The organism is Agrobacterium sp. CG160-95 (genome assembly GCF_053521725.1).
This window is the reverse complement of record NZ_JBNWDU010000004.1, coordinates 1-57671: the sequence shown is the minus strand read 5'-3', so window position 1 is coordinate 57671 and position 57671 is coordinate 1. Positions and strand designations below refer to the sequence as shown.

At 58.3% G+C, this 57671-nt stretch carries 48 protein-coding genes, 1 tRNA gene and 2 pseudogenes (1 of these 51 running past the window's edge); 19 read left to right on the top strand and 32 right to left on the bottom strand.

Annotated features, from left to right (window positions below):
- Window positions 1-856 carry the 5' portion of an ABC transporter substrate-binding protein gene (locus tag ACQZ63_RS14620; RefSeq protein WP_003514121.1) on the bottom strand. It extends 740 nt beyond the left edge of the window, so the window shows 856 of its 1596 coding nt (coding positions 1-856); it begins with the start codon at window positions 854-856; the stop codon falls past the left edge of the window.
- Between the two features lie 235 nt (window positions 857-1091).
- Here ACQZ63_RS14620 and ACQZ63_RS14615 point away from each other — a divergent pair, with 235 nt between their 5' ends.
- Window positions 1092-2132 (top strand): dipeptidase, encoded by a 1041-nt coding sequence (locus tag ACQZ63_RS14615; RefSeq protein ID WP_113555685.1) that lies wholly within the window; start codon window positions 1092-1094, stop codon window positions 2130-2132.
- A 60-nt stretch (window positions 2133-2192) separates the two neighbouring features.
- On the opposite strand, the gene ACQZ63_RS14610 is transcribed toward ACQZ63_RS14615, so the two are convergent.
- Window positions 2193-2486: a hypothetical protein gene (locus tag ACQZ63_RS14610; RefSeq protein ID WP_003514125.1), complete on the bottom strand. Its 294-nt coding sequence runs from the start codon at window positions 2484-2486 to the stop codon at window positions 2193-2195.
- Between the two features lie 275 nt (window positions 2487-2761).
- Here ACQZ63_RS14610 and mprF point away from each other — a divergent pair, with 275 nt between their 5' ends.
- The 4 genes from mprF to ACQZ63_RS14590 all read left to right on the top strand — a co-directional run bounded on the left by mprF (window position 2762) and on the right by ACQZ63_RS14590 (window position 11063).
- Window positions 2762-5362: a bifunctional lysylphosphatidylglycerol flippase/synthetase MprF gene (mprF, locus tag ACQZ63_RS14605; protein ID WP_065662125.1), complete on the top strand. Its 2601-nt coding sequence runs from the start codon at window positions 2762-2764 to the stop codon at window positions 5360-5362.
- Between the two features lie 11 nt (window positions 5363-5373).
- A complete protein-coding gene (locus ACQZ63_RS14600) occupies window positions 5374-6744 on the top strand; it encodes a virulence factor (RefSeq protein WP_041694493.1) in 1371 nt (456 codons plus the stop codon).
- A gap of 288 nt (window positions 6745-7032) precedes the next feature.
- Window positions 7033-8358 (top strand): telomere resolvase TelA, encoded by a 1326-nt coding sequence (gene telA / locus ACQZ63_RS14595; RefSeq protein WP_113555676.1) that lies wholly within the window; start codon window positions 7033-7035, stop codon window positions 8356-8358.
- Between the two features lie 377 nt (window positions 8359-8735).
- Window positions 8736-11063, top strand: coding sequence for a DUF1217 domain-containing protein (locus ACQZ63_RS14590; RefSeq protein ID WP_162763603.1), 2328 nt, complete (start codon window positions 8736-8738; stop codon window positions 11061-11063).
- 53 nt (window positions 11064-11116) lie between these two features.
- Here the strand turns inward: ACQZ63_RS14590 and ACQZ63_RS14585 are convergent, their stop codons facing one another.
- From ACQZ63_RS14585 to graD, 7 genes are all read right to left on the bottom strand, one after another.
- The gene (locus ACQZ63_RS14585; RefSeq protein WP_013636793.1) at window positions 11117-12403 is read right to left on the bottom strand and encodes an MFS transporter; all 1287 of its coding nucleotides are present in this window, start codon (window positions 12401-12403) and stop codon (window positions 11117-11119) included.
- A gap of 220 nt (window positions 12404-12623) precedes the next feature.
- Window positions 12624-12962, bottom strand: a complete 339-nt coding sequence (locus ACQZ63_RS14580; RefSeq protein WP_113555675.1) for a YciI family protein — start codon at window positions 12960-12962, stop codon at window positions 12624-12626.
- Complete coding sequence (graB, locus tag ACQZ63_RS14575; protein ID WP_065662121.1) at window positions 12959-13846, bottom strand: hydroxyquinol 1,2-dioxygenase; 888 nt, start codon at window positions 13844-13846, stop codon at window positions 12959-12961. Before graB ends, ACQZ63_RS14580 begins: the two co-directional genes overlap by 4 nt.
- Before the next feature lie 40 nt (window positions 13847-13886).
- Window positions 13887-14942 carry a maleylacetate reductase gene (gene graC / locus ACQZ63_RS14570; protein ID WP_111783454.1) on the bottom strand — a complete coding sequence of 352 codons (1056 nt, stop codon included), beginning with the start codon at window positions 14940-14942 and terminating at the stop codon, window positions 13887-13889.
- Window positions 14943-14945: 3 nt separating this feature from the next.
- Window positions 14946-15929, bottom strand: a complete 984-nt coding sequence (gene tsdA / locus ACQZ63_RS14565; protein WP_080797724.1) for a gamma-resorcylate decarboxylase — start codon at window positions 15927-15929, stop codon at window positions 14946-14948.
- A gap of 46 nt (window positions 15930-15975) precedes the next feature.
- The gene (graA, locus tag ACQZ63_RS14560) at window positions 15976-17205 is read right to left on the bottom strand and encodes an FADH(2)-dependent resorcinol hydroxylase oxygenase component (protein WP_111783453.1); all 1230 of its coding nucleotides are present in this window, start codon (window positions 17203-17205) and stop codon (window positions 15976-15978) included.
- Window positions 17206-17241: 36 nt separating this feature from the next.
- Window positions 17242-17781 carry an FADH(2)-dependent resorcinol hydroxylase reductase component gene (graD, locus tag ACQZ63_RS14555; RefSeq protein WP_003514147.1) on the bottom strand — a complete coding sequence of 180 codons (540 nt, stop codon included), beginning with the start codon at window positions 17779-17781 and terminating at the stop codon, window positions 17242-17244.
- A 206-nt stretch (window positions 17782-17987) separates the two neighbouring features.
- Here graD and ACQZ63_RS14550 point away from each other — a divergent pair, with 206 nt between their 5' ends.
- Together ACQZ63_RS14550 and ACQZ63_RS14545 are read left to right on the top strand one after the other, a co-directional pair.
- On the top strand, window positions 17988-18419 hold the full coding sequence (locus tag ACQZ63_RS14550) for a MarR family winged helix-turn-helix transcriptional regulator (RefSeq protein WP_025594436.1): 432 nt from the start codon (window positions 17988-17990) through the stop codon (window positions 18417-18419).
- Between the two features lie 104 nt (window positions 18420-18523).
- On the top strand, window positions 18524-18910 hold the full coding sequence (locus ACQZ63_RS14545) for a hypothetical protein (protein WP_162686674.1): 387 nt from the start codon (window positions 18524-18526) through the stop codon (window positions 18908-18910).
- Between the two features lie 113 nt (window positions 18911-19023).
- Here the strand turns inward: ACQZ63_RS14545 and ACQZ63_RS14540 are convergent.
- From ACQZ63_RS14540 to ACQZ63_RS14525, 4 genes and pseudogenes are all read right to left on the bottom strand, one after another.
- A pseudogene (locus tag ACQZ63_RS14540) lies at window positions 19024-19216 on the bottom strand (outer membrane protein); the annotation flags it as partial.
- A 35-nt stretch (window positions 19217-19251) separates the two neighbouring features.
- Entirely contained in the window at window positions 19252-20688 is a 1437-nt protein-coding gene (locus ACQZ63_RS14535) for a sensor histidine kinase (RefSeq protein ID WP_111783451.1), read from the bottom strand.
- Window positions 20685-21359 carry a response regulator transcription factor gene (locus tag ACQZ63_RS14530; protein WP_111783450.1) on the bottom strand — a complete coding sequence of 225 codons (675 nt, stop codon included), beginning with the start codon at window positions 21357-21359 and terminating at the stop codon, window positions 20685-20687. Before ACQZ63_RS14530 ends, ACQZ63_RS14535 begins: the two co-directional genes overlap by 4 nt.
- A gap of 139 nt (window positions 21360-21498) precedes the next feature.
- Entirely contained in the window at window positions 21499-22128 is a 630-nt protein-coding gene (locus ACQZ63_RS14525) for a TetR/AcrR family transcriptional regulator (RefSeq protein ID WP_013636802.1), read from the bottom strand.
- Window positions 22129-22273: 145 nt separating this feature from the next.
- On the opposite strand from ACQZ63_RS14525, the gene ACQZ63_RS14520 reads away from it, so the two are divergent.
- Window positions 22274-24310, top strand: coding sequence for an NADH:flavin oxidoreductase (locus tag ACQZ63_RS14520; RefSeq protein ID WP_113157454.1), 2037 nt, complete (start codon window positions 22274-22276; stop codon window positions 24308-24310).
- Window positions 24311-24337: 27 nt separating this feature from the next.
- On the opposite strand, the gene ACQZ63_RS14515 is transcribed toward ACQZ63_RS14520, so the two are convergent.
- The 4 genes from ACQZ63_RS14515 to ACQZ63_RS14500 all read right to left on the bottom strand — a co-directional run bounded on the left by ACQZ63_RS14515 (window position 24338) and on the right by ACQZ63_RS14500 (window position 29848).
- Window positions 24338-25399 (bottom strand): ABC transporter ATP-binding protein, encoded by a 1062-nt coding sequence (locus tag ACQZ63_RS14515; RefSeq protein WP_003514159.1) that lies wholly within the window; start codon window positions 25397-25399, stop codon window positions 24338-24340.
- Window positions 25396-27627: an ABC transporter permease gene (locus ACQZ63_RS14510; protein WP_113555674.1), complete on the bottom strand. Its 2232-nt coding sequence runs from the start codon at window positions 27625-27627 to the stop codon at window positions 25396-25398. The genes ACQZ63_RS14515 and ACQZ63_RS14510 overlap by 4 nt, the downstream gene beginning before the upstream one ends.
- Window positions 27628-27713: 86 nt before the next feature.
- Entirely contained in the window at window positions 27714-28739 is a 1026-nt protein-coding gene (locus ACQZ63_RS14505) for an ABC transporter substrate-binding protein (RefSeq protein WP_113555673.1), read from the bottom strand.
- Between the two features lie 116 nt (window positions 28740-28855).
- Entirely contained in the window at window positions 28856-29848 is a 993-nt protein-coding gene (locus ACQZ63_RS14500) for an ABC transporter substrate-binding protein (RefSeq protein WP_448799330.1), read from the bottom strand.
- 229 nt (window positions 29849-30077) lie between these two features.
- On the opposite strand from ACQZ63_RS14500, the gene ACQZ63_RS14495 reads away from it, so the two are divergent.
- From ACQZ63_RS14495 to ACQZ63_RS14485, 3 genes are all read left to right on the top strand, one after another.
- Window positions 30078-30818, top strand: coding sequence for a response regulator transcription factor (locus ACQZ63_RS14495; RefSeq protein WP_003514167.1), 741 nt, complete (start codon window positions 30078-30080; stop codon window positions 30816-30818).
- Complete coding sequence (locus tag ACQZ63_RS14490; protein WP_113555671.1) at window positions 30815-32929, top strand: ATP-binding protein; 2115 nt, start codon at window positions 30815-30817, stop codon at window positions 32927-32929. The genes ACQZ63_RS14495 and ACQZ63_RS14490 overlap by 4 nt, the downstream gene beginning before the upstream one ends.
- Window positions 32930-33068: 139 nt before the next feature.
- Entirely contained in the window at window positions 33069-34796 is a 1728-nt protein-coding gene (locus ACQZ63_RS14485; RefSeq protein ID WP_113555670.1) for a chemotaxis protein, read from the top strand.
- 58 nt (window positions 34797-34854) lie between these two features.
- Here the strand turns inward: ACQZ63_RS14485 and ACQZ63_RS14480 are convergent, their stop codons facing one another.
- From ACQZ63_RS14480 to ACQZ63_RS14435, 10 genes are all read right to left on the bottom strand, one after another.
- Window positions 34855-35556 carry a ParA family protein gene (locus ACQZ63_RS14480; RefSeq protein WP_013636809.1) on the bottom strand — a complete coding sequence of 234 codons (702 nt, stop codon included), beginning with the start codon at window positions 35554-35556 and terminating at the stop codon, window positions 34855-34857.
- 117 nt (window positions 35557-35673) lie between these two features.
- Window positions 35674-36762 carry a protein-glutamate methylesterase/protein-glutamine glutaminase gene (locus ACQZ63_RS14475; RefSeq protein ID WP_035198754.1) on the bottom strand — a complete coding sequence of 363 codons (1089 nt, stop codon included), beginning with the start codon at window positions 36760-36762 and terminating at the stop codon, window positions 35674-35676.
- A 12-nt stretch (window positions 36763-36774) separates the two neighbouring features.
- Window positions 36775-37644, bottom strand: coding sequence for a CheR family methyltransferase (locus tag ACQZ63_RS14470; protein ID WP_065658622.1), 870 nt, complete (start codon window positions 37642-37644; stop codon window positions 36775-36777).
- On the bottom strand, window positions 37641-38135 hold the full coding sequence (locus ACQZ63_RS14465) for a chemotaxis protein CheW (protein WP_003514179.1): 495 nt from the start codon (window positions 38133-38135) through the stop codon (window positions 37641-37643). Before ACQZ63_RS14465 ends, ACQZ63_RS14470 begins: the two co-directional genes overlap by 4 nt.
- 2 nt (window positions 38136-38137) lie before the next feature.
- Window positions 38138-39955 (bottom strand): methyl-accepting chemotaxis protein, encoded by a 1818-nt coding sequence (locus tag ACQZ63_RS14460; RefSeq protein WP_111804635.1) that lies wholly within the window; start codon window positions 39953-39955, stop codon window positions 38138-38140.
- Between the two features lies 1 nt (window position 39956).
- Entirely contained in the window at window positions 39957-40502 is a 546-nt protein-coding gene (locus ACQZ63_RS14455; protein ID WP_003514184.1) for a chemotaxis protein CheW, read from the bottom strand.
- Window positions 40499-42466, bottom strand: coding sequence for a chemotaxis protein CheA (locus tag ACQZ63_RS14450; protein WP_113555669.1), 1968 nt, complete (start codon window positions 42464-42466; stop codon window positions 40499-40501). The genes ACQZ63_RS14455 and ACQZ63_RS14450 overlap by 4 nt, the downstream gene beginning before the upstream one ends.
- Window positions 42463-42831 carry a response regulator gene (locus ACQZ63_RS14445; RefSeq protein WP_113555668.1) on the bottom strand — a complete coding sequence of 123 codons (369 nt, stop codon included), beginning with the start codon at window positions 42829-42831 and terminating at the stop codon, window positions 42463-42465. The genes ACQZ63_RS14450 and ACQZ63_RS14445 overlap by 4 nt, the downstream gene beginning before the upstream one ends.
- Window positions 42828-43157 (bottom strand): hypothetical protein, encoded by a 330-nt coding sequence (locus ACQZ63_RS14440; protein WP_113555667.1) that lies wholly within the window; start codon window positions 43155-43157, stop codon window positions 42828-42830. The genes ACQZ63_RS14445 and ACQZ63_RS14440 overlap by 4 nt, the downstream gene beginning before the upstream one ends.
- Entirely contained in the window at window positions 43147-44283 is a 1137-nt protein-coding gene (locus ACQZ63_RS14435; RefSeq protein ID WP_448799306.1) for an HD domain-containing phosphohydrolase, read from the bottom strand. Before ACQZ63_RS14435 ends, ACQZ63_RS14440 begins: the two co-directional genes overlap by 11 nt.
- Window positions 44284-44710: 427 nt before the next feature.
- On the opposite strand from ACQZ63_RS14435, the gene ACQZ63_RS14430 reads away from it, so the two are divergent.
- Window positions 44711-46075: an LLM class flavin-dependent oxidoreductase gene (locus ACQZ63_RS14430; protein WP_448799305.1), complete on the top strand. Its 1365-nt coding sequence runs from the start codon at window positions 44711-44713 to the stop codon at window positions 46073-46075.
- 11 nt (window positions 46076-46086) lie between these two features.
- Window positions 46087-46602, top strand: a complete 516-nt coding sequence (locus ACQZ63_RS14425) for a flavin reductase family protein (protein WP_113555665.1) — start codon at window positions 46087-46089, stop codon at window positions 46600-46602.
- 23 nt (window positions 46603-46625) lie between these two features.
- On the opposite strand, the gene ACQZ63_RS14420 is transcribed toward ACQZ63_RS14425, so the two are convergent.
- Window positions 46626-47546: a LysR family transcriptional regulator gene (locus tag ACQZ63_RS14420; protein ID WP_080797685.1), complete on the bottom strand. Its 921-nt coding sequence runs from the start codon at window positions 47544-47546 to the stop codon at window positions 46626-46628.
- A 129-nt stretch (window positions 47547-47675) separates the two neighbouring features.
- On the opposite strand from ACQZ63_RS14420, the gene ACQZ63_RS14415 reads away from it, so the two are divergent.
- The 6 genes and pseudogenes from ACQZ63_RS14415 to ACQZ63_RS14390 form a co-directional block, all read left to right on the top strand.
- Window positions 47676-48716: an aromatic ring-hydroxylating dioxygenase subunit alpha gene (locus tag ACQZ63_RS14415; protein WP_013636820.1), complete on the top strand. Its 1041-nt coding sequence runs from the start codon at window positions 47676-47678 to the stop codon at window positions 48714-48716.
- 138 nt (window positions 48717-48854) lie between these two features.
- Complete coding sequence (locus ACQZ63_RS14410) at window positions 48855-50816, top strand: DUF2817 domain-containing protein (protein WP_113555664.1); 1962 nt, start codon at window positions 48855-48857, stop codon at window positions 50814-50816.
- Between the two features lie 71 nt (window positions 50817-50887).
- A complete protein-coding gene (locus ACQZ63_RS14405; RefSeq protein ID WP_003514202.1) occupies window positions 50888-51682 on the top strand; it encodes a transporter substrate-binding domain-containing protein in 795 nt (264 codons plus the stop codon).
- 137 nt (window positions 51683-51819) lie between these two features.
- The gene (locus tag ACQZ63_RS14400; RefSeq protein WP_111790625.1) at window positions 51820-52527 is read left to right on the top strand and encodes an ABC transporter permease subunit; all 708 of its coding nucleotides are present in this window, start codon (window positions 51820-51822) and stop codon (window positions 52525-52527) included.
- Between the two features lie 4 nt (window positions 52528-52531).
- Window positions 52532-53218, top strand: coding sequence for an ABC transporter permease (locus ACQZ63_RS14395; protein WP_113555663.1), 687 nt, complete (start codon window positions 52532-52534; stop codon window positions 53216-53218).
- Window positions 53197-53307 (top strand): annotated as a pseudogene (locus ACQZ63_RS14390) (S-(hydroxymethyl)glutathione synthase); the annotation flags it as partial. The gene ACQZ63_RS14395 and the pseudogene ACQZ63_RS14390, both read left to right, overlap by 22 nt.
- A gap of 58 nt (window positions 53308-53365) precedes the next feature.
- Here ACQZ63_RS14390 and ACQZ63_RS14385 read toward each other — a convergent pair.
- The 4 genes from ACQZ63_RS14385 to ACQZ63_RS14370 all read right to left on the bottom strand — a co-directional run bounded on the left by ACQZ63_RS14385 (window position 53366) and on the right by ACQZ63_RS14370 (window position 57670).
- Window positions 53366-54787, bottom strand: a complete 1422-nt coding sequence (locus tag ACQZ63_RS14385; RefSeq protein ID WP_113555662.1) for an FAD-binding oxidoreductase — start codon at window positions 54785-54787, stop codon at window positions 53366-53368.
- On the bottom strand, window positions 54784-55905 hold the full coding sequence (gene hisC, locus ACQZ63_RS14380; protein ID WP_112675621.1) for a histidinol-phosphate transaminase: 1122 nt from the start codon (window positions 55903-55905) through the stop codon (window positions 54784-54786). Before hisC ends, ACQZ63_RS14385 begins: the two co-directional genes overlap by 4 nt.
- Before the next feature lie 41 nt (window positions 55906-55946).
- A complete protein-coding gene (locus ACQZ63_RS14375) occupies window positions 55947-57056 on the bottom strand; it encodes a 2Fe-2S iron-sulfur cluster-binding protein (protein WP_112154353.1) in 1110 nt (369 codons plus the stop codon).
- Between the two features lie 537 nt (window positions 57057-57593).
- Window positions 57594-57670, bottom strand: a tRNA-Met gene (locus tag ACQZ63_RS14370).
- Between the last annotated feature and the right edge of the window lies 1 nt (window position 57671).

Below are 57671 nucleotides of genomic sequence, written 5' to 3'. Positions count from 1 at the left end.
AGGCGATACTCTTGCGCTGCAACTCGATGTTGGCGTCGTTCTGGACGGTACGCAGCTGTTCCGAGGTCAGGTCGCGGGCAATGTCGATATCGCCCTTCTGCAACATCAGAAGCTGGGAAGACGGATCGGTGACATGGCGCAGGATGACGCGCTTGATGTTACCCTTGTAGGGGCCATTCGGGTTGACGGTGAGCGCTACGCTCTCGCTCGGCTTCCAGGCCTGCAACATGAAATCGCCGGAACCGGCGCTGTTTTTCTGCAGCCAGCCATTGCCGAGGTCTTCGCCCGAGGCATTTGCCAGCACGGCCTTCTTTTCAACGATCGCGCCGATATTGGCGGAGAGGCAATAGAGCAGGAACGAGATTGCGGTCGGCTTTGCCGTCGTCAGCTTCACCGTCTTTTCGTCGGCGGCAACGATGGTCGTTTCGGCATTGTCAGGCGTGAAGCCGAACTGGCCGATGATGAAGGCCGGGCTCTTGTTCATCTTGATGGCACGCTGCAGAGAAAAGGCCACGTCTTCCGCGGTCACTTTCGCACCGCTCGAGAAGGTCGCATCGTCACCGATCACAAAGGTGAAAACCTTGCTTTCCGCATCGGCTTCCCAGGACTTCGCGATGACCGGATCGACCTTGGTGGAATCTTCACGGTTCGCCCGCACCAGCTTCTGGTACATGTTGGACATGATTTCACCGCCGACGGCTTCGAAACCCTCATGCGGATCAAGGCTCGTCATGTTGTCCAGCTGCTGCGCGACCACCAGAATATCCTTGGGCGTCGCAGCAAATGCCGGAATGTGCGCATAGGACAGGAACGGTACGGCAGCGCCGGCAATCAGCAGGTTGCGTCTTGAAATCATCGAAAATCCCCTTTCGGACCTTATTTTTCGGAAACGGTATGGGTTCGCCCCAATCCAGTCATTTTTTTTATGTTTTCCCGCGATTACCACGAGCAAACGAGGCGCGACCAATTCCAAATTTGGCAGAGCCTATGCACGGATTGCATTTGCTCCGACCTTGACCTTTCCTCTACCAATTCTCAAAAGTCTGACGACCGCGCGACCGCGCCCCGCCCGTATCCAAAGGTGAATGACCATGACCGATGAAAAAACCGTACCCGTCTTCGACGGCCACAACGACGTGCTTCTGCGGTTATGGCGATCGGGCAATACCTCTCCCGAAACGCTTCTCATCGAGGGTGATACGGTCGGCCACATCGACCTGCCGCGCGCCAGGAAGGGCGGGTTGGCCGGTGGCCTCTGCGCCATCTACGTCCCCTCGCCCAGCATGGAGAAGGACGCGAACGGCGACTTCACGACACCGGCTGAAGCGGACGCGCTGAAGGCGACGCTTGGCATGGCGGCCCTGCTGTTCCGCGCCGAGAAACAATCAGGCGGTGCGCTGAAAGTCTGCCGCACGGCCGCCGAGATCCGCAGCGCGATGGCAGAGGGCGCCTTTGCCTCCGTCTTCCATATCGAGGGCGCAGAAGCGATCGGCGCCGATCTGGATGCGCTGCATGTTCTCCACGAGGCTGGCCTTCGCACGCTCGGCCCGGTCTGGAGCCGCCCGAACATCTTCGCCTACGGCGTTCCCTTCCGCTTCCCGTCGACACCGGATATCGGCCCCGGCCTCACCGATGCCGGAAAACGGCTGGTAAAGACCTGCAACGAACTGAAGATCATGGTCGACCTGTCGCACATGAACGAGCAGGGTTTCTGGGACATCGCGAAGATTTCGGACGCACCACTGGTGGCGTCCCATTCCAACACCTATGCGCTGTGCAACCACAGCCGCAACCTGACGGACCGCCAGCTGGACGCTATCCGCGACACAGGCGGTCTTGCCGGCATCAATTTCGGCGTTCTGTTCCTGCGCCAGGACGGCGTGAAGAACCCGGCTACCGACCTTGGCGAACTGGTCCGCCATGTCGACTATATCGTCAACCGCATCGGCATCGATCACGTCGCACTCGGCTCGGATTTCGACGGCACCACCATTCCAGCAGCCATGAAGGATGCGGCCGATCTGCAATTGCTGGTCACAGCCCTGCGCAACGGCGGTTATGACGACGACGCACTCGCCAAGATCTGCCATGGCAACTGGGTACGCGTGCTGGAGAAAACGTGGGGCGCGTAACGCGCCCCGACTTTGGCATTCTCCCCGGACTTCCGTGCCGGAGACATGAAGCGGCAGGCCTCAGGCCTTTGCCGCTTTCTTTTTGCCCGTGGACCGAAACGCCAGCAGGCCTGCGACCAGACCAGCAATGGCCCATTTGATCGGCAGTACATCCGCCGTCTCGCTACGGATCGGCAAAACGGTCACTGTTCCCGGACGCGATTCATATCCGGCCTGCCCGCCGGCCTTCGCATCAGCGATCTGCTGCGGCGAGACAACCCATTCGGCGCCACGCATCTTGTCATAAGCCATGTAGCCGCCGCCCACCAAAAGGGCTGCGATCAGCGAAATTACTATTCTTGTAGGCATGTTCATTTTGCATTTCCTTCAATTGAAAGAAGCGTTTAATCACATCAAACATCGCCTCCAAGCAATCGGAACGTTTAATTCACGGAGTTTTTGATCTAAAATTTGAACATCGCTCTTTTTGGTTGCATTTTTCATTTTAACGGCGAAAATCTCGTTGGTTTGTCGCCAAACTTCACATCGACACGTCACGCATTTCTGCTAAGCAAATTTCCTCAACCGAAACGAATTAGCGACACAATCCTGTGGTTCGCCAACCAAGGGACTGGCGCTGGAAAAAGCAAATGGCAGACAAGAGCGAAATTATACAGACCGATATTACCGAATCCCCGGTTGAAAGCTTCTTTGCCAGAAACCGGCCCTATCTGACGGCCATCGCCATTACGCTCATCTTCGTGATGATGACGTTTGCGATTTACCGCCTCACATCCGAAGTGCGGTACGATGATGTGATCGCAGCCCTTCTGGACACTTCGCTTCCGGCCATTCTTCTTGCAATGGTCTTTACGGCGCTGAGCTTCCTGTCGCTGATTTTCTATGACGCCAACGCGATCGAATATGTCGGCAAAAAGGTGCGCTTCCCGTCCATGGCGGCCACCGCTTTTGCCGCTTACGCCATCGGCAACACTGCTGGATTTGGCCCCTTGAGCGGCGGCGCAATACGCTTTCGCGCCTATTCCAGGCTGGGACTTTCGCCGGGTGACATCGCCCGTGTCATCGCCTTCGTCACGCTGTCCTTCGGGCTGGGGCTTTTGTCTGTCAGCGCCCTTTCGACCTTCATCGTCGCACCACGCATCGCCGCCATCATCGGTCTCGACCCGACTGTTCTAAGGGGCGGAGCGCTCGCCGTCATTGCCGTTCTCGTTACCACCGCCTATATCGGCCGCAACGGCAAGGCGATCCGGCTCGGCAAATGGCGACTGCGCCTTCCCGACAGCCGCACCTCCTCGCGCCAGTTCCTCGTCTCCGCCTTTGATATCGCCGCCTCCGCCTCCGTGCTTTACGTGCTCCTGCCCGAGACGCATCTCGGCTGGCCGACATTCTTCGCGATCTATGCCACCGCCGTTGGCCTTGGCGTTCTCAGCCACGTTCCCGCCGGTCTCGGTGTGTTCGAAACGGTCATGGTAGCCGGGCTCGGCAACGCGATCAGCGTCGATCAGCTGCTCGGAAGCCTCGTTCTTTATCGCGTCATCTATCACGTCCTGCCGCTGGTTGTTGCCATTCTGGTGATGATCGTTTCCGAAATGAAGCAGTTCGCGGCCAAGCCGGTGGTCTCCGATATCAGCCAGCTTGCCGTGCGGCTGGCGCCACCGCTGCTCTCCACCTTCGCGATCATTCTCGGCACCATGCTGATCTTTTCGAGCGTGACGCCGACGCCCGGCAGCAATCTGGATTTCCTGTCGAATTTCGTGCCACTGCCGATCATCGAGGCGGCGCACTTTCTGACGAGCATTCTCGGCCTTGGCCTCGTTGTCGCCTCCCGCGGCCTCGGGCAGCGGCTGGATGGGGCGTGGTGGATTGCCCTTGTCGCCGCATCGCTGGCGCTCATCCTGTCGCTAGTGAAGGCGATCGCCGTTTTCGAGGCAATCTTCCTCGGCATCTTCATCGCGGCGCTCGCCCTCAATATGCGCAGCTTCAACCGTCATGCCTCGCTGGTCAAACAGGCGCTGGGACCAAGCTGGCTCGCCGCTATGGCCGTCATTATCGCCGGCGCGGCAACGATCCTTCTGTTCGTCTACCGCGACACCGATTACAGCCACACATTGTGGTGGGAATTCGAGTTCTCCGAGGAAGCACCGCGCGGTCTGCGCGCCCTTCTCGGCCTGGTGCTCGCTTCCTCGACCATTGCAATTTTCAGCCTGATGCGGCCGGTCACCTTCAAGCCGGACTCCATCCAGCCGGAAGACGTTGAACGTGCAACCGACATCGTCATGCAGCAGGATTCGGCCGATGCCAATCTGGTGCGCATGGGCGACAAGCATGTGATGTTCTCGGAAAGCGGCAGCGCCTTCATCATGTACGGCATTCAGGGCCGATCATGGATAGCCTTCGCCGACCCCGTCGGCAACGAGGAGGATTTTCCCGATCTGGTCTGGCAATTCGTGGAATCCGCCCGTTCGGCGGGTGCGCGCGCCGCCTTCTACCAGATTTCGCCCTTCCTCCTGTCCCATTGCGCCGATGCGGGCCTGCGTGCCTTCAAGCTTGGCGAACTGGCGCTGGTCGATCTTACCGCATTCGAATTGAAGGGCGGCAAGCTCGCGACTCTTCGCCAGTCACTGAGCCGCGGCGCCCGCGACGGGCTGACCTTCGAAGTTGTCGAGCAATCGCATGTTGCCGATATTCTGGATGATCTCAAGCAGGTCTCGGATGGCTGGCTCACCCACCACAATACAAGGGAAAAGCGATTTTCTCTCGGTGCGTTCGAGCCCAACTACATTCTCTCCCAGCCCGTCGCCGTGCTGCGCAAGGATGGCAAGATCACCGCCTTCGCCAATCTGATGGTGACGGACACCAAAAAGGAAGCCACCGTCGATCTCATGCGCTTTTCACCGGATGCACCGCGCGGCTCGATGGATTTCCTCTTCGTCAGCATCATGCAGCACCTGCGCGAGGCGGGATATGAAAGCTTCAATCTCGGCATGGCACCCATGTCCGGCATGTCGAAGCGCGATGCGGCACCGGTCTGGGACCGCATTGGCAGCACGCTTTTCGAACATGGCGAACGTTTCTACAACTTTAAGGGCCTTCGTGCGTTCAAGACGAAGTTCCACCCGAAATGGGAACCGCGTTACCTCGCCGTACAAAATGGCGCAGACGCCGCTCTGGCGCTGATGGACGCGACGGTTCTGATCAGTGGCGGTGTCAGAGGAGTGATCGGAAAATGAGAAAATACAGCATGCTGAAGGCAGCCCTTGCCGCTTCCGCCCTGTTCCTCTCCCCGTTGTTTGCTTCCAGCGCCGCCTTTTCGCAGGACAAGCCAGCCTATGACACCGGTATGATTCCCGCCGAGCACATCATGGTGCCGGATGGTGAAATTCTCGCCAGCGTCTTCCTGATTTCCGATGCGGACGGATGGACCAGCACCGACGAAGAACGCGCCAAAGCACTAGTGGAAAAGGGTGCCGCGGTGGTCGGCATCGATTTCAAGGAATATCTGAAGGCACTCGAGGCCGATGATGACGAGTGTATCTATATGATCTCGGACATCGAGTCGCTGTCGCAGCAGATCCAGCGCACCGCCGGGACGGCCAGCTATCGCCAGCCTATCCTCACCGGCATCGGCAAGGGCGGAACGCTGGCGCTCGCCATGATCGCGCAAAGCCCGGTCTCCACCGTTCAGGAAGCCATCGCGGTTGACCCCAAGGCTGGCCTGCCGCTTGAGAAGATACTCTGCACCCCCGCCACCAAGGACAAGGTGGACGGTGAAACGGTTTATGGCCTGACCGATGGCCCGCTGCCAGCTCCTGTCAGCGTTCTGTTCACGCCCGATGCGGATCAGAAGGGCCGCGACCACGTTAACGCCCTGGTGAAGCTTCATCCCGATATCGAAGTGACTGATGTGACAGGCAAGGCGGATGAGATTTTGTCTCAGACCCTGTCCGACAAGGTCGATGCGGCGGGCGATACCAGCAGCCCGCTAGGCCTGCCGATCACGGTTCTCGAAACAAGCCCGGCGATGGACACCATGGCGGTGATCTATTCCGGTGACGGCGGCTGGCGCGATCTGGACGAGGAAGTCGGCGGCGCGCTGCAAAAGCAGGGGATACCTGTGATCGGCGTCGATGCCCTGCGTTACTTCTGGAAAGAAAAACAACCGCAGGAAGTGGCCAATGACCTTGCACGCATCATCGACACCTACCGCAAGGAATGGAAGGTTCGGAACGTCGTGCTGATCGGCTATTCCTTTGGCGCCGATATCATTCCCGCCACCTATAATCTCCTGCCCGAACGCGCGAAATCGCATGTCGTGCAGCTGACGCTGCTTGGACTTTCGACCGAAGTCGATTTCGAGATTTCCGTCCAGGGCTGGCTCGGCGTTGCCGGCGAAGGCAAGGGCGGCAAGACCATCGATGACATCGTCAAGATCGATCCGAAGCTGGTGCAATGCGTCTATGGCACGGAGGAAGAGGATGAAGACCCCTGCCCCGGCCTGAAGGCAAAGGGCGTGGAGACGGTCGGCATCGAAGGTGGCCACCATTTCGATGAGGACTATGAGGGGCTTGCCAAGCGCATCGTGACCTCCCTGAAAACCCGGCTACCGAAATAGGCTGTCGCAACCTCTGCGGCTTCGGGAGAATTCCCGAAGCCCATACTTCCATCAGAATTCAATCACCCGAAGCGCCGCCGGCAGGATGCCGGCTCCCCGACTTGCCGATCTCGGCTCGCAAACCTTCCTTGAAGGTTCCACGCATCACGGCCATACTTGCGGAATCGATTAAACTATTATTCAAAAGAAATTTGCTGGCGGCGGATATCCATGGCATTTCCGCAACCATGCTTCTGTTGATTACCAATCATAGATTTTATATTTCCCGACCGGTTCAGGGGCCGCCGCATGCTCGCACGAAAGACCAAAACTCCAGTTCTCGTGGAACGCATCGACCAGTTCGTCGGTCGGGTCAGGGAGGCGATGAAAAGCAGCGAGACGTTGCGAAACAAAAAAATCCGCGATCTTTGGGACGCAGAGGTCCGCTACCATTTCGACAATGGCCGCACGGAAAAGACGCTCGAACTTTACATCATGAAATATCGCTATGCCCTGAAGGCCGAATTTGGAGCTAAGAGCACCCCGCTTGCCATCTGCAACATGAAAAAGCTGCGGGAGCGGCTGAAGACCTATATAGAGCGGGCCGACTATCCGAAAACCGGCGTGGCGACCTCCATTGTCGAAAAGATCGAACGGGCGGAGTTCAACACCGCCGGCCGCAAGCCGACAGTGCTTTTGCGGATCGCGGATTTTATTGCAGCGATGAACGGCCTGGGCTCGAAAGAAGAGATGCAGGCCTTGTGGGACGCCGAAATCGCCGTCATGAAGGGCCGCGCCCAGACGACGATCATTTCCTACATCACCAAATATCGTAACGCCATCCGCGAAGCCTTCGGTGACGACCATCCGATGCTGAAGATCGCCACCGGCGATGCAGCGATGTACGACGATGCGCGCCGGGTCAAGATGGAGAAGATCGCCAATAAGCATGGTGCGCTGATCACGTTCGAAAATTACCGGCAGGTTCTGAAGATTTGCACCGATTGCCTCCAGTCCAACGATCCGCTGATGATCGGCATCGGCCTGATCGGCATGACGGGGCGACGCCCCTACGAGGTCTTTACGCAGGCCGAGTTTTCACCCGCTCCCTATGGCAAGGGCGTTTCCAAATGGAGCATCCTGTTTAACGGCCAGGCCAAGACGAAGCAGGGCGAAGGAACGAAATTCGGGATTACCTACGAGATCCCGGTCCTTGCACGCTCCGCAACCATCCTGTCCGCCTACCAGCGCCTGCGCGAAAGCGGGCAGGGAAAACTGTGGCACGGCATGTCGATCGACGATTTTTCATCGGAAACCCGCCTGCTGCTTCGGGACACGGTTTTTAATCTGTTCGAGGATCTCTGGCCGAAGGAAGAACTGCCCAAGCCCTATGGCTTGCGGCACCTTTATGCGGAGGTGGCGTATCACAATTTCGCGCCGCCCCATGTCACCAAGAACAGCTATTTCGCGGCCATCCTCGGACACAACAATAACGACCTCGAAACCTCGCTGTCCTACATGACCTACACGCTGCCGGAAGACCGCGACGATGCATTGGCGCGAGCCAAACGCACGAATGAGCGCACATTGTTGCAGATGGCGACCATCGCCCCCGTCTCCCGCAAGAACCCGTAGCGGTACCCGGAACTGCCCTAGAAAAAGCCTCTAATCCGGCCTTGCCTCAGGATAGCGCTGAACACGCTGCCAGCGGTATTTTCGCATGTCTGTCCCAACAGCCCGGACAAATGTGCCGCCCTCAGCTTTTGCCAAGTCTTTCCCCTTTGTCTGCCGGCGTGGTGTTGGCGTTGGCGCTTGGGGCCGCTTCTGCCTGCACGCGATCTGAACGCAGCCACGCACCAAACAATCAATATAAATCTCAACTAATTTAATAATACAAAATATTTACTCTAAATATTACTTTTAATTATACAGCTACACGCAAGATTATACTGCAATTATCCACTTCATAACTGGTTCACGCACAGATTTTGCCATAGTTTTTTCGGAGACACATGGTGCTGCCCGCATATACGACTTACGCTCTTTACAATCGTGATATGGAATTGTCGCTGAAACGCGTCGCGAACGACCCCGTCGTATCGCGCGACGCCAAATATTATGCGGATAATATCGGCAAGGTCAAAAACCTCGACGCGTTCCTGAAGGACTTCCGGCTCTATTCCTACGCCATGAAGGCACATGGACTGGAGGAAATGATCTATGCCACCGCCTTCATGAAGAAGGTGCTGGAAAGCAATCTCAACGATCCGAACAGCTTTGCCAACAAACTGAAGGATACGCGATACCGCGACTTCGCTGCCTCTTTCGATTTCGGCACGATCAAAGCGGAAAAATCGGTTCAGACAAAATCCCAGCAGGACCGGTTGATTGCCACCTATCACGCTACGATCGAACAGGAAGGCGCCGAATTAAAGGAAGAGACCCGTTTTTACAACATTGCCATCGAGAAGGTCGGGCATGTCGACGATATCTTCAAGAACACGCGGCTTCGGGATTATATCTTCAAATCCTTCGGCATCGACCCCAAGACCGTCAGCTACAAGCACGTCAAAAACGTTCTGACGAGCGATATCAGCAATGCCGATAGCTACATCAACAAGACCTACAAGTCATTGATCCCGGAGTGGAAGGCAAAGGCGGCCGATCTGCGCATAGAACGTGCAGGCGTCGCGTCCACCGACAAACCGGCGCTCGCAAAGATCGACTACCTGATCAGCCAATATAACAAGCGTATCAACGATGCCAACAAACTGTTCGAGATGGCGGCCGCGTTTAATTTCCGGGACGACGGCCGCGTAGATGACGGCATGCCGGCGCAGACGGCTGCGCAGAGGCGACTGATTAACGAAACCTACGTTCTTTCAAATCCCCGCCTGACGCAGGCCGGAGCTGTTCTCAACCGCGAGTATTTCGCGGACAAGATGAAAACCATCACCGAGGCCAGCCAGATGACGCAGTTTGCGCGCCTGAGAACGATGCTCATCGTCAGCTTCAATCTGACGGACAATGATGAGACGGACAAGAAAATCGGCTGGGCCGTCTTGCAGGATCCGAATGATCCGCAAGGCCCTATCCACAAGGAGAAGGACAAAGGTCTTGTCGATCTGGCACGCGCCTTCAATTTCGGTGCGGATGGCAAGATCAAGACCGGCAAGGTCGCGCAGACCGCCGAACAGCTCAACACCATGATGAACCTCTACTTCAGCCGTTACGATGACAAGGACGAAGCAGCGGACGAAAAGGCAATCAAGAACTACCAGCGCTATATCGGCCTGACGAAAAATCTCGAGGATTTTCTGTCGAACGCGCAGGGCGCGGTCATCATTCGAAACTTCGCCCTGAAGGCCTTCGATATTACCGCTGAAGAAGCCTCGTCCTTCACGCTGAAACGGGTATTTACCAGCGATCTGTCAGACCCGAAAAGTTACGTTTACACTTTGAAAGACGAGCGTTTCGTGCGGCTGGCCAAGGCTTTCAACTTTGATGCCGAGGGCAAGATCGGCTCACCCCGGCTCGCCCAGTCGGAAAACGAGATCACCCGAATATCACGAAATTATCTGAAGGAAGTTACCCGTTGGGACAAGGACAAAAAGGTCAGGGAGAAAGGCGAAAAGGAGGTCACCTACTATCGCCAGAAAATGGAAACGATTGAAACCGTCGATCAATTGCTCTCCGACCGCCGCCTTCTCGATTTCATGCTGATTGCGCAGCGTATCGACCCCAAAACGGTCACCACCGACTACCTCAAGAAAATCTTCAAGTCCGACCTCAAGGACCCCAAAAGTTTCGCCAATACCGAAAAGGATGCCCGCTTCCGCGCACTTGCCGGCTCCTTCAATTTCGACGCCAAGGGGAATATCGTCGCGAAAGCCGGCCAGAGCGTGCAGAACACCCGCAGCCTCATGGAAACACGCGACAAATATGTTCGGCAGACGCTGGAACAGCGGGTCGGCGAAGAAAATTCCGGCGTTCGCCTTGCGCTCTATTTCAAGCGCATGGCTGCCAGCATTTCCAATCCCTATGACATACTCGCCGATAATGCGCTTGCGGAGTTCACCCGCACCGCCCTTGGAATTCCCGCAGAAACCGCAAACTCCAAGGTGGATGCGCAGGCAAAGATGATCGAGAAGAAGTTGAAGATAAAGGACCTGCAGGACCCCAAGAAGGTCGAAAAACTGGTCAATCGCTTTTTGCTGACATTCGAAGCGAACAACGCAACGTCGGATCCGCGTCTCGCTCTATTCGGCAGCGGCAGCACGTCCATCAGCGGCAATACACTCGCGACGTTGGGGCAACTCCGCAGCCGCCGCAGAGGTTAGACCATCCATAAGTGCTGGCCGCAGGTTTTGCCCTGCGGCCAACATCATCTTAGTCAAACCCGCCCGTCGCCTGAAGTGCGGTAGAGCAGGGTCAATACGGTCAAAGCCAGCCCGACCAGCGCGACCGAGCCGAAAATGTAGAAGTTCCACTCCGGAGCCAGGCCCCGTTGCAGCACGAGACCGCCGATCATCGGACCGGCGATGCCGCCCAGCCGCCCGACGGCCAGGGAAAAGCCAAGACCCGTACCGCGAATATGGACAGGATAAAGCCGCCCGACCAGAACGTTGGCAAGAATCTGGGTTCCAATCGTTCCCGCACCCGCAAGGGCAACGAAGAGATAGAGCAACGGCCCCTTGTTTACCGTCAACGCCCAGATCGAGGCCGCACCAATGGCAAAAAGGACGGCCACAACCACTTTAACGTTACCCTTGTCGGCGAAACGCCCGCCGATGAGAATGCCAATTGCGGCTCCGACATTGAGCATGATGGAAAAGCTGAGCGCCGAACTGATGTCGTAGCCCATCTTGTTCATGATGGTGGGCAGCCAGTTGACCATGCCGAAGGTCAGCAGAAGCGAGCAAAAGTGAATGCCCCAGGCATTCAGCGTCGAAAGCAGCCGGCCTTCCGAGAAGAGGGCGCCCACGCCGCCCTTTTGGATCTTGGCATGCGGCGTAATGCGTTGCAGGCCGTAAGTGTCGCAAATCCCGTCTGCCTCTGCCTGCCGGCCCTTGCTTGCCAGCCATTCCGGCGATTCCGGCAGGAACCGCATGAAGATCGGCAGAAGAATAAGCGGCAGGCCGCCGATCAGCATCAATGGCCGCCAGCCATAGCTCTCCAGAAGCAAAATACCCATGAGGCCGGAAATGATGCCGCCGATAAGATAACCGAGGAAGGAAAGGGAATTTGCCTGCGCCCTGCGCTTGGGCGGCGAGAACTCCAGCACCAGCGCCGTCACCGTCGGCAAGAGCGCGCCAAGGCCGAGACCGGCGAAGAAGCGCGTGATTTCGAAAGCAAGAAAGTTCGGCGTCATGGCCGAGGCAATCATCATCGCTGAAAATCCGGCAAGGCTGATGAGAACGACCTTCCGGCGGCCGATACGGTCCGCCATGGTGCCGGCAAACAGCGCGCCGAGCAGCATGCCCACCAGCGTCAAGGCGGCAGCGCGCCCGACCATGGCCGGATTGAGCGCCCATGCGCCTTCTTTCAGCAACGCCGGTGCAACCGCGCCGTAAACGACAAGATCGTAACCGTCGAACATGATCATCAGGCCGCATGTCGCGATGACGCCAGCCGGGTTCTTCGTCCGCACCGAGGCGGCGCTCATATAATTCGTGGACATATTCCTCCCTTTCACGCATGAACGCGCCACCCGGAATGGATCGACGTCTTCCCGTTCCTGCGATTGCTCCCTGGGTGCCCGGCTTGCTCCACCCTGATGTGCGTCTCGCTCCTGTCAAGACACATATCGCCGGTATCACCCGCCTTCGATTAAATGTTGCGTTTGCAAAAATTGCAATTGAAATATTAACAATTGCCAACAGCCATTGGAGGCGTGGATTTCAGTCGCCTTCCAGCCCCGAAATCCTCGACAAAGTCGGCGTCCAGCTCAAAATACGAATGCGGTTATAGACGCCGTGAATGACAAAAGGGTCGGCGTCGCTAAAAGCCATGACGTCCTCGATACAGCGGGCTTCAGCAATGATGAGGGCCGCGGCAGACCCTCCGCTTTCCGCCTGCATCGGGCCGGATGCGAGAATTCTGAATCCTTCCGGAACGCCATCTTCGTTGCGTAAATGAGCCTTGTGGGCACTCATCTGCGCCAACCTTTGCTCAGCGGCAGCGGGATCACTTTCCGCAAAACGCACATAGAGCCGGGGACGGTCGCTACCGGCGGTCATCGGGCGAGCACGAAATCGTGGTCCACCGACCAGAACCAGCCGTTGGCGAACCCAAGCTCCTGCGCCCTCTGCGCATCCTCCACGCGCTGAAAATCGGCCAGCAGGCTTTCCTTCACACCGAAAACCGCATCCGAACGAATGTAAGGATCATCAGGGTCGAAAATATGCGTGACGAGCGTGGTGAAGCCTTCTGCCGAAACGATGTAGTGCAGATGCGCTGGTCGGTAGGGATGACGCCCCATGGCCCGCAGAAGCTGCCCGACAGGGCCATCATCCGGTATCGGGTAATATTTCGGCTTCGCCGCCCGGAACCAGTAGCGTCCGTCCTCACCGGTGACGAATACGCCACGCAGGTTGAAATCGGGCTGAATGCCCTTCTGCTGCACGTCGTAGAAACCTTCGTCATTGGCCTGCCAGACGTCAATGCGGGCGCCTGCGACCGGCATTCCGTCGGTGTCGAGAATGCGGCCGGTTACCAGCATGTCCTCGCCCTTGCCGTCGAGGCAGATATTGGCGCCCATCGGCATCTCAGGCGCATCGGCCACATGAAAAGGCCCGAGAACGGTGGATTCCGACGCGCCGCTCGGCTTGCGGTGGTTGATCGCATCGACCAGCATGGAAACGCCGAGAATATCGGAGAACAGGATCCACTCCTGCCGCCATTCATTGCAGATCTGGCCGACCTCGGTCAGAAAATGGATCGCCTTCATCCATTCCTCTTCAGTCGGCTCAATCTCTTTTACCGCCTCGTGAAGCTTGCGGGTGACGACCGCCATGATCTCCTTGAGACGCGGATCGTCACAATCGCGCATACGGGCAATCACGGTTTCGGCCGAACGTTCCTCGACGAAATAGCCGTCGTCACCGGTTGTTTTCATGTCCATAATGTCCTCCTCCCATCATTGCCGCTCCCCGCTTGCCGGATCACTCCGGCCTTGCGCCCTCGAAGGCGCGTTGCAACAGGGCGCGGATCGCGGTTTTTTCAACTGGCCGCGGGCACCAGTAAGGATTGGCGGTCGCAAGCTCGGCCATAGCGTCGAGATGTTCCTCGCCAACACCGAGTGCTGCAAGGCTTGCCGGCGCGCCGAGCCGGGCGGCAAAATCGTAAAGACCCGTCCCTGCCCTGCCACCGACAAGTGCGGCCAGCGGCGCAAGCTGATCCGGCACCGCCTGTTCCACATAAGCGATGGTATGCGGCAGAAGCACCGCATGGGTTTCCGCATGCGGCAAATCCAGACTGCCGCCCAGCGTATGACAAAGCTTGTGATGCAGCGACATGCCAACAGCGCCAAGCACCGTGCCACACAGCCACGCGCCGTAAAGTGCCGTTTCGCGCGCCTTGGTATCTTGCGGCGCCATCCTCACACCGGGAAGCGCCTCGATCATCGCACGCAACCCTTCCACCGCCATCATACTGGCGATGGGATTGCGATCCCGAGCATAAAGCACCTCTGCCGCATGGGCCATGGCGTTTAGCCCGCTGGTCATGCTGATGCCAACAGGTAATCCAAGTGTCAGCTCGGCATCGTAAATCACCACTTCCGGCAGGATTTCCGGACCGCGCAGGGTGGTCTTCACGCCATTTTCCGTCTGGCCAAGAATGGGCGTCACCTCAGAGCCGGCATAGGTCGTTGGAATGACGATCTGGGGCGCATCGGTGCGCAAGGCAATGGCCTTGCCAAGACCGGTGGTAGAGCCGCCGCCGAGCGATACGACGCAATCGGCACCGGCAGCGCGATAGGCCTCGACCGCCCTTTTCGTCACCTCGACCGGCGTGTGCATGGCCGCATCGGCAAAAACACCGGCAGCCAATTGGCCAAGCCGGGCGGCCAAAGCCTCCGCATCGCCCTTCTGATGGGGTGTGGAAAGCACCAACGCCCGTGACAGCCCGAGGCGACGGATTTCCTCCGCCACCCCCACGGAGCTACCCGTGCCAAAGACGATGCGGGCCGGGGCCGTCGTGTAGACGAACGGCTGCATGGCTCAGGCTCCGTCGAGCTTGAACAGGCGGCGCGCATTGGTACGGCCGATCTTTACCCGGTCGGCCTCGGCAATGCTCGTCGCATTGAACCAGTCGGAGGCATGATCGATGTTCTCGAAGGGCCAGTCGGTGGAGAACAGGATGCGGTCGGCACCGATTTCCAGAATGGCATCGATCAGGGTCTGGGTGCGGAAATTGCCAGAGGTGGTGATGTGGAAATTCTCGTTGAAATAATCCATGAAACGGCGCTTGGCCGGATAGCGCGGCGGCAGCTTCACCCAGGCATTGCGGTGGTCGATGCGCCACATCATGTAGGGCAGGCCCTCGCCCATATGGCCAAGAATGATGTTGAGGCGCGGATGCTCGTCGAACAGGCCTGATGCCATGAGGCGCAGCGCGTGAACCGCCGTTTCCTGCGCAAACGCCCAGGTGGGGCCAAGCAGCCAGGGGTGGCCGTCATAGATGCGGGAATCCTGCGGCAGCGGATTGCGCGGATGCAGATAGAAAGGCACATCAAGCTTTTCCACCTCGCCCCAGAATGGACGATATTGCGGCAGGTCGTAATATAGCGGTGTCTGGCCATCGCCCTCCTGGCTGAAGCCGTTGACGAGCGCGCCGACGAAACCGAGATCGTTGACGCAACGCTGAAGCTCCTCGGTCGCCGCATCCGGGTCCTGCAACGGCAGGGCTGCGAAGGCAAGGAAGCGGTCCGGCCGCTTTGCGCATTCTTCAGCCAGGACGTCATTGGCGCGGCGCGCAATCTCGATCGCCTTCCTCCTGTCGGGAATAGCCTGCACCGCCGGCGCATTCAGCGACAGGATCATGGTTTCGATGCCATGCGCATCCATCAGCTTCAGGCGCGTATCCTGAATGTCGAGCAGGCGATGCTGCAGTTCCTTCCAGTAATCACCGGGCACGAACCCGGCCGAATCCTGAAGTGTTTCCGGGATTGCGAAATGCTCTTCGAGAGCGACCTTGCCTTGCATGTTATTTCCTCCGAAAATCGCTGTTCACTTGCCGCCAAGTGTGCGGTCAATATTGGCCCTTGGGTTCCAGGCCGAGCATGCTCTGGCCGATCATGGTGCCCACGGCATCCCAGTTCATGCTGATATGGCGGCCCACCGCATTCGCATCCCGCCAGGCCCGCTGGACCGGATTGGAAAGATCAAGCCCGACACCGCCGGTGGAATCGTTGAGTGCCTGCACGGCGCGCAGCGCCAGAGAGACCGAAAAGGACTGGCCGCGACGGCTCAATAGCCGGTCGTCCACCGAAAATTCCGCCCGCCCTTCAAGCCTTGCCTGTGAGAGTGCCTGAGCCCGGGCAACGTCGCGCAACAGGATTTCACAAGCGGCATCCACGCTCGCAGCGGCTTCCGCGACACGCAGCTGGATGGTTGGAAATTCCGCCATGCGGTTATTGCCGCCCGCCACCGCACCGCGGGTCACCCGGCCACCGACATGATCGACATAGGCTGCCAGGGCACCCTTGGCTGCGCCGACGCCAGCCGAGGCGAGACAGGAAGGAATGCCGGTAAGAAGCGGCATGTTGAAGAGACCTTCCTGCGCATAAAACCGCCCGCCCGGCGTGTGGCCGCTGGTCGCGTCCGGAAAGGTCAGAACCCGATGTTTGGGAACAAAGACATCATCGAGAACCAGCGTCTTGGAACCCGTGCCGGCCAGCCCGACCACATGCCACGTGTCTTCAATGGCATATTGGCTTGCAGGCACGAGAAGGAAGGCCGGAACCGGCCTGCCTTCGCCCTGCGGCGGCAGGATGGCGGCGCAGAGAGACCATTGGGCATTCTCGCAGCCCGAGGCAAAGGCCCATTTGCCGCTCAGGCGGTAACCGCCGTCAGCGGCCTCCGCCATCTTTACCGGCGCATAGGAACCACACAGAAGCGCGTCAGGGTTTTCGTCCCAGACATCCGCCTGCGCCTCCTCTGGAAACATCGCCAGCAGCCATTGATGGGCGGAAAGCAGGCCGGCAACCCAGCCAGTCGACGCGCAGGCCGCCGAAAGCTCGATATTGGCTTCGACAAGCTCAGCAAATTCACCGCCCTGCCCACCGAAAGCCCGCGGTTTGACGACATCGAAATAGCCGATGCCGCGCAGCGCCGCGATATGACTGGCGGGAACGCGGCGCGCCTCCTCTGTTTGTCGGGCGCTGGACCGGAAAAGATCCGCTACACCGGCAACGCGACCGACGAGGCGGACATGCGGGTTCGTTTGCGCCGGCTGCGGCGCATGGCTCATATCGTTCATGATTGTCTCCTCCGAGAATAGTCTAGCCGGGAAATATCAGGCGGACAGGCCTGCCGGGCTTGCGGCGCAATATTGGGCATTTTCGTAAAGCAGCGGTCGTGTCGTCTCGCTTACATCGGCCGACACCACCTGTCCGATAAACACCGTATGCGTTCCATATGGCATTGCCGCGACACGGCGGCAGGCGATGGCGGCATGGGCCGTGGGCAGATAAAGAACACCGTTGTCATGACGCTGCCACTCGCCGTTGCGGAAACGCTCCTCCGGTGAAACCTTGCCGCTGAAAGCATCAGACAAGGCAATCTGGTCCTGCGTCAGCACATTCACGATGAAATCGGGCCGGCAGAGCAGCAATTCGTGCAGAAACGTGCGGTTGTTCAGGCAAACCAGAAGAGAGGGCGGCTCCATCGAAACCGAGGTGACGGCGGTAACCGTCATGCCGTGATCGCGCTGATCACCCGTGGCACAGGCAGTGATGACCGTCACGGTCGCCGGAAAACGGCGCATCGTCGTGCGGAAATTCTGGCCGACGCCTTCAGGCGCAAGATTGTTCAGGCCAAACAGTGCTGATGTCATGAGATCCTCCCAAATCCTGCATTTTTAAATATTTTCATTTGCAACATTTGTCAATGCAAATGTTTTATGGCGGGGGAGGCTGCGATATGGCCTCGCCGTCCCCGGTCTTCTGGAGCGAAACTATTGAAACTGATAGATTATGCCGGTACAGCCGATGGGTGCGCCACGTCATCCGCGCACGTGTTTCTCAAAACGGGGTTTTGCTTGTGTCTTATCAGTTCACTGACTCGGTACCCTACCTGCTCAACTGGGTAGGTGTTCGGCTTGGAGAGCGCTTCTCCCTGAGGCTGGCATCCTATGACATCACCCTGCCGATGTATCGTGTGCTGGCAACGCTGAGACAACAGGAAAGCAAAACGCTGACCGAGCTTTCAGACCTCGTGTCGGTGGAGATTTCCACGCTCTCCCGGCTTGTTGGCCTGCTCGTCAGACGCAACCTCGTCAGCCGCGAGCGACCTGTCGACAATGCGCGGATCGTGCGCATCACGCTGACGCCAAAGGGTGAAGAACTTGCCGAGGAACTGATGCCCATCGCCGCCATGTTCGAAAAGACCGCGATCGAAGGCCTTGACCCGGCCGAAGTGAAACTTTTCAAAAGCATCCTGCGCCACATCGGACGCAATATTGCCGGTCTCTGATCCCCCAAGGATCCGCTGACCCGTCACGACCTTCGCGTGCAATGTACTTGCAATGGCTGGTTCCTATCCCTGTGGCAACTCACCACAGCGGAGGGAAATTGCCCATGTCCGAGAGATTGTCACCCGCCTACCTGACAACGCTCGCCCTTGTCACAGCATCGATCCTGGTTTCGGCCTGCGCCTCGACAGTCATGAAAAACTACATCGGCGCGCCCATCACCAGCGTGATGCTGGACTATGGGCCGCCGGACAATATCTATAGCCTTGGTGGTGGACAGCAGGTCTACCAGTGGCGGAAGAACAAGACACAGGCTGTCGCCGGATCATCGAGTGGCGAAGTGCGGACAACACGGCGCGGAGAGCGTTACGAAGTGTCCGAGACGCCGGGTTATGTCGAGCGCATAGACTGCTTCTATACTTTCTACACACGCAATTCCGGCGGCGAATGGTATGTCACGAGCTTCCGGCAACCGGCGCTCGAATGCGAGTGATCGTTTCCGGATTTCAAACTCCGCCCTCCCAGATTTTTGACCGCCGCTTTGATGCTCGAAGCGGCGGTTTTCGTTGGAACGTTCTCCCTGGGATTTCTCATCGGATGGGCCGGTCAGAAGCGGCAGTTCAGGCCGGCCTTGATGACGTGATCATTTAGATCGGTCTTCGACCTGCCGCTCGCCAAACTTGGCCGACAGGCCGCCGCCGAAGCTCTGTTCGACGCCGGCGCCAACCCGATAGCCCTGTTTCCAGCCGTCGGCACCCGTGAAGCCGTTTCCATCCTTGAGCTTGGTGGTGGTAAGGCCGGGGAAACGTGCCTGATCGCTTAAAATCCCGTCAGCTAGACAGTGTCAGCCGCAGCACCTTTCGAAGCCACCGAGCGAATTTCCAGTCGGACGCAAAAACCGGGATTGAGGTCGAGGAAGACAACGCGTCCGCAATGGATCTCTGCCGCCTTCTGGACTAGGTTCAACCCGAGGCCTGCTCCTGGCGAGTTCGTATTGACGCGGTGAAACGGCTCGAATACCTGCTCGCGCTCCGAGACGGGGATGCCCGGCCCTTCATCGCAAACGTCAATGAAGCCCGCAGCACCGACCCGGATCGTGATAGCACCCTTGCCGCCGCCATGATCGATTGCGTTGCGAACGAGATTGACGACCGCCATCTCGATGATCGAAGTCTGGACCGTGAACACGGCCTCTCCTTCACTTGGCTCGAAATCGAACTCGTAACCGGCATCCATCGCAATCGGCGCGAGATCGGTCGCGATGCGCTCGACAAGGATGTTCAGGTCCTGCCGCTCGGCGGGTAATTCCACCACGCCGACCGCCTGCATCTCCAGCAACTGGTGCGCAACGCGTGTGAGGCGATCGATATCGGCCCGGAGTTGTCGGCTCAGCGCGTCATCGGGCAAAAGATCAGCCCTGATCCGCGCGATTGCAATCGGCGTTCTCAACTCATGCGCGGCATCGGCAAGGAAGCGGTTACGCCGATTATATCCCTCATCCAGCTTGGAGAGCGCGACGTTGAAGGCATTTACCAGGGGAATGATTTCGCTGGGCACCTTGGAACGATTGATACGGGCAGACCGGTTCTCGAAATCGATGGATTGCGCCTGGCTGACCGTTTCCATGAGGCCGCCAAGTGAACGGCCGACCGCCCTCGGGGTCACGATCAATGTCGCGATACCAGTCAGGATCAGCATGGGCACGACGGCGATAAGAATGACGAAGCCCACACCCGGCAAGACAGTAAGCCAGCGGATCTCGCCGTTGGCATCTTTTTCCAGATCTAACTGCATACTGATCCATAGGCTGAGGCCGTCATTCGGGATGCCTTTTTCCGTCCCGGCAATGAATTGCAGCCGCCCGGCAGGTGTATCGCGGTTTTCCATGGTGGCCCGGACTGTTTCCCCCGCTTCCAGACGCGCCCTTTCGATGCTTGACGGAAAAACTGCCGCCAAAGCCGGTACTGGGATTTCTCCATATCGCAGGACGATTTCATCGGCGTCCCGCACCAAGAACCAAAGATTCGGATAGCGCTGTTTCAGCTCGACCAATCCGGGCGTGGGCAAAACTTGCGCCCGGCCCTGCCCATCCTTTGTCACGCTTTCCGCAACGATGCGGACAGCCTCTTCATTGGCGCCCTCCAGCCGTGGATCGATGATCCAGATCCAGCCGACGAGGAGGATGACAAACAGAACGAGCAAGAACGCCTGCAAGGCGAAAAGACGCTTCATCAGCGCCCACCGCAGGGATCGGTTGCGCTCCTGCTTCATGTATTCGCCCGGATGAGATAGCCGATGTTTCGCACGGCTCTTATCTCGACCGTTGCTTCGGCCTGCGCGAGCTTCTTCCTGATGCGGGAGATATGGGCGTCGAGAGCGTTGGATTCGATCTCATCATCCAGATTGTAAACCGCTTCGACCAGATTGGAACGCGTCACGATGCGGTTCGGACGTCGCATCAGAGCCTCGAGCGCCAGATATTCCCGCCGTCGAAACTCGATGATGGCACCGGCAACCGTGACTTCATTGCTCTTCGGATCAATGCTCAGATTTCCGAAGCTCACATATTGACTGGAGAGCGAAGGGCCGCGCCTGTGCAGCGCCCGAAGGCGGGCAAGCAATTCCTCGATCGCAAAGGGCTTGGCGAGGTAATCATCCGCGCCGGCGTCAAGACCGTCAACGCGGTGATCGACACTTCCGAGCGCCGTCAGAACGAGGATCGGCACCGAATGCCTGGCTTTGCGAAGCGAAGACACAAGGTTCAACCCTTCACCATCCGGAAGACGGCGATCAAGAACCAGCACATCGTAAGAGCCGTCACGCGCCAGCGCGTCGGCATCGGCAATCGTCCTGACATGATCCGCAAGCACATCACACCGTCGCAGGGCTTCGAGCAGGGCCCGCGCCATTTCCGGTTCATCCTCGAGAAGCAGGATTCGCAATGACTTTTCCCCAAAGGTGAACTCTTGCCGTCCTCACCACTGGTCGGTGAATGTTACAGCTACATTGCAGGCAAGGAGCCGGACTATCCTTCTCTCACCGTCCTGCCAGACGCAAATCGACCGTCACACCTTGGATGCCTTATCCCGGCCTGTACCCATGTCTTGCATAAAACCGGTCAAGCTCGCGCTGCTGCGGCACCTCACCAGTGTAGATCGCAATATAGTCCGGGATCCTTTTCATGCGCACGGCCATATCTTCCTCCGACTGCATGGAGATATAGCCGATCTGCACGAGATAGGTGGTGCGGGCACGCACATCCGCCATATTTTCGGAATGGCCAAACCGCATGAACATGCGCGAAAGCGCATCCATTCTCGTCTGATCGGCCTTACGCACCTCGGCAAGAATATCATCGGACTGAAGAGCCCAACTGCGAACCGCAAATTCGAACCTGTTGTCGAAGAGGCCGGCATCCAGCCAGCAATCGAAGACATTCAGCATCGCTTCGGCCAGGGTCTCCGCATAGGCCTCCGACTGCCTGACGATGCTGCCGGTATTCTTTTCGCGCCAGCGGGAGACGAGTGCGGCCAGCAACTCCTCCCGATCCCGGAAGAACCAGTAGAAACTCGTGCGCGACAGACCGAGTTTTTTCGCCAACGGCAGGATTTTCACGGAATCCACGCCGGATTCGAGAAGTGCCTGGTAGGCGGCCTCAAGCCAGCCCTCCTGCGATCCGCGCCAACCGGTCTCGTTCAATGTCGCTTCCATGATGATTTCCTAGCAAATCGGTCTGGTCGCGACAAGGCGAATGTCCACTCATGTCGAATGCATAAACACAAGTGTTTTATTAATTGACACTTATGTACATTCCCGCTTAGCCTTCTCCCATAAACGTTCTCGGAGCACGGTCGCCATGTCGAATGACCCCCTTCTTCAGCCCTACCAGCTAAAGCATCTCACCCTGCGAAACCGCATCATCGTTACCTCGCATGAACCCGCCTATCCGGAGGACGGCATGCCGAAAGGACGCTACCGCGCCTATACGCTCGAGCGGGCAAAGGGCGGCGTCGCCATGACAATGACGGCAGGCTCCGCAGCCGTCTCGAAAGACAGCCCGCCCGTCTTCAACAACCTCTTGGCCTACAAGGATGAAATCGTTCCGTGGATCAGGGAAATGACCGACGCCGTGCATGAAGAGGGTGCAGCGATCATGATCCAGCTGACGCATCTCGGCCGCCGCACGCGCTGGGACAAGGGCGACTGGCTGCCGGTGCTGGCACCATCCCACCAGCGGGAAGCCGCGCATCGCGCTTTCCCGAAGAAGATCGAGGATTGGGATATCGAGCGCATCATCAAGGACTTCGCCGACGCTGCGGAACGCATGAAGGCGGGCGGCATGGACGGGGTGGAGCTTGAAGCCTATGGCCATCTCATCGACCAGTTCGTCTCGCCGCTGACCAACGAGCTGGATGGCCCCTATGGCGGCTCGCTGGACAACCGCATGCGTTTCTGTTTCGACGTCTTCAGGGCGATGCGCGAACGTGTCGGCGACGATTTCATCCTCGGGGTTCGCTATACCGCCGACGAATGTCTTGAAGGCGGCACCGGAAAGGCGGAAGGCCTCGAAATCTCGCGCCGGTTGCGGGATAGCGGCCTGATCGACTATCTCAACGTTATCAGGGGCCATATCGACACCGATCCCGGCCTGACCGACGTCATTCCCATTCAAGGCATGGCGAACGCGCCGCATCTGGACTTCGCGGGCGAAATCCGCGCGGCAACCAGTTTCCCCACCTTCCACGCCGCCAAGATCCAGGATGTCGCCACCGCCAGATACGCCGTCGCTTCCGGCAAGGTCGATATGGTCGGCATGACCCGCGCCCACATGACGGACCCGCATATCGTGCGCAAGATCATGGAAAAGCGGGAGGACGATATCAGGCCTTGCGTTGGCGCCAACTACTGTCTCGACCGCATCTATCAGGGCGGCCTCGCATTCTGCATTCACAATCCGGCGACAGGCCGCGAAGAAACGATGCCGCACGAAATTACCAAGGCGACGGAACGCCTGAAGGTCGTGATCGTCGGCGCCGGTCCGGCCGGGCTGGAGGCTGCGCGTGTCTGTGCCGAACGCGGCCATGAGGTCGTCGTCTTCGAGGCCGCAAACGATCCGGGCGGCCAGATCCGCCTGACCGCGCAAAGCGAACGCCGCCGCGAAATGATCAGCATTATCGACTGGCGCATGAGCCAGTGCGAAAGGCTCGGCGTTACCTTTCACTTCAACAGCTGGGCGGAAGCGGACACGGTGCTCTCGGAAAGCCCTGATGTCGTCATCATCGCCACCGGCGGATTGCCGCATACCGATGTGCTTTCAAACGGCAATGATTTGGTCGTTTCCTCGTGGGATATCATTTCCGGCGACGTCAAGCCGGGAACGAATGTGCTGGTTTTCGACGATGCCGGCGACCATGCGGGCTTGCAGGCAGCAGAATTTCTCGCAAAGGCGGGCGCAAAAGTGGAGATCATGACCCCGGATCGCGCCTTCGCGCCCGAAGTCATGGCGATGAACCTGGTTCCTTACATGCGCTCACTGCAAAAACTCGACGTCACCTTCACCGTCACCTATCGGCTGGAAGCGGCGGAAAGAAACGGCAACCAGCTCGTCGCCCACGTCGGCAGCGATTATGGCGGCGTGACGAAATCAAAGACCGTGGACCAGATTGTCGTCAATCACGGCACGGTGCCGCTGGACGATCTCTATTTCGACCTCAAGCCCGGCTCCAGGAACCTCGGCGAAATATCCTACGACGCCTTGCTGGAGGGCTCCGCCCAAACCGTCGAGCGCAACCCTGGCGGTGCCTACCGGCTGTTCCGCATCGGCGATGCGGTCGCCGCACGCAATACACATGCGGCGATCTACGATGCGCTGCGTCTCGCAAAGGACATTTGAGAGGGCCGCCGCGATACGCTTTGAAACTCAGGCCTGGATCAAGGCAATGCCACGGTTCTTGAACCCGAGTGTGACATCGCTTTCGGGCGGCAGGCTGGTCTCGACCGCATGGTCGATGATGAAGAGCGTGCCGATATCGGTCTCGACTTCATATTCGACGTGACCGCCGAGATAGGCACTGTGCAGCACCCGCCCGGCAAGTCCCTGCCCGCCCGATTGGGCGATGGAAATCGAACCCGGACGAACCGCGAGCTTTGCCGGGCCGGGTTTAGCGTTGCGTGCCGCAACACGATGATCGATCCCCCCAACGCGGATCAACGCATCGGCGCCCTCAAGGCTGACCACCTCGCAGCCGACGACATTCGCCTCGCCCATGAAGTCGGCGATGAAGGAAGAAGCCGGCGCCTCGTAGAGTTCCCGCGGCGCGCCTGACTGGGCGATCTCGCCCTCCTTCATCACGATGATCCGGTCGGAAACGGCCAGCGCCTCGTCCTGATCATGCGTCACATAAACGGCGGTAAAACCAAGCCGCTGCTGCAATTCCCGGATTTCGGTACGAACCCGGCGGCGAAGACGCGCATCGAGGTTGGAAAGGGGTTCATCGAGCAGCAGCACCTGCGGCTCCAGCACCAGAGCGCGGGCAACCGCCACGCGCTGCTGCTGACCACCGGAAAGCTCGGCAGGCAGACGATGTCCCATGCCGGCCAGCCCCACGAGCTTCAGACCTTCCTCGGCCTTCTCCCGTGCTTCCGCCTTGCGCAGTCCGGAGGATTGCAGGCCATAAGCGACATTGTCGAGCGCCGTCATGTGGGGGAATAGGGCATAGGACTGGAAAACCATCGAGACATCGCGCTCATTGGCCGGCAGCATGGTCACATCCTTGTCGCCGATCAGAATTCGACCGGCCGTCGGATGTTCGAGCCCCGCCAGCATGCGCAGCGTCGTCGTCTTGCCGCAACCGGAGGGACCGAGCAGTGTCACCAGCGTGCCGGGTTCGATGGTGAGCGAAAGGTCGGGGATGGCGGTGAAGGCGCCGAATGTCTTGCGGACATTCTGAAAGGTGACCGAGCCGGGCTTTACGGAAATCATGCGGTTTTCTCCTGAGCGAGAGGAACGGAGGACGCGGACGGCAGTCCCGCGACGCGGTTTTCGCGGCGCAGGCGACGCTCGCCTACAATGAGCTGGAAGCCGGTGATAACAGTGATCATCACCACGATCAGCATGGAGGAATAGGCAATGGCCACACCGTATTCACCGTTTTCGACGAGACCGACGATGTAGGAGGTCGCCATGTTGTACTGGGCGCTGACGAGGAAGATGACGGCGCTGATCGAGGTAATCGCTCGGACGAAGGAGTAGACCAGAGCCGCCGTGATCGCCGGGCGCAGCAGTGGCAGGATCACTTTCCTGATCGTGCGGAAACTGTCGGCGCGCAGCGTCAGCGAGGCCTCATCGAGGCTTTTGTCGAGTTGGCTCATTGCCGCAATGCCGCCGCGCACGCCGACCGGCATGTTGCGGAAGACGAAGCAGGCGATCAGGATCAGCGCCGATCCCGTCATTTCCACCGGCGGAAGGTTGAAGGCCATGATGTAGCTGACGCCGATGACCGTTCCGGGAATGGCAAAGCTCATCATCAGGGCAAATTCGAAGATGTTCCGACCGGCAAACTTCTGCCGCACGATGATATAGGCCGTCAGCAGACCGACGGCAGCGGTCAGCGGCGCCGACACCAGCGCGATCTCCATGGTGGTCCAGAACGAGTTCCAGGCAACACCGGTCCAGGCGATCGAGCCGTTGGAGAAGCTGACGGAGAACGCGCGGATGTAGTGGTCGAGCGTCAGCGAATTGTCCAGACCCCAGGTCTTCACGAAACCGCCGACGAGGATCATGCCGTACACGACGATGGTGAAGACCATCCACGGCACGACGACGGCATGGACACCAATGGACAGGCCGCGTGGCAGCGCGATATGCGCGCCGCTGTCGCCCTTGCCGGTAACCGTGGCGAAGTTCTTGCCGGCCAGCCAGAAACGCTGGGCGAGGAAGGCCGAAAGCGTGAAGCACAGGAGGATAATGGCGAGAACAGCGGCGCGTGAAGGGTCGTTCTGCGAACCGACGACGGCAAAGAAGATTTCCGTCGACAGCACCCCATGCGTGCCACCAAGCACCAGCGGATTGCCGAAATCCGCCATGCTTTCGATGAAGCCGATGAGAAACGCATTGGCGAGACCCGGCTTCATCAGCGGCAGCGACACGCGCCAGAAGGTGCGCCAGCGGTCGGCGCGAAGCGTTTGCGACGCCTCCTCCATCGACGGGCTGACACCTTCGACGACACCGATCAGCACCAGGAAGGATATCGGCGTGAAGGAGAGAACCTGCGCGATCCATATGCCGGTCATGCCGTAAAGCCAGCGGCCGGGTTCGATGCCGAAGAGATAGGAAAGCCATTCAGTGACGACACCGGCGCGGCCAAAGAGCAGCGTCAGGGCAAGACCGATGACGAAAGGCGGCGTTATGATCGGCAGAACCGTCAGAAGGCGCAGGCCCTTCTTGAACGGAAAACGGGTGCGGGTGGCGACCAGCGCGAAACCCAACCCAAGCACTGTGGAGCCGAAGGCGGTCATCAAGGCGAGGAAGAGCGTTCGCCAGGCAACGCCGCAGCGTTCTTCACCCGTGACACAGCCAAGGCTCCAGATGCCGGGATCCTGAATATTGCGGATGAAGCCATCGGCGTTGAAGGAGCCATCGAAATCCTGAACGGATGCGATCAGCATGCTGCCGATCGGATAGAACACGAAAACGGTAACGAGGAAGGCCAGAATGGAAATCGAGCCGACGACAAAGGCATCGCCCTTCATCACGCCGCGTTCGGCAAGCCCGAAGGCAAAGAAAAGCACAAATACCAGCGACATGACGACGGCACCGGCGCCCATGGCGGGCTGGCCATCGGAAAGCACGCCGAACAGGTTTTCACTGAGGCTCCATGTCCAGCCGGTAAAGCCGATCGCCAATCCCTGCAAAATCAGAACCACGAGACCGGCAGCACCAATCCACGCAAGCAGCTTGCCCCGCAGCATCGGATCGCCGATCGGGCGGACAAGGCATCCGGCAACGAAAAACAGGCAGGCACCGGCAAGCCAGGGTTTTCCGTAAACCAATATTTGCAGCACACCGGGCGCATTGCTGGGGGAAGAGAGAAACTCAGACAGCCAGCGGAAGCTGAAGAAGCCGCCTTCAATGCGATACCAGGGAAGAAAAACCAGGGCAAAAGCCCCGAGCGCCAGGACAATGTTCAGCCTGCGATTGCCACGTGTCATGGCCGACCTCGCTTATTTCATGCCGATGAAAGAACGGCGGACATCCCGGCTTTCAAAAGCCGGGATGCCGATCGCCGGAGTTCAGATCAGTTTGCGACTGCACCGACCTCGCGGTCCCAGCGTTCCAGCAGCGCCTTGCGCTTGGCCGGGTCGCCATAGGTCTTGAAGTCGTAGTCGATGAGCTTGATGTTCTCGAACTTCGGCGCTTCCTTCGGCACTTCCGCGGTCTTGTTGGATGGAAGCTGGAAAGACTTGGCGTCCTTCATGCGTGACTGGACCTCTGGCTTTAGCGCCCAGTCGTACCAGGTCTTGGCATTTTCGAGGTTGCGGGCACCCTTGATGATCGACATGGAGCCAATTTCGTAGCCGGTACCTTCGCAGGGCGCGATGGACTTGACGGGGAAACCTTCCGCTGTCTGCGCCACGGCATCATGCATGAAGACGATGCCGAGTGCCGTCTCGCCACGCGCTGCCGCCTTCACCGGCGCGGAGCCGGACTTGGTATATTGCGAGATGTTGGCGTTGAGCTTCTTCAGATAATCGATCGCCTGGTCTTCGCCCATGATCTGCACGAGCGAGGCAAGCGCCGTATAGGCTGTGCCAGAAGAGTTGGGATTGGCGATCTGGATTTCGCCCTTCAGTTCCGGTGCCAGCAGATCGGCCCAGCACTTCGGCTCCTTGTAACCCTTGGATTTGAAGATTTCGGTGTTGTAACCCCAGCCCAGCGCGCCGGCATAAACGCCGACGGTTCTGTAACCGGTGCTTTCCGCCTGTTTGACGGCCCAGTCCTGCAGCTGATCCAGCATCGGCGACTTGTATTCAAGCGTCAGGTTTTCGGAGGCCGCCTGCATGTGCGGATCGCCGGTGCCGGCCCACCAGATATCGGTCTTCGGGTTGCGGGCTTCCGCACGCACCTTGGCATAAGTTTCGCCGGAAGACAGGCGAACCATATTGACCTTGATGTCATGCGACTTTTCGAAATCGCCCTTCATCTGTTCGCAGATGACGACATCGGCAGAGCATATCAGGTTAAGCTCGCCTGCCGCCTGCACCGATGTGGTGCCGAGTGCCGTACCGGCAAAAAGCAATGTGGAAAGTATCGTCAGTCGCATGGTTATCCTCCTGTAGCTTGCGTCTGAATGGTTCGGCAGTCCACAAACATGGCGCTGCCGGTCGCGGCATCTTGTGCTGCCACGCTGTCTGTCTTTTCGGTCTTGGATTGCTGACCCTACTGGGTCGGGTGAATTTCGTTGTCGAAGCGGCTTAACAATCGACTTCGCTCTTCGGGTTGGCCAAAGGTGGCGAAGTCGTAATCCACCATCTTGATCATCGATATATCGGGCGCCGTCAGCGGCAATGTCGCCCGGGCGTTGGATGGCACCTGGTTCTGCCCCGCCTTTGCCCCGGTCGCCTGTCCTTCCGGGGTCAGCGCGAATTCAACGAAGGCCTGCGCCAGCGCATCGTTGTGGTTGCCCTTGACGATGCTGACCGCACCGATCTCGTAACCGGTTCCCTCGCAAGGGGCGACGATCACCAGCGGAAAGCCTTCGATCTTCTGTGTCACGGCGTCATGCATGAAGGAAATCCCGATCAGAACCTCCCCCCGCGCCGCCGCCTTTACGGGCGCCGAGCCGACCTTGGTGTAACTCACCACATTCTGGTTAAGCCTGCCCATGAAACTGAAAGCCTCCTCCTCGCCAAAGAGCTGGACAAGCGTGGCAAGCATGGTGAAGGCCGTGCCCGAATAGTTCGGGTTGCCGGTCTGGATATGGCCGCGATAAATCTCCTTCGCCAGATCCTTCCAGCATGTCGGGGCCGGCAGACTGTTCTTGGCGAGCAGTTCCGAATTATAGGCAAAACCGAGCGCACCGGCATAGATTCCGGCCGATTTCGATCCCGACATCGCATTGAAATTCTGCGCCCATGGCAGCAGATCCTGCTGATGCGCGGGCTGATACTCTTCCAGAAGGCCTTCCGAACCCGCCTGCAAATGAGTGTCGCCTGTACCGCCCCACCAGACGTCGACAGTCGGATGGGCGCGTTCGGCACGAATCTGATCGAGGATTTCGCCGGTGCTCTTGCGAACCATCGAAATCTCGACCCCCATCCGCGCTTCGAAAGCCCGCTGCATGGTCACGCACCAAGCCTCGTCGACGCCGCACAGGACGTTTAACTTCGTCGCGGCCATGCCATGCCCTGCGCCGCACAGCCATAAGGCCATGCTCGCCGCAAGTGCGGTCAATGCTCTCAACTGAGCCTCCCTGCTTGGAACCTCCCCGTTCCAATCTCCGCCATTAGCATGTCACATCCTGACCGCACCGCAATCGAAGAATGGTTACCAATCTTTCCGAACAAGATTACAGATATTACAAATATGACAGGGCGGATAACCACCTAGGCTTTGAAGATCGCGTCTGCCGCGCCTATGATGATGGCGGGAGGAATACGCAGTGCTTAATCAGAAGGTTCGCATTCTGATCGTCGAGGACGATCCGGATATGGCAGAGCTTATATCGGACCTCGTCGAGGCCGAGGGCTGGCTGCCCACCTGCGCGCGCTCCGCCGAGGAAGCGGACGAGATATTGGCGAAGGACGTGATGCAGCTGGTGCTCGTAGACCACAACTTGCCCGGCACCTCCGGCCGCACCTTTGCCCAGAGACTACGCAGCAAGGTTGATATCGGCATCGTCATGGTAACGGCTGCCGGCAGCGCCGCCGACCGGGTTCTCGGCCTGGAAACAGCGGCCGACGATTATGTCGTCAAACCCTTCGAACCGATCGAACTCACGGCACGGATCAAGGCCGTTCTGCGCCGGACGATCCCCTCCTTAAAGCAGGAAAAGGACAGTGAGCGCGACCACGGCCGGGCGGCATTGCTCCTCAGCGACTGGGCGATTGATCTCAATGCCCGACAGGCCGTCTGCCTGACCGATCGCAGCAGAACGCTGACAAGTGCCGAATTCGCACTTCTGGAAATTCTGGCCGAAACGCCCAACCAGCCCGTCAGCCGCTCCCAGATCCTCGACAGGCTTGGCTCGGAAAGCGACCGCTATATCGATAGAAACGTCGATGTGCTGGTGCTGCGGCTGAGGCGCAAGATCGAGCGAAACCCCGATCTGCCGCGTCACATCAAGACGCGGCGCGGCAGGGGTTATGTGCTCCACACCGACGAGGGCGAGCTTTCTCCGTGATCAGCCGCTCCTTCCTTTCCTCGATCGCCTTTCGCCTGCCCTTTGCGATCGTCTTCATCTGCATCCTCGTCTTCAGCCTATCCGCCATCGCCATCTACGGCCTGCAACGCGCTCGCGATGAAATGGCCGCCTACGGCCTGCAGGCCTTTTCCAGCCTTGCCAAGGCATCGCTGGTTTCGCGGCAGGTCTCCGACCTCGTCTCGAGCGCACCTTTCCTGATGAATGCCGCCTCACCCTATCGCGTCTCCAGCGAAAGCCGGTCCGTGGTCCAGCAGGTCGATATCCTGCTAGAGATGACAGGGCCAGGCAACGGTGATCGGGTCGCCCGCGGCTTTGCCAACGAGCGGATCGTCGAACTCCTTGAATTGATCAGAACACAGACGCTGGATCTGGCAAAGGATGCCGATGCGGCGCAGGGCCACAAGGCGGATGCGGCAGCCGCGCTTGGCGAAATTGCCACGGGTCGCGGCATCACCGATCCCGAACTGCGCAGGCGGATGAACGGCATCGTGCAGGCCGCATCCGCATCCGACAGCCTCTTCCAGCTTGGTGAACTGCGCCGCCGCTATGTTGCCGAAACCACCGCGCGCCAGGAAGGTTATCCCGGAGAGCGGCTCCCCGTGGCCGAGCTGCGACCCTATGAGCGGGTCTTTGAAGCGCAGAGCCGTTACCTCTTGGAAATGTTTGCGATCCGCGCCTCGGTGTCGCGGCTTCACATTGTTTCGCGCGATCTGTCCCATGTCACCGAAACGCAGAGCGATGCGGTTGCCCGCAGCCTCAACGAGGATCTGATCTCGACCTCGGACGCTCTGAGCCGCCTATTGGTCATCGTCGCAGTCGCTTCGCTTCTGGTTCTGGTCATGGCAACATTCTCGATTCGATCAGTGATGCGTGTCTCACGCGGGATCGCGACGCTTTCCAACGGCATGAACGCGCTCGCCAAGGGTGAAAAGGATGTCGGCCCGCCATCCTACACCGGATCGGAGACGGAACTGATCCGCCTGCTCGATGCTTTCCGGGCTTTCCATGACAGCGTCGATCGTGTCTCCCGCCTGCGGCGCACGGCGGAAGCGGCGGCCCGAACCATCCGCTCGACCTTCCGCAACATGAATGAGGGAATAGCGCTGTTCGATCCGACCGGTCGGCCAATCACCATGAACCGCCGGATCATAGAACTTGTCGGTCGTTCCGGCTCGTCGCGTAAGCTGCCGCTTCGCCGTTTTGTCGAACCGATACCGGAGATCGATCCCGCACTGTTCCCTTTCGAGAGCGGCCGAGGCGAGTTGATGGACCGGGCAGTCGTGCGCCATCGCACTGGAGATCAACGAGTGATCGAAGTATCGATGTCACGCCAGCCGGATGGCGGTATCGTGCTGCTGGCGCGGGATGTAACTTCTCTCGATCGTCAGGAGGCGGAGGCCGCAAAAGCCCAGAGGCTTGATGGCATCATGCGCATGACCCATCAGGTCAGTCATGAAGTGGGCAACATGATCGGCATCATCACCGGCAGCCTCGGTCTGCTGGAGCGCGAAACTGGTTTCAACGATCGCCAGAAACGCCACATCGCCCGCATCCGCAAGGCGGCGGATCGCGGCCGTTCTCTGGCCAGCAGCATGCTGACCATCGGCAGCCAGCAGCCCATTCATCCGAGCTGCATCAACGTCGCAAACCTGCTGCGCGGCATGGCCGATATCCTTGAGATTGCAGTCGGCCCGAAATGCCGGATTGCGCTGGAGATTGACGAGGATCTTCCCTCGATTGCGCTAGACCCTGCCCTCCTCGAGCAGTCCATCCTCAACCTTTGCCTGAATGCGGCAGCGGCCATGCCCGATGGTGGCCTGATCTCGATCAGCGCCGCTTCCGAGAAGGATGCACTTGTGATCGCCGTCACCGACGAGGGGGTGGGCATGACGCCCGAGGCGGTGGACAAGGCCTTCGAGCCCTATTTCACCACCCGGCAGGAACACGGCGGGGCAGGCCTCGGCCTTGCAATGGTCTACGGCTTCGTCCGGCAGAGCGGCGGCGAGGCGCATATCAGCTCGATGCCGGGCGATGGCGCAAGGGTACAACTGACTTTTCCGGTAGGCACCGACCACGTCCAGATTCGATAAGCCCCGAGAAGGCCTTCCAGGGGGAGAGGAATTCGTCAACCAATTGAGTTGTTAACTCCCGATCAACTCAGAATATTCACTGTCCGTTTCTTCCTGCTCTCTAGGATCACGCCATCCGAGTATGGGAAACAGTACCGTCGTGAAAAATCAACCAAAAGCTGAAGCCAGTGATCCGCAAGCGTACCTGACCGCGCGCCTTGCAACCGCACAGTCTCGTATCGAGAAGACCTTTCTCGAAGGCGGCTCCGTGCTCGTTTCAGTCATGGACATCCTGAACCAGCTCATCACCATATTGGACCGCATGACGGGTTCGATGGACGGCGATACCGCGGATGCGGCAATGGCCAACATGCAAAAGACCATTGAGGACATGGTCCGCCTGCCGGAAACCGAACAGTTGCGACAGGCCGCCTTCGTTGAAATGAGTTCCCTTTGCAAGTCTGCAAACGGCCATGTCGATGATATCCGCGAGACGATCCGTTACCTGAAAACCTTTGCGGTCACGGTAAAGATCACCGGCGCAGGCATCGCCGAATTTTCCTCCTTTGCCGAGGAAATCCGCGAGCGCATCCATTTCGGCGGTACTGAAGTCGGCAAATTCGCGCAATATCTCGATCTCATGCACAAGCAGCTTGCCAGAGCGCGCGACGTCTCATCCGTCATCGGCGCCGATTTCGAAGCAACGATCCCCGGCATCGTCGGAGGTTTGAAGACAAATTCCGGTCGCATCGGCGAACAGCATCGCGCCATGACGGCCATGGCGGCCAAGGTGAAATCCGTCGCGCAGGGCGTGCAGGGCAAGATAGCGGCAACGCTGTCCTCCCTCCAGATCGGCGACATCACCCGCCAACGTGTCGAACATGTGCAGACGACACTCGCCCTGTTCAGCGATTATCTGAATTCCGAAGAGGCGCAGGCGTTAAATTCCGCCGAAATGGACGCTCTTTACGACACCGTTTTCGAGATGGTCAGCGCCCAGATCGACGAGATGGCAACCACCTTCCAGCAGGATTGCCGCAAGATTTTTGCAGGCATCTCAAGTTTCGCCGACGATGCCGCAACCATTCTTTCACTGCGCGACACCCTGGTGGAAGATGCTGCCAATGATGGCGGCAGCGCGTTGCAGCTGCTTGAGAAGGACATAGCAAAGGCGTGCGATCTGGCCGGGCGCGTTCAGGAAGGCATGGCGGATGCCAATGCGGTCGTCGCTTCCGTTACCGGTACCGCACAGGACCTGTTGCACGGCATTGAAGTGCTGCGCTCGATCAAGACTGAAATCCATTATATGGCGCTGAACTCAAACCTGCGCTGCTCGAAACTGGGCGACGAAGGCCGGTCGGTCAATGTCGTCAGCGGCGAGCTGCGGGTCTTTGCCGACAAGCTGGAAAGCCCGGCGGATTCGATCGTTGCCGATCTCCACCGGATCGAAAGCGTCATTACAAATCTGAAGACGGCTGAGAACCGGAGCGCCGGTGACCTGCGGGAACCATTGAGCGAAGCACTGGAAGCCATAAGCCACGCCAAGGGTCAGATGGAAACCGGTCTTCAGGATCTCGCCACGGAAGGTCAGGCCGTTTTCAGCCGCATCAGTGCCGCCGTGATCAAGCTCGATTTCGAAAGCGAACTCGGCGATGTCCTGAAAGAATGCCATCACGTGGCAAGCGGGCTGGCCGCCGGCGGCGCCGGAGACATTTCCGGCTTTGCGGAGAAAATCCAGCCGTTTTCGACATGCATCTACAAGATCTACACGATGGCGCAGGAGCGCGACGTGCATCTTCGCTACTTGCCGGTCGATCTTGCGCCCGGGCAGAAAGCACCCGCCACCGTCGAAGATGACGACGATCTCTTTGCCGACGCGCTTTTCTAGAGCGTATTCGATCTAAACGGGATCGATGGGGCGCTTTTACTGCGCCGGGTTCCCGGCGTCAGGCCGCCTGCATCAGTTTGCCAGGGCTTTTCTTGCTGGAGGCCTCAAGGAGACGGAGAACCTCGGCGGCAAAAGCTTCGGCATTCTGCAGAGCCTTGTCGAGATTGCTGACATGGCCAGCTTTCATCATATGCAGGCATCCATCGAATTCGAACATATCGCGAAACGCAGAACGTTCGAAAATCGGCGTATCGAGAACACGTACATTCCTTTGCGCCAGCAGTTCCCGTGCGGCCAGAAGCGCGCGGGTCGTGACCAGCGGATTAACGCGGGTCAGCACGACGGAATGGTCGATCCGGATATTCGCCTTTTCATCGAGATAACGCAGCAGCTCCAGCACCTGCGCCCCGCCCTGCGCATCCATGGTGCTGCCCTGAACGGGTATCAGCACATGGTTGGAGAGACCGATCGCAGTCGCGAGCAGGGGCGATTGCGCACCGGGCAGGTCGATGATCACATGATCGAACGCACGGCGGCTGTCGATGACATGCTGCTGTAACGTCGCCGCCGTCACATAGGTGATGACTGAAAAATCGACACGCGCATCGGCCTTTTCACGCCAGCGGGAAATCCAGCGCTGTGGATCTGTATCGATGACGCAAACCCGCGATCCGCGCCGCGCCAGTTCGGACGCCAGGAGAAGAACCGCCGTGGTTTTCCCGGCACCGCCCTTGGTGTTCGCGAAGGTGATAACTGGCATGGCATGATCCGGAAAACTGGGCGGAGACGGTCATGCCTCGCAGAACGCACCTGTCGCATGGTGTTGCCGCCATCATTGGCGAGTTTGGTTAATGCCGGGTAAAAAAGGGTCGCGCCATCAGCGGCGGCGGTCTTCGGCCTGAATTTCCAGCGCGATCCTGTCGAGTGGCAGAACCTTGTCGACACCGCCATGGGCGATCGCTTCCTTCGGCATGCCGAAGACAACAGAGGATGCTTCGTCCTGTGCCACCGTGAAGGCGCCGGCCTGATGCATTTCCAGCATGCCGCGTGCGCCATCATCACCCATGCCTGTCATGATGATGCCCATGGCGTTGGCACCGGCGGCACGCGCGGAAGAACGAAACAGAACGTCCACCGAAGGCCGGTGTCGCGAAACCAGTGGCCCGGTGCGGACCGAAACGCGATAACGTGCACCCTGCCGCTCCAGCAGCATATGTCTGTCGCCCGGCGCAATCAGCACATGGCCGCGCAGCACCGGATCGCCGTCCTCGGCCTCCTTGATCTCGACATCGCAGAGACTGTTCAGGCGTTTTGCAAATGCGGCGGTAAATTTTTCCGGCATATGCTGAACGATCACGATGCCGGGTGAATTGGCCGGCAGCTTCATCAGCATTGCGCGCAACGCTTCCGTGCCGCCGGTGGATGCACCGACACAGACCACCATTTCAGTGGTGCGTGCCATGGCCTTGCCCGAAGGCGGCGGCAACACGGCATCGGCGGTCAGCTTGGCCTGCGGACCACTTGCGGCAGCCGAACGCAGCGCCGCCCGCGCATTGCCGACGCGGGCGTGCGCCGCACTTTTGACGACCTCGCAGATGCGCGTGGCCTGCTCCGCCAGATGATCCGCAGCGCCTATCCTCGGCTTCAGGATGATGTCGACCGCCCCCGCCTCCAGTGCCTGAAGCAGGGTTTCCGATCCGGCCTCGGTCAGCGACGAGCACATGACTACAGGGATCGGTTTCTGCGACATGATCTTGCGCAGGAAGGTGATGCCGTCCATGCGCGGCATTTCCACATCAAGCGTGATGACATCGGGAATTTCTTCCTGAATGCGCTTGGCCGCAACAAACGGATCGGCAGCGGCCCCGATCACCTCAATGCCGGGATCGCTTTCGAGAACCTCGGTCAGGGTCTGCCGGACGCTGGCGGAATCGTCGACGATGAGAACGCGGATTTTTTTCGACATGGCTCTCTGCCGCTATTGCTTCTTGAAAACGGTATTGGCGACCTGCCGCAGGGGCAGGTCGATACCGGTTATCGTTTCGGAATGACCGATGAAAAGGTAACCGCCCGGCACCAGGCGCTTGCACAATTGGGTCAGGACGTGCACCTGCGTTTTTTTATCAAAGTAGATGAGAACGTTACGGCAGAAGAGAAGGTGCACCGCATCGCCGATCTGGTAGGTCGGGTCCATGAGGTTGAGGCGGGCAAAACCGATCTTGGAACGCAGCCGCGGCACGATCCGAACCTCCCGTCGTCCGGCATCGACCGACCGCATGACATATTTGCGCATCATGTCGGCCGGAACCGGTTCGAGCAGTTCACGGGCATAGATACCGCTATGGGCTTTCCTGAGCACATCAGTGGAAAGGTCGGTCGCAAGGATGCTGAAATTGTTGATGACCTGTTTCTCGGCCGCTTCGGCCAGCACCATCGCCATAGTATAGGGTTCCGCACCCGTCGAACAGGCGGAACTCCAGGCACGGATACGCCCATGGCCTTCACCCGCAAGTGCAGGCAAAGCGAATTTCTCCATGTAGTCGAAATGGTTCGGCTCACGGAAAAAATCCGTCTTGTTGGTCGTCACCACGTCAATCAGGTAGATCGCTTCCTCTTCCAGCCCGTCTTCGCGGAAGAGGAAATTGCAATATTGAGCGAAGGTGGCATGCCCCGTGGCGCGAAGGCGCTTGCGCAGACGCCCTTCCAGCATGGTGCGCTTGCTGTCCGGCATCTTTATGCCGCTGTAATTGTAGATGTATTCGGCGAGCAGCCGGAAATCCCGCTGACTCAGGCCATCATGCGCGGAGCTGGCAGCAATGGAGGCATCCACGGAAAGGGCTCTCCTCATGCCGCCTGAACCGGTGTGCCGCCCTGCCGGGCAATGGCGTTTTCTTCGTTCGAGAAAAGCTTTGCAAGATCGATGATGACGACGAAATCACCTTCGCGGCGAACCACACCTGCAATGTAGTCGGAGTTCCAGTGAACGCCGATATCGGGTGCCGTTTCCATCTGGTCGCGACGGAACGGCGTCACCTCGAATACCTTGTCCGCCACGAGACCTATCGCCAGCGTGCGGGATGGAAACGGAATATCCAGCACCAGCACGCGGGTATGGGGTGTCCGCACGCTGCGGCTCATTCCGAGCCGCAGCCGCAGATCGATGATGGGCACACCTTGCCCGCGGACATCTCTCAGACCCAGCAGATATTCAGGACTATGCGGAATCTTGAACGTGTCCTCATAGTCGAGGATTTCACGGACGACCGCGACGGATACCGCAAAGACCTCCTCACCGAGGCTGAATGTCACGAACTGGCCTTCTGAAGATGTGCTGGTCATGGTCAGGCGCTTTCGCGGAAATCCGCGTCGTCAGCATCGGGACCGCCCATGGACATATCCAGTGCGAAACCTTTGACGCGGGCTTGCTGGGCACTGACGGTATTACCCGTCTGCGGTTTGCGAACGGGGGCCGGCTTCATCGCCGGACGCGTGGCAGCAGGCTTTGCGGCAGGCCGATGTGCAGCCTGTGCGGGGCGCGACGAGACGCTTGAGGCATCCACCTTGAAGAAGGCGATACTGCTCTGCAACTCTTCGGCCTGTGCGGCCAGCTCTTCCGAAGTCGCCGACATTTCTTCCGAAGCGCCGGAGTTCTGCTGCGTCACCTTGTCCAGCTGCTGGATTGCCTCGTTGATCTGGGAGGCGCCGATATCCTGCTCACGGCAGGCGGCGGAGATTTCGGCGACCAGCTCGGCGGTCTTGCGAATGTCCGGCACCAGACGGTTCAGCATGTCGCCCGCTTCGGTTGCCACCTGCACGGTCTCGCCAGAAAGCGAGCTGATCTCGCTGGCAGCAGCCTGGCTGCGTTCGGCGAGCTTGCGCACTTCCGATGCCACAACAGCAAAACCCTTGCCGTGTTCCCCAGCGCGCGCCGCCTCAACGGCGGCGTTCAGCGCCAGAAGATCGGTCTGGCGTGCAATTTCCTGCACGATGGAAATCTTCTCGGCGATGGTGCGCATGGCGACCACAGCGCGGTTGACGGCTTCACCGCTGGCTTCGGCGTCCTTGGACGACTGACGCGCGATCTTTTCCGTCTGCGCGGCATTGTCGGCATTCTGCTTGATGTTGGCAGCCATCTCTTCCATCGAGGCCGAAGCCTCTTCGGCAGACGATGCCTGCTCGGTCGCGCCCTGGCTCAGCTGTTCGGAGCTGGCCGACAGTTCCTGGCTGCCGGAGGACACATTGTCGGAAGCGGAAAGCGCATCGGCGACAATGCCACGCAGGCGCTCAACCATCCGCTCCAGCGCAAGGCCGAGAGTATCCCTGTCGGACAGGGGTTTCGGCATGACGGTAAGATCGCCATCGGCAATTCGGTCGGCAATGCCTGCCGTATTGCGCAGATTGCCCGTCATCGTGTTGATGCGCGCAACGAGATCCTTGATCTCGTCATTGGTCTTGATCTCGACATTCTGATCGAGATCGCCGATCGCAACCGCCTCAGCCACGGTCATGATCTTGCGCAATCCGCTGCTGATGCCGAGCGCGATCCAGAATGCTGTCGCGATGGCGATGAGTACGGCAACGACCGAGGCACTGACCAGCAGGGTGCGGGTCTGCTCATAGTCATCAGCCGCCAATTGCTTCGATTCTTCAAGACGGTCGCGGTTCATCTTGACGCCCTCGCCCAGTTTCCCGGTCAGGGCATTGGCAGCGTCACGGCCCTTGCCGGACGAGTACGACGCGGCGAGCGACGTATTGCCCTGCGCAACCAGTTCCCGGACGTGATCATCACTGGCCTCGAAAGCCTTGGTGATGGCCTGCAGATCCGTCCAGAACGCACGCGTCTCGGCGCTGGCGGTGGCTGCCATATCATTCAGCATGGCCGTCAACTGGTCGCGACTTTCGTTACCGGCCGCCTTGAAAAGCTGGGTTTCCTCCGGCGAAGCAGCAAGGATGATATTCTTCTGCGACCGGACAGTTGCCAGCGCCAGTGCGTTCATCTGGTGAACCTTGTCGAGGCGCACGACAGTGCCGTCGACCACATCGTCCATGGCATTCTTGGCGATACCGAGGCTGTAGATGCCGTAGCCGGCCGTTCCGGCAAGCATCAGGATCAGAAAGCCGAAGGCAACCGCCAGCTTCATCTTGATTGTAAATCGCATCTCAATGCTCCTTGGAAAGTTCGATGACGTTGCCACGCGCGCTGGACGAAACCGGTCCGGACTCGCGATGCCCCGTGAAAATTGCTGTCAGATTTGGAAGAATGACGAACTCGCTGCCGCGTTTGATGAGGCAATGGATGTAATCCGCCCGCCACCGCATGCCGACGCTCGGCGGCGGTTCGCTGGCTGCCCGGCTGAACGTGGTCACCTCGTTGACCTTATCGGTCCTGATGCCGATCAATGCCGGCTCGCCATCGAACGGCAGTTCTATGACGACGATACGGCTATCAATGGTTCGCTCGGTGGCTTCCATGCCAAAGGCAAGACGGATATCGGCCAGAGGGATGACCTTGCCCCGGAAGTTGATAACACTCGCCACGAAGGCTTTAGCACCGGGAACGGCGGTTTCGGGCAGAAGATCCAGAATTTCCCGAACCTTCACCGCCTCTATGGCGAAGGTCTCGCCCGCGATGTTGAAGGTCAGAACTTCCACGGCGTCGGACACGCCCCAAAATTCGTCCGTCTGCTTCAAGAGAGACTGGTTCATCCCGCGGCCCGCAATCGCGCCTCCTGCTGTTGCCCCGCCATCACCAAATGTGCGACATCGAGGATAAGGGCGACATTGCCGTCACCGAGGATGGTCGCGCCTGAGAATGTCGCGACGTCATGGTGCAGTTTCGACATGGCCTTGATGACCGTCTGGTGGTCACCGATGATCTGGTCGACCACAAGCCCGACCCGCTCGGAGCCGGTGGAAATGACGACGATCTTCTGGAACTGATCCGGCTTGGTTCCGGTGTTGAACAATTCGCGCAGGCGAATGAAGGGAACGAGGCTCTCGCGCAGTGAAATGAAGGACCGGCCCCGCGAACGAATATCGTCGTCAGGCGACAGTTCCAGGCATTCCTCCACCGCCGGCAGCGGAATGACGTAGCAACCATTGCCGACCCGCACCAGCAGGCCGTCGATGATGGCCAGAGTCAACGGGATCGCCAGCGAAACTTCCGAACCCGCGCCCGGCATGCTGGTAACGCTGATCGTGCCGCGAAGGGCCTCGACACTCTTCTTCACTACATCCATGCCGACACCACGGCCGGAAAGACTGGTAACTTCAGAGGCTGTCGAAAAGCCCGGCTGGAAGATCATCTGCAGCAGTTCCTGATCGCTGACCTGCGCGTTCGGAGCCAAAAGGCCGGAAGCCTCAGCTTTTGCCCGGACGCGCTGGCGATCGATGCCACGGCCATCGTCACGGATGGTGATGGTCACATCACCGCCCGACTGGCGGGCAATGAGGGTGATCCGCCCCGTCGCCGGTTTGCCGGCCGCCACACGCTCATCGCTTTTTTCGAGTCCATGGTCGCAGGAGTTGCGGACAAGGTGCACGAGTGGATCAGCCAGGCGTTCGATCACCGCCTTGTCGACCTCTGTGCCTTCGCCCTCGGTCTCCAGCTCGATCTGTTTGCCCGTTTCCCGCGCCAGGTCATGGATCAGACGGCGGAACCGACCAAAAAGCTGGGCGATCGGCACCATTCGCAAGACCATCATCGTATCGCGAAGTTCTCCGGAAAGACGTTCGACATCCTCCGAAACAGAGCGCAAAAGAATATCGACGCTGCTACCCGCCAGCTGCGAAAGGCGGGACTGGGCAATGACGAGTTCACCGACCCGATCCATCAACTCGTCAAGTCTTTCAGCAGGCACCCGCACGTTTTCGGCCGCCTTGCCGCCCTTCGGATCGGCGGCGACCTTTCTGGCTTCCGGCAGGATTTCGGAAACGGGGAGCGCTTCTTCGACAACCGCTTCGATTGCGCGGATATCGATCTCCATGTCATCCATCACGAAGATGAAAACGTCGTCGATTGCCGATTGCGGCTGCTCGGTCGTCAGCCGGACTGTCCAGCCCAGATGAAGATCGCTCGGATTGAGGGCGTCGAGAGACGGCACCGTCGAGGTGTCGGCAACGATTTCACAATCGCCGAGTTCGGCCAGCTCATCGAGAAGACCAAGGGGATTGGTTCCGTTTGCCATGGCATTGACGGGCAACCGGAACCGGATTTCCCAGGTGGCGGCTTTTGCCTTTGCCTGCTTCCTGGCGAGATTCTGCGCCGGAACATGTGTCAGGACACCGCCATCGCCACGAGTGCCGACTGCCGCACGAAGCTTGGCTAGCAGCTGCTCTCCAACATCACCCTGCACACCGTGCGGATTGTCGACCAGCGCCTGCATATGATCCTGCGCTTCGAGAACGGCTGCGACCAGTTCGCTGGTTGCCGGAACCTCGCCCTTGCGCACCCGGTCAAAGGCGGTTTCGCAATGGTGGGTGAAGGCGGCAAGCGCCTCGAACCCGAACATTGCCCCGGACCCCTTCAATGTATGCAGTCCGCGGAAAACGGCGTCGATCTGATCCTGATCGGTCAAATCGTGAAGCAGATCGAGAAGGCCACCCTCGATTTGCTCGAAAAGCTCCGCAGCCTCCGTTCTGAAAACCTGAATAGGGTCCAGCGTCGTCATTTTCCGAGGACCTTTCTGACGATCTTGACCAGATGTTCGGCATCGAAGGGCTTGGTCAGCCAGCCGGTGGCACCGGCGGCCTTGGCGCGCGCCTTCATGTCCGCATCGGATTCCGTCGTCAAAAAGATGATCGGAATGCCGGTATGAGCCGGAGATTGCCGAAGCGCTTCGATCATCTCGAGACCATTCATGTTCGGCATGTTGAGATCAGTGACGATGAGGTCGAAATTCGCGGCCTTCGCCTTGGCAAGACCGTCCTGCCCATCAACGGCCTCGGTAATCTTGTAGCCCGCGCCTGTGAGGGCGATCTTCGTCGTCATGCGAATGCTGGCGGAATCGTCGACCGTTAAAATATGTGCGCTCATGATATGTCCTTTCCATGCAACCAGAACTGTCGGGAGGCTTCATCCATCCGCGACAGGAAACCGCCCCGCCGCAATGTCTGCAAAACCTGACCGTCAGCCGGCTCTTTCAATGTTATCGTCTTGTTGTTCTGCGCCGCGAAATTGCGCGAGGCTTCCATCAGCTGCACGAAGCTCAAATCCGCATCCGCATCCTTGGGCACCTCGACCACCAGCCTGTCGGTGTCTTTGAGACGGTCGAGAAGAAGACCATGTGCCGACGCAATCGACCGTATGGAAAGCGCTTGCGGCATCTTCAGTGTGTCGTTCGTGGTTTCATCAAAAAACATGGGGAGTCTCCCGAACGGCTGCGGCTTGCATGCCGCCATCCGCCCTGATCGGTTGTTCTTCCGGTGTTTCGAGGCTCGGCACTTCGATCTCCAGAACGTCGTGACCCGTCATGAGCCTCTCAATCAGCGTCCATTGGCGCTGGAACGCCGCGACGCAGGCGGGATCGAAATGGCTGCCGCTCTGCGCGACAACATGCGCATAGGCCTCTTCGGTCGACCACGCCTTCTTGTAAGGACGCTCGGAGCAGAGAGCCTCAAAGACGTCCGCAATGGCGACGATACGGGCTTCCAGCGGAATGCCGTCGCCCGACAAGCCGTGCGGATATCCCGTTCCATCCCATTTTTCGTGATGGCCACCTGCAATCGCCTCGGCTATGCGCAGCAGGTCGGATGAACCGTTTTCGAGAATCTGCACGCCGATACCGACATGTTTTCGCATTTCGGTGATCTCATCAGGCGTCAGGCGACCCGGCTTCAGCAGCACGCTGTCGGAAATTCCGATCTTGCCGACATCGTGCAAGGGTGCCGCGAGATAGATCATGCGGCAATGCTCGTCATCGAGGCCGAGATCCTTTGCCATCAGCGTGCTGATTTGCGCGACGCGGGAAATATGGTCGCCGGTGTGGCCGTCGCGGAATTCGATGGCCCGCGCCAGGCGCCAGATGATTTCCTCTTCGCGGGCCGCGAGTTGCCGGGTGGCCTTGCGCACCTCATCCACAAGGCTGCGCGCCTGTCCGGCAAGATCGCGCTGCGCCTTGCGCAAGGCGAGAAGGTTGCGCACCCGCGCCTTCAGCTCCACCGGGTCAAAGGGCTTGTGGATGAATTCCGTGACACCGCTCTCTATCGCTTCGATAAGGACAGGCCGGCCTCTTTCGGATGTGATCATGATGACAGGCACATGAGCAAAATGCTCATACGTATTCAGTGCCTTGAGGAGCTGTATGCCGTTATATTTCGGCATCGTATAATCCACCACAAGCAGATCGACCGCATTGTTGCGGCAGAATTCCAACGCCTCCGTGGGATCGGTGAAGCCCACGATGGTGCCGACATCCGGAAGCCCGCGGACCGTCGCTTTCAGGGCAACAAGAATCGACTTGCTGTCATCGACCAATACGATTTGCACTTGTCCTCGCTATCATTGGATTGCGGGCGAATAGACGCGCGAACTCCTCGGCTTTCACCGAACGAATTCAACGGATCTGGAAACATTTTTTTGGGAAAAGACGACCGCGTCATGTGGTCATAAAAATGAAGCGCCTGCGCGAAATTCGCCTGCGAAGACAACTTCTTATATGAATAAATTGACCAGATGTTGGTTAACAGCGACTTAAGTGTGACTTATGAATACTTATAGTGAAGCGCCATCATCAGGCCTCCCAACGGGAATGTGATCCCGTGGCGTGGCGCCGCAGCCTCTCGGGCTGATGCGCAGACGCGCCACTAATCCTTGTTAGTATTTCTAATCTACGGAGAAGATTTCGGCCGATTGTTGCAGCGTTGATCCTCGAATAGCCTGAGACCAGAATTGGTATCAGGCAAAAGAGGGAACGATGTTGAAACGGCAGGACAAGATCAAGCTCGGAACCTTTGTTTACACGTTCGGCTTCCATGCAGCCGCATGGCGGCACCCGGCAAGCAAGGTAACGGCAGCAACCGACTTCAGCCACATGTTGAATGTGGCCAGAATTTCTGAAGCTGCCAAATTCGATTTCATGTTCCTCGCCGATTCCGCTGCGGCTGCCGTTGGTGACCCCGACGCCCTGGCGCGCAGCCCGACCAAGCAGAACCGGTTCGAACCGCTTTCTCTCATCTCGGCACTTTCGGTGATGACGGAAAGACTGGGTTTGGTCTCGACGGTATCGACGAGCTATTATGAACCCTTCAATGTCGCCCGGATTTTCGCGTCTATCGATCAGCTGAGCCGGGGACGCGCCTGCTGGAATGTCGTCACCTCCGATCATGACGAGACCGGCTACAACTTCAATCGTCAGGGTCTCGATCCTCACGCCGTCCGTTACGAGCGCGCGCAAGAATTCATCGACGTAGTGTTCGGCCTATGGGACAGCTTTGAACGCGACGCCCTGCTGCTTGATCGCGAAAGCGGCGTTTATTATGACAAGGCCAAGCACCATACCCTCAATCATGTCGGCAAGCATTTTCAGGTGCGCGGCCCCCTCAACATTGCGCCTTCCGAGCAGGGGCGGCCTGTTATTGCTCAGGCCGGCGGCTCCGAGGCCGGAATGAACCTTGCTGCACGGACGTCTGAAATCGTCTTCAGCCTGGCATCCAACATCGAGAGCAACAGGGCTTTCTACCAGAACGTCAAAGGACGTATGCCGGCATTCGGTCGCGATCCCGAAGATCTCAAGGTCATGCCGGGCATTGTCGTCAATGTCGGGGAGACCGAGGCCGAGGCGAAGGCAAAAGTCGATTTTCTCATCGACAGCCTGCATCCGGACGTGGGTCGCTTGATGCTTTCGGAGTTCCTCGAAGCCGACCTTCGTGGCGTTCCCCTCGATCAACCATTTCCGATGGACCGGCTGCCCGCCGAGCCGAAAGGCTCGCGCAAGATGTTTGACCAGCTCGTCGAGTTCGTCAAACAAGGACAGACAGTGGGACAATTGATCCGGCACTACGCAGAACGCCACACCGGAAACGGAATAACCGGGACACCAAAACAGATCGCAGACTACATGGAAGAGTGGTTCGAAACCCGTGCCGCCGACGGTTTTATTCTTATGTTCCCGACACTTCCCGCAAGCCTGGAAGATTTCGTCCGCCTTGTCTTGCCGGAGTTGCGGCGGCGCGGACTGTTTCGTGAGGAATATGAAGGATCGACGCTGCGCGAGAACCTGGGGCTTTCGATGCCTGACAACCGTTACACGGCCGCCAAAGGCGATAAAGAGCGCATCTGAAGGAGCCAATCATGGTGGACCAGATGAAAATGCAGGTGCCGTCTCCGGGCGCTGACGTCTTCAAATCCTCCATGCGGAATCTGGCGGGTGCCGTTTGCGTCATCACGACAGGCACGGGTGAAACGCGAACCGGCTTCACCGCAACATCCGTCACAGCACTTTCTGCGGATGGCCCGACGGTGATGGTCGCACTCAATCGTGGATCCTCGTCCTGGGAAATCGTCGAGAAAGCCAGACGGTTTTGCGTCAACGTCGTCGCTGAAGGTCAGGAAAACGTCGCCCACTCATTCTCGGCTTTTAATGGCCTTAAGGGTGCCAGCCGCTACGATGGCGCCGTCTGGCACACGATGGCGTCAGGCGGCCTTGCGCTGGATGGCGCTCTGGCAAGTCTGGACTGCGAACTCGAAGACGCGATCATCCATCGATCCCATGTGATCCTGATCGGCCTCGTCCGGTCGATAAGGACGCATGACGATGCCCGGCCACTTCTGTACTGGCGCGGAGAATATCAACACATCAGAAGGTGATATCCCGAGCGGTAGGCCCTTAGTCACGCACTGCGGTTCGGGGACGATGCGACAGACTGCTTTTTCGCGATCCCCATCACCCACATGTGAAATTCTCTTCCGTAGGGCTTATCGAAAACGGAACGATCCCATGCCAGATAGTAGCTCTCGGGAAGCGGAAGGCGGATGTCGAAAGGAACAACAAGAGTACCGGCCTGCAACTCGTCCTCGATCATCGAGACCTGAGCCAGCACGAATCCGTGTCCGTTGACCGCCGCGTCGATTGCGTTGCTCGACAGCGCGAAAAACAGGCTCGAGAGTTTTTCATTCACGGTCGCGCCAACGAGCTGCGCCCACTCGCTCCATTGTGGCGGACGGCTGTAATGGGCTTCCCACTCGATATTGAGCAAAGGGAATTTGAGAAGGTCGGCGGGCGCCGATAATGTCCGTCCCCCGAGCAAACGCGGCGAACATGCGGGAACCACCCAATCCGTATAAAGCGGCACGAAATGCGCGTGCACCTCTGCCCGCTTTCCATAGGTTATGCGAAAATCGCTCTGGCCGCCCGACAGGCTGGGTTCGTCATCCTTGCCGATGATACGGACATTGGCTTCCGGATAGAGAGCCTGCCACTCGAAGATCTTGCGGCCGATCCACTTGTTCACCACCGAGCTGAGCGCAGTCAGCACGATGCCGGTCTGGCTCCGCGCCCGTTCGAGAACATCGACGGAATGATTGAGCTGGCTGAAGCCTTTGGCGACTTCCTTGTGAAGAAGAACACCCCACGACGTCAGTTCCACACGGCGTCCGATACGTTCGAGGAGCGTAACGCCGAGATGGTTCTCAAGCTTGCGCACCTGTTGGCTGATGGCACTGGGTGTTACGCCCAGTTCTTTGGCGGCCGTGCTCATCGTGCCGCACCTTCCTACGGCTTCGAAAGCTTGCAGGGCATGGAGTGGGGGCATAGCCAATAGAGTATCTCCAGTTCTGCTTTTTGTTAAGTTTTTCTAAACAAAAACGCAACGAAAATCCGCTTGTTCCGCATCGCAACAAGGAAAATACTGATCCGATTAAAGCGAGAACGGGGGAAGAAAATGTTTCTCAAGAATGCTTGGTACGTCGCCACCTGGGATCACGAAATCGGACGAGACCTGACACCCGTAACGATGCTCGGCGAAAATATCGTTCTTTATCGTCTTCAGAATGGCAAGCTTGCAGCGCTCGAAGATGCCTGTCCCCATCGCAAGCTCCCCTTGTCCATGGGGCGTATCAAGGGCGACGACGTCGAATGCGGCTATCACGGACTGACCTTCGACTGTTCCGGCGCCTGCACCCGCGTGCCGGGTGCAGAGCGTATTCCGCATGTGGCCTGCGTCCGCTCCTACCCGGTGGAGGAACGTTACGGGCTCGTCTGGGTCTGGATGGGTGAGGCCGCGAAAGCCGATCCCGCAGAGATTTTCCATGTCGAACATTTCGGTGATCCGTCCTGGGGCGTCAATCGCGGCGAGTCGATGACGATCAACTGCAATTACCTCTACATGACGGACAATCTGCTGGACCCATCCCACGTCGCATGGGTACATCAGAGCTCGTTCGCCAGTTCCGCCTGCGAAGAAACACCATTGGAAACAACGGTGAAAAGCGATGGCGTCGTCGTCTGGCGCTGGATGCTGGATTCAGATCCAGCCCCCTTCTACGCACCGTTCCTGCAATTTGAGGGGAAATGCGATCGAAAACAGCATTACGAGGTTCGCTATCCCAGCAATGCCATCATCAAGGCCATCTTTGCACCATCAGGCTCCGGTGGCGAAGGCCGCGAATTGCCAGCCAATACGTTCTTGATGGACAGCTACAATTTCATGACGCCAGTCGATGAGAACCGCACGAAGTATTACTGGTTTCAGATGCGAAATTTCGCGCCCGACGACCCGGACGTTTCAGCGCGCTTCGCAACATCCGTACGCGGCGCATTCGAGGAAGACCGTGTCGTGCTAGAGGCGGTCCACCACGGGATCGCGAACAAGAAGACTCCAAACCTCGATCTGAAGATCGATGTCGGACCGCTGCGGTTCAGACGCAAGCTTTCACAGATGATCGATAGCGAGACCATGAATGTCGTCGCTGCCGCGGAGTAAGCGCCTGCGCCGGAATGACTAACGATATGGTCTTCGCCTGCTCAAATGGTCAGGCGGAGATGGCAAAAAAATAATAACCGGGAACATAGCTGGTGATCGGCAAAAGCCGACGCCCGCCACAAATCGGGAGTATCCTTGATGCGCCACATCAGGCAGCCTGAGCTCTATTCAGTGGACTATAATGTGCTGCGGCAACGTTTTCTTTCCGCCGCGCGCCGGTCGAATGCTGCGTTGTTCGAATATAAGCATCCATTGCATGGCCCAGGTGGAGAGCACCTTTTCACGGATGTTGCATATCTGGGCGAACGCAACGCGTCAAAAAAACTCGTCATCCTGTCCGGCACGCACGGAGTTGAGGGGCAATTCGGATCGGCTTGCCAGGCTGAATGGCTTGCCGCAAATAACCCGTTACCGCTTCCTCCCGATACGGCTGTGGTGATGATCCATCTGATAAACCCGTGGGGAACAGCATGGAGCCGACGGGTCAACGAGGACAATGTCGATCTCAACCGAAACTTCGTTGACTGGAAGAGAGCCGTTCCACGAAACGAACGATACGCCCCACTCCATAATGCATTTGTCTGCGCCGAGTGGGATGGACCCGATCGTGACCGTGCCGATCAACTGCTGAGAGATGCTAAGGCCGCTTTAAATGGTCACGCCGGTATCGCCGCGATTATCGAAGCAGGCCAATACGACTTTCCAGACGGACTGTTTTATGGCGGCAACGGCCCGACATGGTCGAACCGCACCCTCAACGATATCTTGAGCACTTTCGTCAGTGGCGCGTCGGATGTCGTCGTCTTCGATCTTCACACCGGTGCAGGCCCTTACGGATATCCCGCACTGCTATCCGTGGCGGAAGAGGACCATGCCGGTCTGGAATGGGGCAGGAAAACCTATGGGCACGCACTCGCGGTCGTGATGACCGGCAAGGGCGCAACGACCGATACCCGCATTGCGGCAACGGCTACGGGCTACGTTTCAGCAGCGGTCTGCAAATCCTTGCCGGAGAGCCGCGTATTGCCGCTGGTTATCGAATGCGGAACCCTTGAAGGCCCGGTGGTGATGGACGCCGTGCAGGCGGATAACTGGCTGCATCTTTTCGGGAATATCGAATCTCCGCTTGGGCAGAAAATCAAGAAGACGCTGAGAACGGCGTTCATTCCTGACGATCCCGAATGGCAGCAGAACTGTCTTGGGACAAGCTTGCGATATTTCGACCGCGCGCTGACCGCACTTGCCTCGGTTACTCCCCCGGCTTCAAAGGGCGCAACCGCTCCGGCTTTGGTGAGCGACTGGCCACCGGCCGTGCCTGTGAACACCAAACGCCATGAACGGCCAGCCGTTGAAGTTCATGATCTCCACAAAAGCTTCGGCACGCACGAAGTCCTGTCGGGCGTGGGGCTGAGTGCCGATCCCGGTGAAGTCGTTTCCATGATCGGCTCGTCAGGTTCCGGCAAGAGCACGTTTTTGCGCTGTATAAACCTGCTCGAACAGCCCAGCAGTGGAACGATCGTCGTTGATGGCGAGGAAATACGAATGAAGGGCGGAGCGAATGGCCGTTCGCAGCCAGCAGACATGCGCCAGGTCGAAAGAATTCGCGCCCGCGTGGGAATGGTATTCCAGAACTTCAACCTCTGGCCCCACATGTCCGTGCTTGAGAACATCATCGAGGCTCCCGTCCATGTTCTTGGCGAGCGTCGCCAGGATGCAATCGACCATGCCCATCAGTTGTTGAAGAAAGTGGGACTGTCGGAAAAGCATGCCCAATATCCCGGGCAGCTCTCCGGCGGCCAGCAGCAACGTGCGGCCATCGCAAGAACACTGGCCATGCGGCCAAAAGTCATCCTCTGTGACGAACCGACATCCGCTCTCGACCCCGAACTTGTGGGAGAGGTCCTGCGCGTGATCCGTCAGCTGGCAGAAGAGGGCAATACCATGATCCTCGTGACGCATGAAATGCAGTTTGCGCGCGAGGTATCTCACAAGATTCTCTTCTTACACAAAGGAAAGGTGGAGGAAGAGAGTACCCCGGCGGAATTGTTCACCAATCCGCGATCGGAACGCCTGCGTCAGTTTCTGTCGCGAACGTTATGACGTGATCCGCTGTGCCGGCGCTGTGTCCGGCAAATCAAACCTAACAAATAACCAAATAGGGGAATTCGCATATGAATCTGAAAGTCCTGTCACTCGCCCTGCTTCTTGCAGGCGTCAGCACGGCGCACGCTGCCGAAGGCGAATTGTCGATCGGCACCGAAGGTGCCTATCCACCATGGAGCATGGCCGATGCTGCCGGCAATGTAACCGGCTTCGACGCCGATGTCGGCAACCTGCTCTGCACGAAGCTCGCCGTGAAGTGCCGGTTTGTCGTGCAGGCCTTTGATGGCCTGATCCCTGCCCTCAAGGCGAAGCGCTTCGACGTCATCATCTCCGGGATGTCGATTACCCAGGATCGAAAAAAGGAAATCAATTTTTCGGTCGGATATGCTGAGCTGGCAAACATGTTCCTCGTTCCCAAGACGTCCGATCTCGCCGGCATCAAGGATATCGACACTTTGTTGAAAGGCTTGGACGGCAAGACGATCGGCGTTCAAACCGGCACGACGCACGCCCATTTCATCGAAAAGCGGGTGCCGAATGCCAATCTCAAGACCTACGACACGCTCGACAATATGCAGATCGATCTCGCAAGCGGCCGCGTTGAGGCAGCATTTGCAGACGCCTCTGCACTTCAGGATTTTCTCGCCAAGCCCGAAGGCAAGGACTTTCAGTTTGTCGACGTGAAAGTTCAGAGCAAATTCGATTCCACCCTCGGCGAAGGGATCGGCGTCGGAATTGCCAAGGAGAACACCGAACTGAAGACGAAGATCGACAAGGCACTGTGCGAGCTCGTTGCGGATGGTTCGATCGGCAAAGCGAGCCAGAAGTGGTTCAAGATGGATATCTCCAGACCCTGCAACTAAGACGCCTGCCCCGCTCTTCCCAAAAGTGCGGGGCAACCACTCAATCGCAACCTGACAGGGTGCGCACGGTCGAAGACGCTGACGATGCCTGCTGCCAAAAAGGCAAGGGAGTGCGCAGCAAAACCAAGGCAAATCCCATGGAGTCTAGTCTGATCCTAGTTTGGCAGGGTGGTTGGATAAGAGCCATTCTGCAGGGGGCTGCAATAACGATTGCCGTCGGTACGGTCAGCATGCTTGTCGGTGCGTTGATCGGAACCTTGTGCGGGGTCATCAAGTGGGCGCGGATATTCCCGCTGACACTTGTGGTAGACGCCTATACCTCTCTCGTGCGGGGGGTGCCGGAACTGCTTATCATCTATCTGCTGTTCTTTTCTTCCGTGCAATTCGTGACACAGGTTGCCACAGCTTTCGGATATGCTGCCCTTGCGGACAGCGGATATGCCTTCATCATTGCCATCATTGCCATCGGTGCGATTTCAGGCGCCTACTCGACCGAGGTTATCAGGGGAGCATTGGCTTCCATCCCGACGGGACACATAGAAGCTGCGCGCGCACTGGGGATTCCCGGGCGCCGCATCTTCAGGCGCATCATCATCCCGCAAATGCTACGCATTGCCATCCCCGGTATGAACAATGTCTGGCAGACAACCATCAAGGACACGGCACTGGTATCGGTTGTCGGGCTGCAGGAACTGATGCGCGCCGCCTCGGTTGGCGCCGGTAGCACCCGCAATCCCCTGATTTTCTTTCTTATCGCAGCCGTCGTGTATTTCGCGATCACCATCATAAGCCAGGCTGGATTCGACAGGGTCGAACGCCTGGTGAGACTAAGGGCGAGGAAGTAACGCGATGGATATCGAATTCGTGAAAACATCGATGCCTTTCCTCTTGAAAGGGCTTTCCACAACGGCGACCATAACCGCGATATCTGTCGCGATCGGTTTCAATCTCGGCCTTGGTCTTGCGCTCATGCGGCTGTCCGAAAACCGTTTCCTTGCCGGGTTTGCAAAATATTACAGCATGGTCTTTCGCGGTACACCGCTGCTTGTACAGCTGTTCCTGTTTTACTACGGGCTTGGCCAAATTGGCTTTATCAAAGGCAATGCCATAATGTGGTGGGTGATTAGTGATGGTGTGCGCTGCGCGGTCATGGCGATGGCGCTCAACACAGCCGCCTATACATCGGAGATTCTGCGAGGCGGATTATTATCGGTTCCCGCGGGTCTCAAGGAAGCGGCCAAAGCCACGGGAATGTCACCATTTATGCGTTTCCGCCGGATCGAATTCCCGCTCGCCATTCGCCAGGCTCTGCCGGCTTACGGCAATGAGCTGATCCTCGTCGTCAAGGGTACGAGCCTTGCCTCGACAATCACGGTTCTCGAGATCACGGGATATGCAAAGCGCCTGATGAGCCAGACATTCGCGATTTTCGAGGTTTTCGCCCTCGCGGGTGCCATCTACCTCATCATCAACCTCACCCTCGTCATGCTCATCCGCATGCTTGAGGCACATCTGATGCGTCACGAAGCGCGCTGAAGGCCAGTAGTCTCGAACCTTACGACTGCCTGTCACGCGCATTGATGGACTATATCGCCGCCTGGACAGCCAAAAAAATGGCGTTCTGAAACGTAGTCGCCTATATCGTGTCCGCGCCGCGCGCCTAAAGAGCGCGGCGTTGTCATGTCAGCCGGTGACTTTGCCGGGGTTAAGAGTGTATCCGCCATCGATTGCGGCCTTGATCTGCGTCATCAGGGCAAATTTTACCGGGTTCGCTGTCTCCCGCAACGCATGAATGCGTTTGGAGCCGATCCCATGTTCCGCCGAGAACGAACCACCCGATTGCGTCAGGTCGCGGTAGAGAACGGATTCGATGGCAGCAATCTTGGCGGGCGTCAGAGCTGTCCCGGCTGCATTGAGAACAATGTGAAGATTGCCATCGGCAATGTGGCCGAAGAGGTAGGGATCGAGGAGAGGATCGATTGACCGAAGCTCCGGTACGCAGCGAGCCACATATTCTCCGATCTGCGACAAGGGGACGGAGACGTCAAAGGACGGCGCAGCCGGATATCTGCGATAGATAAGGTCCGTGTCCTCCCTCAGACGCCACAACTCTGCTTCCTGTGCCTTCGATGTTGCGACGACAGCGGACACGTTCGGATAGGTTTCATACAGCTCCTCGTAAATCCGGCCGAGCTCCATCTGAAGCTGTTCCTCGTCACCGCCGCCCAGAGACATGATGAGGTTGAGAGGATAGTCAGGGGCATAATCTGGCGCCGACCAAAGGTGCTCGCCCGCCGTCAGGGAGAAAAACGAATTCCAGATCGCTTCCGCCGCACGCATGTGGCCATACCTCACGGTCAACCCCAACCTGGTTGCCTCGAGAGCCGCTTCAACGGAGGGAAGCCCAAAAAGTGCGGTTGCGGTTGCTGCGGGAACCGGCTCTAGCTTGATGGCAACCCTGGTCACAATACCAAGCGTACCCTCGGCCCCGATGAAGAGATGCTTGAGATCGTATCCTGCGGCGTTCTTCACCACGCGTGTCAGGTCGGAATATATCGAGCCATCAGGCAATACGACTTCCAGTCCGAGCACGCGATGTCGCATCACCCCATATCGAAAGGCAGAAATCCCGCCGGCATTGGTCGAGACCATTCCGCCAATCGTGGCAGAACCACGCGATGGCAAGTCGATGCCTGGCTCGAGACGATGCTCCGATGCGGCCGCCTGCAACGCTTGAAGCGTAACGCCCGCCTCCACAACGGCAACCCGCTCATCTGGATAGATTTCCACGATCCGGTTCAGCCGGGCGGTGGACACCACGATTTGACCGGGGACGGACACACCCCCGCCAACAAGCCCGGTTCGGCCACCCTGTGGTACAACCGATATACCATGGGCAACCGCAGTTTTTATGATCGACGCAACCTCGTGCGGAGATGAAGGGAAAGCAACCGCATCCGCACCGAAATTCGCAGGCGTTACGCCATAATCGAGATTGGCAACGGCATCACCGCGTTTCAGGTTCGACAGGCCGATAATCTGGTCGATTTCATTGAGAAACGCGGCGGACAAATCCCGTGTTAAGGCGGTATTGTGTTCGATCATGACGCGACTTTTGCCTCAGGAAGCTTATCTTTGAGTGAGCGTAACGCTTCGAGAAAACGGTCGTTTTCCGCAGGGAGCCCGACGGTCACACGAATGAAGCTGGCGAACTCCGGTTCTTTCCAGGGTTTGACGATGACGCCATGGGACAGGAAATGATCGAAAGCGATCGAACTGTCGCAACCAACATCGATGAAGAGAAAATTCGTCTGAGAGTCCGGAACGAAAAGATCAAGCGAGGCGATTGCCGCAGCCATGCGCCTGCGCTCCTTGATGACGCTTTCGACTGAAACCCGCATCCAGTTTTCGTCATCGAGCGCGGCAACTGCGGCCAATTGCGCGGCTGCATTGACGTTGAACGGTGTTTTTGCAGATGACATGGCCTGTGCCAGCCGCTCATCGGAAGCCACGGCATATCCGACGCGCAACCCAGCCAGCCCATAGGCCTTCGAGAAGGTTCTGAGCACGACCCAGGAGATAGCGCTGTCAGCCAGTGTCTTAAGCCCATCTGGCGTATTCCCGTCGCAGAATTCGAAATAGGCTTCGTCGAAAACAAGCAACGTCTCTTTCGAGACAGCTGCAATGAGGCTTGAGAGCTGATCCTGTCGCAACGCCGGGCCCACGGGATTGGAAGGCGAGGAGATGAAGAATATCGATGGCTTTTCGCGCAATGCGGTCGTCATCGCCTCAAGATCGAACCGAAGATCCTTCGTCATCGGTATCTTGATGATTTTCGCACCATTTGCTTTGGGTTCGATTTCGTGAAGGCCGAAACCAGGTATCATCGCGACCACGGTAGCATCCGGGCGCAGGACCGCGCGACAAACGGCAGCGATCATCTCTTCGGAGCCGTTTCCAATGACAATCCGGTTTCCGGCAACGCCGATCTTTCGACTAAGCGCATCACGCAAGATCACACAGGCAGGATCCGCATAGCGTGAAGGGTCAAGACTGGCCAGCGCAGCGGTTACCTTCGGAGAGCAACCATATGGATTCTCATTGCTGGCAAGGGCCGCAATATCGGTCAAACCCGTCTTGCTTCGCGCAACGGCGATATTCATTCCAGCATTATATGGCGGGAGTTCAGCAACGTGCGGGTTGAGTCTAAGTATATCGGCCATGTGTTGATCTCGCTGATTTGGACAAACGCTGGAATCTGGTTTCAGAGGTCGAGTACGACTGAACTCACGGGCTTGGAACAACAGAGGAGAATCTGCCCGGACGGCACGTCATCCAGCGGCTCATCCACATATTCAACGTCGCCGGACACAAGGTCCTGGACACAGCTGCCGCAGACACCCGCGCGACAGGAGAATGCTGGCTCAATACCCCGGCTCTCCAGAAAGCTCAGGATGGATTCCGAGGCTGAATCCCACTCGAATCTGGCATTTGACTTCCCAAGAACAATCTCGATGCCGGAGTACTCAGACTCTGACGCCACCGGAGCAACAGTGAGGCTGAGGTTTGCTTCCTTCTTCGGCTGCGATGGCGAAAGCAGGGAGGCAGGCCCGAAAAATTCGTAGGCAATCTTGCTTTTCTCCAAGCCGAGGGAGAGGAGCAGGTCATACATCGCCTGCATGAACGGCGGTGGTCCGCACATATAGACTTCGTAATCGTCCAGCGGCAAAAAGGACTGCAAGGTCTCCCGAGTGATGAAACCGGCGGAATGGAATAGCCCGGCCTTGGCATCCTCGTCGGTCGGAAAACGATAACAGTAATGAATATGGACGTTGCTGCGCTGTTCAGCGAGCACCCGTACTTCTTCACGCAGCGCATGGGTAGCAGCCCCGTCGCAGGCATGGACGAACCAGACGGGCCGATCGCTTTCCGCAACCAAGACCTTCAACATGGATATCGTAGGTGTCAGCCCGACGCCACCGGACAAGAGAATAACCGGTCGCTGACTGGCCTTGTCGAGTTTGAAGGCACCACGCGGCCTGTCAATATGGATGACCGCACCCTCTTCTACGGCGTCATGGAGCCAGCACGAAACAAGACCATCGGCCATATCGGGCGCTAAAGCGGCCTCCCGTTTCACGGTAATACGATAGACCCCGATCTCATTTGGTCCTGACGAAACCGTGTAATTCCGGACAAGCGGTTCTTTGCCTTCGGGATGCGGTATCTGGATCGTCAGAAACTGGCCCGCCTCAAAAGTACACCAATCCGCAGGATCGACAGGCGTGAGGTAAAATGACGTGATCGTGGCACTCTCGCGCACCTTGCGCTTTACCTCGAACGGGCGAAAACGTGGATCCAGGCGGGTCGTCATGATTTGCTTGTCCTGATGATTGCAATATCCGGAAATCCGCAGATCGCCTCGAGAGTTCTCCCCGTGAGATCGCTCAAGGCTTGCGTCAACCTGCAGACGATCAAAGGGTTTCGCGGGAGGCAGAACTTCCTCAAAAACTCGCTGGCAATTTGGTCTTCACCAATTTGCAGCCCCAAGGCCCCACCTCAATTTATCCCTCTGACAAATCTCATTATTTGCGCGTCAACAAAGAGAGACAATCCCGCCACAGATGCGTTTTTGTTTAGAAAAGCTAAACTAAGGGGGTTTGAATTGGCGCGAGCAACTCTGGATTTGCGCCCTCGTTTTTCACTGGGATACGCCAAAACAGAACGTGATCTTCAGAACCAATCGTTAGATAGTTGCAGAGTGCTCCGGGAGCAGGATACAGGCCTAGCTGCACGCTATCAGAGCCCCACGTGGCTATACCGCCAGCAATTCATTTGCGGTATCCAAGGCTCTAAACGCAAAGTGCCCTCCGGGATGGGAGGGCTTTGTTGTTGATAGTCTTGAAGATATTGGTTGCGGGGGCAGGATTTGAACCTGCGGCCTTCAGGTTATGAGCCTGACGAGCTACCGGGCTGCTCCACCCCGCGT

Coding starts and splice junctions, on each gene's coding strand:
- ACQZ63_RS14615 (WP_113555685.1), top strand. CDS start 1,092: ATGACCGATGAAAAAACCGTACCCGTCTTCGACGGCCACAACGACGTG.
- ACQZ63_RS14610 (WP_003514125.1), bottom strand. CDS start 2,486: ATGAACATGCCTACAAGAATAGTAATTTCGCTGATCGCAGCCCTTTTG.
- mprF (WP_065662125.1), top strand. CDS start 2,762: ATGGCAGACAAGAGCGAAATTATACAGACCGATATTACCGAATCCCCG.
- ACQZ63_RS14600 (WP_041694493.1), top strand. CDS start 5,374: ATGCTGAAGGCAGCCCTTGCCGCTTCCGCCCTGTTCCTCTCCCCGTTG.
- telA (WP_113555676.1), top strand. CDS start 7,033: ATGCTCGCACGAAAGACCAAAACTCCAGTTCTCGTGGAACGCATCGAC.
- ACQZ63_RS14590 (WP_162763603.1), top strand. CDS start 8,736: ATGGTGCTGCCCGCATATACGACTTACGCTCTTTACAATCGTGATATG.
- ACQZ63_RS14585 (WP_013636793.1), bottom strand. CDS start 12,403: ATGTCCACGAATTATATGAGCGCCGCCTCGGTGCGGACGAAGAACCCG.
- ACQZ63_RS14580 (WP_113555675.1), bottom strand. CDS start 12,962: ATGACCGCCGGTAGCGACCGTCCCCGGCTCTATGTGCGTTTTGCGGAA.
- graB (WP_065662121.1), bottom strand. CDS start 13,846: ATGGACATGAAAACAACCGGTGACGACGGCTATTTCGTCGAGGAACGT.
- graC (WP_111783454.1), bottom strand. CDS start 14,942: ATGCAGCCGTTCGTCTACACGACGGCCCCGGCCCGCATCGTCTTTGGC.
- tsdA (WP_080797724.1), bottom strand. CDS start 15,929: ATGCAAGGCAAGGTCGCTCTCGAAGAGCATTTCGCAATCCCGGAAACA.
- graA (WP_111783453.1), bottom strand. CDS start 17,205: ATGAACGATATGAGCCATGCGCCGCAGCCGGCGCAAACGAACCCGCAT.
- graD (WP_003514147.1), bottom strand. CDS start 17,781: ATGACATCAGCACTGTTTGGCCTGAACAATCTTGCGCCTGAAGGCGTC.
- ACQZ63_RS14545 (WP_162686674.1), top strand. CDS start 18,524: ATGTCCGAGAGATTGTCACCCGCCTACCTGACAACGCTCGCCCTTGTC.
- ACQZ63_RS14535 (WP_111783451.1), bottom strand. CDS start 20,688: ATGAAGCAGGAGCGCAACCGATCCCTGCGGTGGGCGCTGATGAAGCGT.
- ACQZ63_RS14525 (WP_013636802.1), bottom strand. CDS start 22,128: ATGGAAGCGACATTGAACGAGACCGGTTGGCGCGGATCGCAGGAGGGC.
- ACQZ63_RS14520 (WP_113157454.1), top strand. CDS start 22,274: ATGTCGAATGACCCCCTTCTTCAGCCCTACCAGCTAAAGCATCTCACC.
- ACQZ63_RS14515 (WP_003514159.1), bottom strand. CDS start 25,399: ATGATTTCCGTAAAGCCCGGCTCGGTCACCTTTCAGAATGTCCGCAAG.
- ACQZ63_RS14510 (WP_113555674.1), bottom strand. CDS start 27,627: ATGACACGTGGCAATCGCAGGCTGAACATTGTCCTGGCGCTCGGGGCT.
- ACQZ63_RS14505 (WP_113555673.1), bottom strand. CDS start 28,739: ATGCGACTGACGATACTTTCCACATTGCTTTTTGCCGGTACGGCACTC.
- ACQZ63_RS14500 (WP_448799330.1), bottom strand. CDS start 29,848: ATGGCCTTATGGCTGTGCGGCGCAGGGCATGGCATGGCCGCGACGAAG.
- ACQZ63_RS14480 (WP_013636809.1), bottom strand. CDS start 35,556: ATGCCAGTTATCACCTTCGCGAACACCAAGGGCGGTGCCGGGAAAACC.
- ACQZ63_RS14475 (WP_035198754.1), bottom strand. CDS start 36,762: ATGTCGAAAAAAATCCGCGTTCTCATCGTCGACGATTCCGCCAGCGTC.
- ACQZ63_RS14470 (WP_065658622.1), bottom strand. CDS start 37,644: ATGAGGAGAGCCCTTTCCGTGGATGCCTCCATTGCTGCCAGCTCCGCG.
- ACQZ63_RS14465 (WP_003514179.1), bottom strand. CDS start 38,135: ATGACCAGCACATCTTCAGAAGGCCAGTTCGTGACATTCAGCCTCGGT.
- ACQZ63_RS14460 (WP_111804635.1), bottom strand. CDS start 39,955: ATGCGATTTACAATCAAGATGAAGCTGGCGGTTGCCTTCGGCTTTCTG.
- ACQZ63_RS14455 (WP_003514184.1), bottom strand. CDS start 40,502: ATGAACCAGTCTCTCTTGAAGCAGACGGACGAATTTTGGGGCGTGTCC.
- ACQZ63_RS14450 (WP_113555669.1), bottom strand. CDS start 42,466: ATGACGACGCTGGACCCTATTCAGGTTTTCAGAACGGAGGCTGCGGAG.
- ACQZ63_RS14445 (WP_113555668.1), bottom strand. CDS start 42,831: ATGAGCGCACATATTTTAACGGTCGACGATTCCGCCAGCATTCGCATG.
- ACQZ63_RS14440 (WP_113555667.1), bottom strand. CDS start 43,157: ATGTTTTTTGATGAAACCACGAACGACACACTGAAGATGCCGCAAGCG.
- ACQZ63_RS14430 (WP_448799305.1), top strand. CDS start 44,711: ATGTTGAAACGGCAGGACAAGATCAAGCTCGGAACCTTTGTTTACACG.
- ACQZ63_RS14425 (WP_113555665.1), top strand. CDS start 46,087: ATGGTGGACCAGATGAAAATGCAGGTGCCGTCTCCGGGCGCTGACGTC.
- ACQZ63_RS14420 (WP_080797685.1), bottom strand. CDS start 47,546: ATGCCCCCACTCCATGCCCTGCAAGCTTTCGAAGCCGTAGGAAGGTGC.
- ACQZ63_RS14415 (WP_013636820.1), top strand. CDS start 47,676: ATGTTTCTCAAGAATGCTTGGTACGTCGCCACCTGGGATCACGAAATC.
- ACQZ63_RS14410 (WP_113555664.1), top strand. CDS start 48,855: ATGCGCCACATCAGGCAGCCTGAGCTCTATTCAGTGGACTATAATGTG.
- ACQZ63_RS14405 (WP_003514202.1), top strand. CDS start 50,888: ATGAATCTGAAAGTCCTGTCACTCGCCCTGCTTCTTGCAGGCGTCAGC.
- ACQZ63_RS14400 (WP_111790625.1), top strand. CDS start 51,820: ATGGAGTCTAGTCTGATCCTAGTTTGGCAGGGTGGTTGGATAAGAGCC.
- ACQZ63_RS14395 (WP_113555663.1), top strand. CDS start 52,532: ATGGATATCGAATTCGTGAAAACATCGATGCCTTTCCTCTTGAAAGGG.
- ACQZ63_RS14385 (WP_113555662.1), bottom strand. CDS start 54,787: ATGATCGAACACAATACCGCCTTAACACGGGATTTGTCCGCCGCGTTT.
- hisC (WP_112675621.1), bottom strand. CDS start 55,905: ATGGCCGATATACTTAGACTCAACCCGCACGTTGCTGAACTCCCGCCA.
- ACQZ63_RS14375 (WP_112154353.1), bottom strand. CDS start 57,056: ATGACGACCCGCCTGGATCCACGTTTTCGCCCGTTCGAGGTAAAGCGC.